The organism is Tildeniella sp. (assembly GCF_059505325.1).
In genome coordinates, this window is sequence record NZ_JCACKI010000021.1 from 1 (window position 1) to 57,505 (window position 57,505).

Below are 57,505 nucleotides of genomic sequence, written 5' to 3' on the forward strand. Positions count from 1 at the left end.
AGCGGTCAGCGGTCAGCGGTCAGCGGTCAGCGGTCAGCGGTCAGCGGTCAGCGGTTAGCGGTTAGCGGTCAGCGGTCAGTGGTCAGCGGTCAGGAGTCAGGAGTCAGAAGTCAGGAGTCAGAAGTCAGGAGCCAGCGGTCAGCGGTCAATTCCAGATTTGAGGTGGCTAATCCGCCGCAGCAAGCTACATTTTCCTCTGTCTCCCTCGTTCCCCCTGCTCTCCTCTCCTCCCCTATTACGCTTGATCAAGTGATTGTTCCTGAAAAAGCGCCACCGGGAAAACCCATTCCAGTGACCTATCGTTGGTCTGGCGATTGGCGATCGTTGCAGTCGGGGTTGGTGCTGCTCACCTGGCACAAGCAAGGACAGCCCGCACCATCGCAACGCTGGCTGCATGATCACGGCATTGGCATGGGCTTGCTGCACCCAAAAGTGCTGTCCGAAGTCACTGCGTCTCGTTTTCAAGTGGTAGAGCGTTTGGCGATGCTGCCGCCCCAAGATACTGCTACTGGAACGTATTTTCTAAAAGCGACCTATCTGGATCGCCAGACTGGTAAAACGGCTGCGATCGCCACTCCATCAGTCAGTCTGAGCTTGGACGCAAAGGCTACTGCCAGCCCTGCACCAGAGTTGGATCTCGTCACACAATTACGCACGCTATCAATGGCACTGCCAAAGGGCGGCAAGGCGTTGACTGCTGCCTTTGACCAGATCGGGCGCATCAATCAATACGACCCCACGCAGGACTACGCTGATCAGGCAAGGCAAGCGACAGCATATCGTCTGACGCAAGAACCGAAGAATCGTGAGTTTGCTTATACGCTGGCATTAGCAACGGTGCTGAAGCGCCGGGTGGGAGATGCGATCGCCTCGCTTCAGCAAGTCGTCCAGCTTGATGCCCAAAACCCGTATGCCTATGGCTATCTTGCGTTCATCAATCTCTACGATTTTCGCGCTCAAACGGCTCAAACGGCGCTACAGACTGCGCTCAAGCTCAATGCTCAACTACCCGAACTGTACGCGCTGAGCAGTGTAGCGGCTCTAATGCAGGGCAACCCTACACAAGCATGGCGGCAATTTCAACAGTTTGAACGATTGGAGAAGCAGTTGAACTAGGCGAATCGGCTATCAGCGGTTGGCTATCAGCAGTCAGCAAAATGCCATCGCAACTCGACGGAGCTTCCTGAAGCCTTCTGTTGAGATCATCGTGGCTTATGCGTTGGTCAGGGAACCAGTACCACAAGCGCTTTAGGAATGACGCGGAAACGAGCCGGAGTGCTGGTGGTCAGTTCACCATCGGTGTTGATGGAGTAGCGTCTGTGGGTGGTCAACTCGATTTCTTGACTCGCGATCGATCGCACAAATGACCACGAGCTGTGGGTACCAGAGCGCATATTGGGCAACAGTGCGACCATTTGCCACCAATGCTTAATTTCAAGGCTGTAGAGATCCAGGCGCTGATCGTCAATTGCCGCATCTGCTGCTACGGTCATGCCGCCGCCATAGTAACGCCCATTACCGATCGCAATCTGTACCGTTCTGACCCGTATCGATTCACCGTTGGCGTGAATTTCAGCGGTAAACGGAACGGATTTGAGCAAGACCTGGCAGGCGGCGATCGCATAGGCAAGCACTCCCCACCGTCGTTTAATCTCACGACTAAGCTGCTGAGTGATTTTGACGCTCAACCCCAAGCTGGCAACGTTAAAGAAATGCTTGCCGTTGACCCAGCCCAAATCGATGCGTTCGGAGCGCCCGCTTTTAATGACTTCACAAGCATCTGACAGCGTTGTGGAAATGCCGAGGGTACGAGCCAGATCGTTTGCTGTGCCCAGGGGCAAAATGCCCAACGGTAGTTGAGTGTCGAGCAAGCCCTCGATCGCGGCATTGAGCGTGCCATCACCGCCACCAATAATTACCAGATCGACCTGCTTTGCGTACCGTCGAATCGTCTCCGACAAGCTCTGAGGGTCGCTGTTGGGTGGCTCGATCAAGTCGAAACCAGCCTCTCGAAGCTGAGCGATCGCGCCTGACAGATCATTCTGTCCTCGACGAGCGTTACGATTGACTAGCAGTAAAGCACGCGCCTGCATAGGTTGTTGGGTATAAGAGGTCAGCACCATCAAATTAGAAACCTAGAAGCAGCATACGTGTTTTTGGTATCTGTTCTTTTCACAGAGAGCCAACTGGTTTCGATCGCTAACTCTCCCTCCCCTAAACCTGCCGTGCTTTAGCGCCAAAGCTTATTTTCAAAATCTCTGAGCTGCCGCTCCAGGCGATCGATACGACCACGCAGTTCATCCACTTCCGACTGGCGGGGAACACCAACATCTTGCATGATATTGCGAATTTGCCGCTGTACCTGTGACTCAAAGTTCCCTTGTTCTGACTTCAGCGTCTGCATCAGGTCATCAACGACATCCTTTGCTTGTTCGGGGTCAAGCTTACCGTCTCTCACCAGTTGTTCGCTGACTTCTTTAACCTTGTCCGCAACGAGTGACGTGGTGCCAACGCCAAGCATCAACAGTTGCGAGAGCCAATTATTATTATCCATGCTGGTTTTCCTATGGGTATGTTGTAACAGATGCGGCGCGGCGTTGTCGCCTCTGAAGTACTCCCTTATTCTGTCAAATTTGCAGTATCTTCTGTGCAGTTGCATTTATAACTGTCAGCAATGTCTTACAGCGGTATAGTTGCATTCCTCGACGCTCGACGCTAGAGTACGCTTGCCTTCTTTATCTTCTTACCTTACTTCTATGGTCATCGAGTGGTTAAAAGTTCAGGTTGCTCCAGCGCTGCGCGAAAAATTTATTCAAAAAGATGAGGAAATTTGGACAGCCGCTCTATCTAAGTATCCTGGTTATCTTGGCAAACAGGTTTGGCTTGACGCTAAAAGTGCAGACATCGTGGTGCTTGTCATTCATTGGGCGAACCGTGAAGCTTGGAAAGCGGTGCCTGCAAAAGATTTGGAAGCAACTGAAAAGCTGTTTGCTCAACAACTGGGGCAGAATACCTACAAAATTATTGAGGAGGGTGACTATCGAGTACGCAAGTTTCCGCAAAAGCCGTAAGCTTGCAGTCGTCTTCACTCAGATAGGTAAACTCGCTGGATACGGTGTCAGGGACGCATTGAGCCTCACTGAGGCACTCAGGCTCAGACACAGCAAACTGTAAGGTTCTGATGCGATCGCGGGTGCGTGACAAAGTTTCTGCAAGCTGGTTAAAGGCAACCAAAAACTTGGCTCAGCGAAGTGCCAAACACAGCAACCAATAGCCCTAACGCTGATCGCCCTTCAGTTTGACTAAAATGAGCAGCGTTTTGCTCTCGTTTTAGCTCCTTGAAGGCTGTTTTTTAGGCGCGAAATGAAACCGACTTGAAATGGGTCTTAGCAGCGGGTCGTTGCACGATCGCTAGAGGCGATCGCACGCTCGTCACTATGAGCTAGAGCACTACCCCATTTAGTAGGGACTATTGGAAAGACTTCTCCCTCCACCAGAGCCACGGCTGTCTTCGCGCGGCTTCGCTTTGTTGACTTTCAGTTCGCGTCCAAGCCATTCGGCACCATCAAGCTCAGAAATTGCCAGGTCTTCTTTCGATTCGTCCTTCATCTCGACGAAGGCAAACCCGCGCTTTCTGCCTGTTTCGCGGTCTGTAGGAAGGCTAATCCGACTGACTTCGCCGTATTCTGCGAATACTTCTCGTAGGTCGTCTTCAGTAGCCTGGAAGGATAGGTTACCAACGTAAATAGTCACGCTTCTCTCCAACCAAGTTTCGAGGGACACGTCCAATTGCGGTTAAAGCAGCAAACGCTTGACTACCTTAGCGATGAGCAATTTGAACACTTTGGGAGCTATCATAGCAGAATTTCGAGAAGGAGCATAGATCTAGCAAAATGTCCACAGTTTAAGAAAATGTCTTCTAAGAAGGTTACATCTGATGAGAAGGCTGCATTTGAAAATTTGGGCTTTTGTCTTCTGCTTTCCATCAACCGTTAGTTCACGATCGCGCCAGCGCGTATGATGAAAGGAAGCCAAGTGTCGGGTGTGGTTGCAACAGAGGAAATGCAAGGTATGGATACAAGAGCCTTTAAGCGATCGCTAAACAGTTCGGAGAACTATCACCGGAAGGGGTTTGGGCACGAAGCTGATGTCTCTGACCAGATGCAGTCGGAATATCAAAGCAGCCTGGTGCAGCAGATTCGTACTAACCACTTCACCATTCAACGGGGAGCAGTCACTATTCGTCTGGCAGAGGCATTTGGCTTTTGCTGGGGAGTCGAACGGGCAGTAGCGATGGCGTACGAAACGCGGCAGCATTTTCCAACAGAGCAGATCTGGATTACGAATGAGATTATCCACAATCCTTCGGTCAACCAGCGCCTGCGAGAGATGAATGTGCAGTTCATTGAAGTGACGCATGGCGAAAAAGATTTTTCGGGGATCGATCGGGGTGACGTGGTGATTTTGCCTGCGTTTGGAGCCAGTGTGCAGGAGATGCAGTTTTTGAATGAGCGGGGTTGCACGATCGTGGATACCACCTGCCCCTGGGTGTCTAAAGTCTGGACGACGGTTGAAAAGCACAAGAAAGTAGACTACACCTCCATCATCCACGGCAAGTACAACCACGAGGAAACGGTTGCGACCAGTTCGTTTGCAGGCAAGTATCTGATCGTGCTGAACATGGCGGAAGCAGAGTACGTTGCCAACTACATCCTCAATGGTGGCGATCGCGCTGAGTTTATGACCAAATTCGATCGTGCCCACTCGGCTGGTTTTGATCCTGATTTCGATCTAGATCGGGTTGGCATTGCGAACCAGACCACCATGCTGAAAGGTGAAACAGAGCAGTTGGGCAAACTGTTTGAGCGCACGATGATGCGAAAGTATGGTCCCGATCAACTCAATCAGCATTTCCTGAGCTTCAATACCATCTGCGATGCCACGCAAGAACGTCAGGATGCGATGTTCCAGCTCGTCGAAGAAAAACTGGATTTAATGATGGTCATTGGCGGCTATAACTCGTCCAACACCACTCATTTACAAGAAATCGCGATCGAGCGTGGCATTCCCTCATACCACATCGACAGTGCCGATCGCATTGGTCCCGGCAACCGGATTGAGCATAAGCCTCTAAAGCGCGATTTAGAAGTAGTCGAAAATTGGCTACCCAACGGCTCCGTTGTGGTGGGAATTACCTCTGGCGCATCAACACCCGACAAAATCGTCGAGGATGTTCTAGAGAAAATCTTTGAGCTAAAAGCAACAGACTCACTGGTACGAACGATCTAACCGCAGAGATGCAGAGTCCGCTGAGCCTTTACTCTGCGTGCTCTGCGCCTCTGCGGTCAACACTCTTACACTGCAACAATGTACGGCGAATTAATCGCAGCGGCTCGTCCTGCCTGGACTAACCCCTGATACACGATCGCCACGACTTCTGCTCTAGTCGCCTCACGCGTCGCATTTAGCTGTCGGACGTTGGGGAAGTTTACGACGATTTTCGCTTTTGTCGCCGTAGCCACCTCATCCTGAGCATTCTGGGGCACACTGCTGCGATCGTCGTACCCATTGAGTAAACTCATATCGCCTACAGGTAAGCCCAAACCACTCACCAGCGAGAGCCAAACCTGAAGCCGCAAGACATTCTGATTTGGTTTAAACGTGCCATCAGGAAAGCCGGAAATAAACCCACCCTGATACGCCTGGTCGATCGCGGGTTTCGCCCAAAAGTTGGCAGGAATATCGGCAAAATTAACCACAGTGCGCTTCGGTGGTGGGTTGAAGGCTTTGGCAATGATCGCAGCATACTGGGCGCGGTTCATCGTGACATCAGGCTTAAAGCTGCCGTCCTCAAAGCCACTAATCAGGTTCTGATTCGCCAATCCGACGATAAAATCGGCTGCCCAATGCCCTTGAATATCGGTGAAGAGGGGTAATGGAGCATCGGGCGCGACGATAAAGGCAGACACGATCGCGGGTGCCCGGTTCAGCGCCACAAGCGATTGGTAAATGATGGCGACCACTTCGGCACGTGTCGCATCCCGCATGGGTTCCAGTTGTCGGACGTTGGGATGATTGACCACAATCCGGCGCTGGGTTGCGATCGCCACGTTCTCGGTGGCATAGCTGGGAATCTGGGCGCGATCGCTATACACCTTCAACACATCCAAAACACCGCCTGTGAGACCAATCCCGCCAATCAGCGAGACGATCAACTGGACGCGAGTCAGGTTTTGATTGGGACGAAACGTATTGTCTGGAAATCCTGTAATAAAGCCCATCTGGTTGGCTTTTATGATCAGATCAGCCGCCCAAAAACTCTGTGGTACGTCACTAAAGCGTTTAGCAGGTTGCTTGGCAGGCAAATCAAAGGTTTTCGCAATCACCGCTGCATACTGAGCACGGGTAATGGGTGCTTCGGGTTTGAACGTGCCATCTGGGAAACCGCTGATAAAGCCCCTGCTGACTAACCCCTGAATAAACGACTCTGCCCAATGTCCCTGCGTATCGTCAAACCCGGCTGGATTTGAGGGTGGGGGTGCAGGCGTGGGAGTGGGTGCAGGCGTGGGAGTGGGTGCAGGCGTGGGGGTTGGAGTTGCCGAAGGCACCGGTGCAGGGGTTGGAATCTCATTGCCAACAAAGTCGATCGCGCCCTGTACCTTGGTGGGATCAACTTGATTGCCAACTGAAATCAGCGTGAGGGTTGTGCCGTTTTGAATATCAAACTGTCCGTTTTGCCGAAAAATATTGCCGCCTGGAGCCTGACTGTTGCCCAAATCCGGTAGCGCTGTCTCCGTGACGACCAAGCCAGCTTCTGTATTGTTCTGAACAATATTGCCGCGCAGCACTGCTTTTGATTGCTTGTTAATGACAATGCCAGCACGATTTTCAGAAATTTGGTTTTCTGCTAAAAGCGGTGCGGCGCTATCGCCAACGGCGATTCCAAAACCAGTTTGCCGACAGACGTTTTGTCGCCATTCGCCTTTAGAATTGCGCGTGATGGAAAACCCGCTGGCGGAGTTTTGGATGACAACATTGCCTGTCACGAGAGGTGTTGCCGTACCTGTGGCAAAAACGCCCTCGCGCTTGCAGTTGGTAAAAGTGTTGTTGGCGATCGTGGGATTAGTCGACTCAACCCACGCTCCCGTACCGCGAATCTCCGGATTTGTGACCGTTACGCCCTTTAATTGAGCATTATTTGCCAGTTGAAAGGTAACATTCTGGTTGGCAAACGTGGGGCTGGGAAAGATACCGCTGCCGGAGATTAAAATACCGCTGCCTTTGCTGGCTTCGCTACCGATCACCGTTACCCCCGAAGGAATTTTGATTGGAAACGCCTCACCGGTCGCAGAGCTGTAAGTGCCTGATGCCAGTTGAATGGCTGTACCTGCTTGAGCCGCTTGAAGCGCACGGCTAATCGTTTTGAAGGGAGCCGCCTGTGTGCCGCTACTACTATCGTTACCCGCTGCTGGATTGACAAAAAGGGTTGTCGAAGTCCCCTGCACCATAATGATTCCTCACTCTCAGATGATTATTGCCTGCAATGAAGCCTTTGATGATTCCGTGTTGCATTCGTTCACTCTTGCCAGAATCAACTCTGGAACGATCGATGGTGCGGGAGCGCTCAAGCGTGTTTCCAGAGAAAACTCGACCTACAATACTTTATAAGGTGAGCCTTACTAGCCTAAAAGCTGAAAGCCGTTAGCGGTGTCCATCGACTTAATACGAGACGTTTGATGTTGATCACTGTTTTAGTATGCAATGTGAGTGTTGGGTTGCTTTGCTTAGTTGCTGCCTGGCAGCTTTGGCGACTCAAACATCGCTTGGCAAGAGCAGCTAACACGCTATCATCGTTTGAACGAGCGGTACATCGGGTACTGCACCGTGCGCCGGACACAATTGCTAGAGGACACTCTGGCATCGATCAATTACGAGCACACTATCGGAGCCTGGAACCTCAGCTTCAACGTGCTCAACAGGCTCTAGCGCTTCTCAGTTTAGGACAAACGCTGTGGCAGCGCCGCTTCCTGCTTGTGCAGCGATCGCGATCGCCTAGCAAAGCCTCACCAAGCCGCTCCCTTCGGTAGATTACTCCCCTTGAGCGGTTGACGTTGCAGCGAAAAAGCAACCTTTTAGAGCACACCTGTTGCATACAGAGGCAAGCGACCAATCGTCGGGGTAATGTTGGGGTAGATTTAGAAGGTGTTAGTGCCAGTACTGCCAATGCCTTACTGCCTGAAGTACGCTGCTTTAAATGCGGTTTCATCTGCTGCTTCTGTCTTGCTTCGGTGAGACTGGATTAAACAGGTCGGGTTTTGGCGCTGGCAGTTTGCACACAAGACGGCGAGTCGTAGTTAAGAAGGAAAACCAGAACATGTCAAACAACCGCTCTGGAGCATTTCTGGGAGGACTACTGGTGGGAACCGCGATCGGCACACTCACTGGCATTCTCTTAGCGCCTCGTGCTGGACGTGAAACTCGCCAGTTTTTGAAGAAATCAGCCGACGCTTTACCAGAATTGGCAGAAGATCTGTCGAGTAGTGTACAGCTCCAAGCCGATCGCCTGTCTGAATCAGCGTTGCGAAACTGGGACGGTACACTTGTGCGACTGCGAGAGGCGATCGCGGCGGGTCTTGAAGCCACCCAACAAGAGCATCAGGCGCTAGAAACGGCTGAAATCCCGCGACCTGAGATGGAGTCTCCTGCTCACGACAATCTGCTGTAGGCATACCTGTGACTGATCCGTTGTTCTGGCTAGTGTTGTCTTTGCTGTTCGTCACGGTTAGCCTGACGATCGTGCTGGTCATAGCGATCCCCACCTTTAGAGAGCTTTCCCGCGCTGCCCGGAGTGCTGAGAAACTGTTTGATACGCTTCGACGCGAGTTTCCGCCCACCTTACAAGCAATTCGGCTCACAGGGCTGGAGATCAGCGACTTGACAGAGGATGTGAGTGAAGGCGTGCAGAGTGCTGGTCAGGTCGTAAAGCAGGTAGATCAGAGCTTAACGGGAGTGCGCCAACAGGCTCAGCGTGTGCAATACAGCACTCGTAGCGTAGTGGTTGGTCTTAAAGCTGCCTGGAGGACGTTTACTCGATCGCCGAAGTCTACCACTCAACGACGTAGGGTCGATCGCCCGCCGACACCACGACCCCAAGCCGAACGCAATAGCGCCTCCTACGACAGTGATTCATCTACCAGTGATTCATATACCAGTGCCTCGTATAGCAGTAAACATCTCAGCGACGCACCATCAGAAGCCGCATACCCTAATCGACGTGTAGCGTCTCCAGAGGAACCGCTGAAGCAGTCTATACCTGATCGTACTCCTGATCTGGCTTCACCCGACTCCAGCGATCCCCGCAGCAGCAGTGAAAACGGATCGTCAACGCCTACAGCGCGTAAGGTTGAACGCTCGCGATCGTCTCGCCCCAATCAACCCAATCCCAATACTGCGATCCCTGATCCATTCGATTATCAACACGGCACCGAAACGATCGATTATCAGGATTGAAGTTGTGGCAAGGACAAGTCATCCGCACTCTAGTCTTCGTGCGAAATCGCTAGGATGAAGCAGTCACCCAAATTATGACTAGCGTCATTTATGTCTGAGCCATCGCCAACTTTGGGGTCACCTCAAAGGCACAGCCAATTTAGTCAGGAGCTTGACGAAGCTATTCTTGGATTTGAAGACATTCAAGCAGAGCTGAACTATCGGCAGGCTCAAAGTGCGTTGCATGAGTTAGTTGAGAACCTGGACTTAACTCCGCAAGAACGGCGTGGACTGGAGCCAGAAATCGGTGGGCTAGAAGCGCTGCTGGATAAGCTCGATCGCCAGGTGGTTCACATTGCCGTTTTTGGCATGGTGGGACGCGGTAAGTCATCGTTGCTGAATGCCTTGTTGGGCGATCGTGTCTTCGAGACGGGACCCGTTCATGGTGTCACTCGTGCGTCCCAAACCGCAAGCTGGAACATCAAGCGCGAGGCAATTGCTGGCAGTAACCGCCCCATTCTGCGCGTTGCTCTACCCAGCGTTGGCGATTCTCACATCGAACTGATTGACACTCCCGGCATTGATGAAGTAGATGGCGAAGCGCGAGAAGCACTGGCGCGGCAAGTTGCCAAGCAAGCAGACTTGATTCTGTTTCTGATTGCAGGCGACATGACAAAGGTAGAATACCAGGCGTTATCAGAGCTGCGAAATGCCAGCAAGCCCATCCTGCTGGTGTTTAATAAAATCGACCAATATCCCGATGCCGATCGCCTCGCCATTTATCACAAAATCCGAGACGAACGCGTGCGGGAACTGCTCTCACCCGATGAAATTGTCATGGCAGCCGCCTCGCCGTTACAGGCAAAGGCAGTCCGCCGTCCCGATGGTCGCGTTGCCGCACAACTCAGCACAGGCGAACCGCAAATCGACGAGCTAAAGCTGAAAATTCTCGAAATCCTGTATCGCGAAGGCAAAGCGCTCGTAGCACTCAACACGATGCTGTTTGCTGATGATGTGAACGATCGCCTGGTTGATCGCAAAATGGATATCCGCAATCAGAGCGCCGATCGCGTGATCTGGAATGGCGTGATCACAAAAGCAGTGGCGATCGCGCTCAACCCCATCACCGTCGTCGATCTGCTGAGCAGCGCCGTCATTGATGTCGCCCTGATTCTCTCCCTCTCCAAGCTCTACGGCATCAGCATGACTCAGCATGGTGCTATCAACTTGCTGCAAAAAATTGCGCTGGCAATGGGTGGCGTGACTGCCAGTGAACTGCTGGCAACGCTGGGACTCGGTTCGCTGAAAAGCTTGCTCGGTCTAGCGGCACCTGCCACAGGTGGCGTGTCGTTGGGTGCCTATGTATCTGTAGCCCTGACTCAAGCGGGCGTTGCCGGGGTTTCGACATACGCGATCGGGCAAGTCACCAAGGCATATCTCGCCAACGGTGCCTCCTGGGGCGATGATGGACCTAAAGCCGTTGTGACCCGTATCCTCTCCTCCCTCGATGAAACCTCCATCCTCAATCGTATCAAAGATGAACTCCGCGCCAAACTCGACTTGAATCGGCGTAACGTGCGTCCTAACGCTGCATCAGCTAAGCAATAGCTAGGTCAGCCTTAATAAGCTGCTGCTAAACTCAACGCATGGTTTTTCAGTGCCAATGGCAATACTTGATCCAAATGCCATCATTGCGGAAGTAAAACTGACGCGATGCGCGACTTTCCTAAAATACCTGCCAAAACTGCCCTCACCCTAGCCCTCTCCCATCGGGAGAGGGAACCGGAACGGTCTGGAAGCCCTTCTCCCCAGGGAGAAGGGTGGGGATGAGGGCGAATTAGTTGCACATCGCGTAACTGACAAAATACCTACTGATTCCGTTGGCGAAGGACGATAAATCGCAGTTTTTAGCGCAGGCTATAGGTTAGAAAATTGGCAGCAGCTTCAGCAAGATTTGAGAGAGCAAATTTTACCGTTAGAAGCTATTCCAACAGCCCTGACACAATATGGACAAAAATATATAACTACGGGCAATTTAATCAGCCCAAATGGTAGAGCAATACGAGTCAAAACTATTTGGATGGTTACAGAGCGAAGAACACAATTTGTTACACTGTTTCCTGCGTAGGAGGTAAGTACATGAAATTCCAACTGTTCACACAAGTTGCTTTAAAAGAGGATATGCCTGCGCTGCGTTTGAAGCAAGGAAGCATTGGCACAATTGTAGAGTTTTACCCTATGCTAAACGGACGAGAAAACGGGTATAGTCTCGAAGGTTTGATTCCTCAAGATACGGTTGAAGTCTCTGAATCTCAAATCGAAGCGATCGCCATACCACTGTCACAAACTCAAATAAATTAGAGCGCGATCGCCAATCATAGATAACCAGGATGATTTAAGAGAGTTACTCTCTGTACTTCTAATAAGAATCTTGGGAACAAATCAGAGAGTGATTAATCTATAACTGGCTAAAAATTGCACCCGCGATCGCGCCAATTAGTCCACCCACCCAAAAAAGAAACGGCAGCTCGTACAAAAGAATCGCCAAAAAAGATTCGTATGGTGCAAGAAAATGCGATTCTAGTGATTCTTGCACCAATTTATCCTTGAACTGGAAGAAGCTGAAGGCTTTTGAGCTTATTTCAAACAAAACTCTCAACCCGACCAGCGCAACGTTACCTGCTACTGCTCCAGTTGAACTACCCAGTAAAACTCTGCCCCAGTCGGTTGCTGCAACACCTTCCAAATAGTGTAATCCCGCCGTTGCCGCAACGATCGCCCCCCCAATTGCTCCAATTCCACCTCCCAAGACTGGAGCGATTGAAGTGCCATAAAACCGCGCTGAACTGTCCGCTTTTTCTACAGCCCAATATAAGTTAAGCGCTACAAGCAGCAGCAAAATTCCAACTGCTGCTCCAACCACTGCTCCGGTCACAAACCTAGCCCAAACGTTTGCCTCTGAAATCGCTCCCAAACACCAAATAACAGTAGAAGCTACAGCAACCAGAGTTGCCAGCAGTAGGACAAAGTATTTCGTTACGTCTAACATCCAACCAATTAAAGGCTGCGAAGCCAATGATTCAAAGTGGGATGCCTTTTGAGTAAAAGACTGCAATTCCTGTGGATCAACGTCGTCTCCGATTTTTGCCATAAGTTATCTACTATGTTTCTTTCTTATGCGCGACCTCAATCACGGTATGCACGTTGCCACGCGGTAAGAAATCGCCTTTGATTTTTACCTCCAGGGGATCGCAGGCGGCAACGAAGTCATCCAGAATTTGGTTGACGGATTCTTCGTGGGAGATGTAGCGATCGCGGTAGCTATTGATATACAGCTTGATTGCCTTCAGTTCCACGACCCGTTGATTCGGCACATAGGATAGATAGATCGTGGCAAAATCGGGGTAGCCGGAAAACGGGCACTTGCAGGTAAACTCCGGCAGCGTGATGTGAATATCATATCGTCGCCCCACTCTGGGATTCGGAAAGGTAATGAGTTCACCCTGAGCAATGTGTCGCTCACCATACTTGGGTTCAGCAGTCTGATCCTGAGTCTCAAATTCAGCAGTTGAGAATTGTTGCGTTTCGGGGTGGCTCATGGTGATGCGTAAAATTGTTTGCGGATTTTAGAGAATTTCTTGACAAATTTTGCGGCGATCGCTCTAATTGCGGCTATTGTGAGCGTAGTTTATCGACTCTAGCGTTCAGACGTAAACCTATGACATCTAGAATAAACGCCAAGCAGTCTCCACGAAAGGCTCAAGGCTCCAATGTTCAAAAAATTTCAGCCAACCCTCACGCGCCGTCAGTGCCCATCTCACTGTATCGGGAAGTGGCGACTGAGCTAAAGGCGACTCAGACAAAAATGGAGTCGCTCGCGCAGCAAAATCAGCAGTTGACGCAGCAAAACCAGCAGTTACGGGTAGAAATTGAGCGGGTTGTGCAGTCGGCTCTACAGCTTCGCCAAACTGCTGATGCCCATTTACCTGCTAACCAGTTGCTTGTAAACCAGTTGCCTACAGTGCCTACAGCCTTACAGGGCTTGGAACTTCACTTTCAACCACCTGCTGCTATGCCGATGACTGCTGCGGGTGTTGTAGAAAAACCCGAACCACCTGCCCAAAAACCACTCTTCACAGAGCAAGAAGGTAAACTGCGGCAGTCCGCATCGAAAGAGCGGAGTGCAGAAATGGGTGGTTGGTGGCTGGCGATCGTGATTTGCTTCATCGTCATCTCTGCCTTTGGTACGGGATTTTTCATTGTTCGTCCGTTGCTACCCTCACGCTGAAATGTAAAGGACACTGGTGGGGAGATCAAACTTTTAGTAGAGTGACACGCGAGTTTCTACCGAAAGATAGCCATGCATCACGATAAATTGTATCTTTATCTACAAAACAGACGCTTTTGACGGTGATAGAAAGTGTTTTGCTAGACAATTTACTGGTAGATAAAACAAGGAGTGTGGGAATTGAAGAAGGTTGAAGCAATTATTCGTCCATTCAAGCTTGATGAAGTCAAAATCGCGCTTGTCAATGCTGGCATCGTCGGTATGACCGTGTCTGAAGTCCGAGGCTTTGGGCGACAGAAGGGGCAGACTGAGCGTTACCGAGGCTCTGAGTATACGGTTGAGTTTTTGCAAAAGCTTAAAGTTGAAATCGTAGTCGAAGATGATCAGGTTGACATGGTGGTAGAAAAGATTATTGTTGCTGCCCGCACTGGCGAAATTGGGGATGGCAAAATTTTCATTACCCCAGTCGATCAAATCATTCGTATCCGCACAGGTGAGAAAAACTTTGAAGCGATTTAGCTGTTTGCTCTAAGGCGCAAGTGAGGTTAACGGCAGTCTAGAGCTTGTTTTAGACTCATAAGTCCTGATTGACTGACAAAACTCTCGAAACCCCGATGCTTGCGTAGGTTGGGTTAGCGATAGCGTAACCCAACAGAACCTAAGCTAGTGTTGGGTCTCACGTTGTGCTGCTACGCAGAAGCAAGCTACAACCCAACCTACAAAAGTAGATTTGTCAGTCAACCAGCTCATAAGTCTCTAGCTGCCCTAAAAAGTTGCACGAATACAAGCAATCGCTTTGAGCTTAATCGCTTGCACGCTTTTCTCGATCGCCTGTTCTTTGCTAGCGTCCTTTGTCTTCAGTAGCTAAAGGCATAGAGCTGCAACATACCTCAAAGCTGTCTGTCTTGATACAAGCAGGTTTATGGAGACAAGCGATTGTCCCCTGATGACTGCTGCAACTGTGGTGTGCTCAACGTTTGGATGGTGAGCATCTGAGGTGGCGTGGCATCTGGTGGATACAGGAAGTCGACTTGCACTAAACGCCGATCGCCCGGAGGCATCATAAATGTTGCCAGCGCTTCTCCCACTTGCCCCCGACGCTGTACCAGATGCCAGTACTGGGTACGAGGAAGACCGCGATCGTCGTTATAGCGGATGCGAACCGTGCCTCGGAAGAACACATTTGGATAGGGTGGTTGCCGGAACCGCAGACCTGGTTTGCTTAACGTGTCTTCTTTTAGCGGTGTTTGCATCAGCACCTGTACTGTTTGGGGTGCCTCCGTATTGTTGACTAAGGGCATGGTGAGGCTGTATTCAATGCCATAGTTGCCGTGCGCCTGATAAGCTGTGCCTGGATAGCGAGTGAGCAGGGTGGCGCTCTGGTTTTGTCCCGTGCCCATCTTGCCAGCCAGAAGTGTGCTCAAGCCGTAGGAATAAGACTGTCCGCGCTGTGGAATGGCTAACAGACGACTATCTGGGTCAGTTACTTGAGTCCGCCACTGGGAACCTTGCGCGACTGCTGCAACCCGACCATAGATTTCTGCTCCTGTCAGGCGATCGGGTGGGCTAGGAGCGGTTTCACGCGGTCCAGCAAAGTCGCCTGCCTCTAGCAGTGCCTCCCATTCTTCCAGGGTGGGTGCCCGTTCGCTACCGTCTGGATTTTGCTTGGCAAACATTGCCAGATTTGCCATGTAGACGGCACCATTGCTGTGGAGCCGTACTAACGTCGATCGCCCATTCAACGGTGGGGTCAAGGTACGCACGGGAATCGGCAGATTCATCAACATCCGGCTTTGCTTGGCTGGAATGATCAAGCGATCGCTCCAGCCATCTTGCCGTCGCCCTCGCAGAACGTCATTCATCGCGCGATCGCCCGGTCCTGCGTAAACCGTACCCAAGGCATTCTCAAGCTGTGGTGGCAACGCAATAAATGGAGCATCCGGCTGGCTGAGATAGCTTGCAGCTTGCAGCACATCCACCGTGACGGGTTCGTTGCCTGGATTGTAAACAATCACGCCCAGATAGAGCGATCGTAAATCGTTGGGCGTTTCGATCGCCCGTGCAATGTGGTGCGAGAACAGATCAAACCGCCCCCGAAACGGAAAATCGAGATGGGCACCCGGCACCCGCTTGCCCTGCGGTGGAAACGTTGAGAGCAAAATGCCCTCCGTCTTCACGATTTCTGGGTTGTTGCTATTGAATACGGGCACCTGATCCAGCCCACCGGGTAAGGGTCGCGTCTGTTGGGGAATGACGATTTCTTGCGGCAAGATGGGAGGCATCGGTACAGTCTGAGCAAGCAACACACTGGCAAAAAGGGAAAGCATAAACTCCTGAACCTGGCTAACGACCGTAACTCAGTCTACGGCGATCGGTTGCTGTCAGTACCAGGGTTTTGCTCCGTTCCGCCATGAAGCTCACGTAGAGAAGGCGTTGGCGCGAGTCCTACACTAAAGAGTATTCTTAAAACTACGCGGTCCCGTGTAGCCAGAGCGATCGGCTAATTCTTGCAATGCTGCCTGACCAGAATAAAACTTGCCATTAATCTCCCAGGTAGGAAACCCAAACCCCTGCCCCAGTTGCTTCTCGGCTCTGGCAGCGACTTCTTGACAAACAGCCGTTTGATTGTTTTTGCCATCCGAGGCGCATTCAACAGCGGGTAAATCATTGAGCGCTTCAACCCCAAACAGCTTTTTTTGTTGGTAACAATGCGGGCACCAGTAGGCGCTGTACATTTTTGCGCCAGTTTGTTTGAGATGACGGGCAAGCTGCCTTTCTGACTCGCCAGACGTGTCTTTGATGGTAAAAAACACTTGTCCGCTGCTAGACGCAATATTGTAAGCATCCGCAACAGGTTTGCCTACAGGCGCAAAAATCGCCAACGTCCCTACAAGCGTCACCATGCCAACGATGATGCCTGTGAAAAAAAGTTGTCCAACATCATCCCAGGCGCGACCTAAAAGAGTGAGGATAAAAAGGCTGAGCGCAAAAACCGCTGAGGCAATGCAGTAATAACAGATAGCTTTTACGCCGAAAGGCATCACAAACTTGGTGACCATGATGCTGATCAAATAGCCGCTAAAGATTAGCATGGCGGTTGATCCGGCAAACAACAGTAACCAGGTCCAGTTTTCCAGTTTCGATCGCAGTTCTTTTTGCTGATCGCCCTGAATCGCCAGGGGTGCGAACGCAAAGATCGCCATGCTGATGTATGCCACTAACCCAAACAGCGCTAAAGGCAATCCAAAGACGGTGGCGTAAGGACTAGAAAGCACCTGCTCACAGCCGCCTGTAGGGCAAGCTGTTTCGGTATTGGTGAACCTGGTGATGGTGAGATAGGCAGTATTGAGTGCGCCCAGAATCGCAACGCCGCCAATCAGTGGGCGCGACCAGCGATGCATCCAGGGAGCGGTGCGACGACGACTGACAAGACCCTTAGACATAAGACATCCTCAAAACCCAGCAGTTCTCCTGGAAATAACAGCGTTACCCTACCATTTTGCCCCATGAGTCTTCTGATTTTATCGCAATTCTCCTTTTGGTTTCGATCGCCCTCCTAGAGCCGTTGCTTGAGCCATCAGACAGCATGAATTTCAGGCACATTAAGTAGGTAGTCACAATTAGTTGTGAGGTAGGGGTTTGGGGGCGCTGCCCCCAGGCAGGGGGTTCCACCCCCTCCACCCCCAGAATCATCTTTAGTTTAATTACGCCCAGTAATTTACACGATCGCCGTTTGATCGTGATGGTTCGTTTGGAGATCGTCTTGATAATGCCGTGGAGTGTAAACCCATACGCTACCATCCGATCGCGCAATCGTGCGGGTCTGGCTAGAACCGACGAGAATAACTGTTCGCATATCTGCATCTGCTGACACAAGCTGATCAAGCGTTATGACCTGTACAGATTGACCCGATCGCCCCAAATTGCGTGCCAAGACGACAGGTGTTGTGGACGATCGCCATTGCCTTAAAATCTCTTTTGCCTTATCGAGTTGCCACGTTCGCTGTTTAGAAACGGGATTGTAGAACGCGATAACAAAATCAGCTTGAGCCGCTGCTGCAAGACGTTGTTCAATCACCAACCAGGGTTTGAGGATGTCGGAAAGGGAGATGGCGCAGAAGTCATGCCCCAGCGGTGCACCGATCGCCGCTGCTGCCGCTTGCATGGCTGAAATTCCGGGCGCGACGTGGATATCAAGCTGCTCCCAGGAAGGGTTTGCGTCACGATCGATCACTTCAAACACTGCCGCTGCCATTGCATAAATGCCGGGATCACCAGAAGAAACGACCACGACCGATCGACCTTCGGCAGCCAGATCTAACGCTTGTCGGGCGCGATCGATCTCCACGCGATTATCCGACTCGTGCCGCTTTCCTTGAGCAAACGTACCGACTAGATCTAAATAGGTTTTGTAGCCGACTAAATCTGTAGCAGCTTGCAGAATTGCCTTGACTTCTGGCGACATCCACTCAGCCGCTCCGGGACCTGTACCCACGATCGCTAGCTTGCCTTGAACGACAACAGGTTGATAGACCAGATGGGTTGCACTGCCTATGATTGGGCGATCGGTCACTTCGATCGTGTGTGTGCCGTCTGCTGTAAAGGGGAGATTGCTTTGACGAAGCCAATCGGCATCACCCATGAGTCTCACTGTCGCTCCAGCGATGAGATCAGAGGTGAAGGCTTTAGCGTGTTCTGGATTTGTCAATCGGTAACCAGATGGCGGCGCTTCCAACACAACATTGAACCGCAGTTGCCCAGTTGCAGTAATCGCGGCTTTGCTGTTGAAGGCATGGGCGATCGCGGTTGCCAACTCATTCGCACCCGTCAATCCTCCCAACAGCGGGACAACGGCACTACCATCTTCCGCCACGGCGATCACGGGTGGTTCGGCTCGTTTGTCGGCTAGTAGGGGAGCCAGCGATCGAATCAAAATCCCCGCTGCACAGATGCCAACGATCGGCGTTCCCTCGCTGAATAAGTCTCGTACTGTGTCGCCAAATTTGGTGTAGGACGCATCAACCGATTGGGTACGTCCTGCTAACCCGTAGATCGTAGCGATGGGTAAGGCTGCCTGGATTTGTTGCGCGATCGCTACGCTGCTTTCGCTCAGAATGATGATAACAGGGGGCTTCATTGCGGTCGATCGCCTGCTTGTATCGCTTTGAGCCGCAGATCCTCAAGTTGCTGCACAAAGGTTTGATGCTCTGTGCTATCGATCCCGGTTTGCAGGACGGCTAAGACCGATCGCATGTCGCCCTGCAGCATTGCCTCCACGTTCAACCACAAGCCCGGAAACACCTTGCTGTGAATGACACCCTGTTTATCCGGCACTAACGAAACATAATCCCCGTCCTGCAACTGAAACCAGTCGATTTTCTGGTCATACACCTGCCAAACAATGTATTCCTGTACGCCACTGCGCCGATAAGCACGTTTTTTATCGCCCAGGTCAATGGCTGCACTACTCGCCGCAACCTCTACAACCAGTTCGGCTGCGCCTTCCAGATAGCTATCGTCACTGAGTGTTGCCTGTCCACCACTTGACTGACTAATCAACAGCACGCCATCTGGTTGTGGTTCGTTGTCTATATCCAGACGCATGGTTGGCTCAATACCCATCCTTACTTCTGGCGTAGCAATTTTATATGTCCATAACCAGCCGATAAGATCACCGTGCGGTTCAGCGTGGGGTGTAAAACGTAACGGCGATGCCATGTAGACGACTCCTTCAATTAGTTCTGCTTTTCTCACGTTGGGCATGGCGTTGTAGCGACGCTCAAATTCGGGACGCGTCAGGCGATCGCCGTTCTCCAGTGGCGGCAACGCCACCCCCTTCAACTGAGAGGCAGTAGTTTGAGGCAGGGAAGAAGTCATAGCAACAGTCCCAATAGCTGAGGTGGGATGAAGTTGAAGCAACAGTGTAGACCTAATCAGGCTGAACGCTGACGGCTGAACGCTGATAGCCAAACGCTAATCTGATTCAATCGCGTCTATGCACCCATTATCAGTAATTTTATTGCGGTCGAGTTTGGCTGGGGATGAGAATCAGTGCCCAGTAGGGAACGTCAGCCGGATTCATGGCGGCGATCGGACGAATCTGCTGGTTCGGCATCGTTGCCCGTTCAATATACAGTGCCCGTGACAGCAAGCCTAAATCGTCCAGAATGGTGCGAACTTTGGCGAAGTGCCTGCCCAGTTTGATGATGATGGCAGCGTCGGCAACGGCAAGGCGATCGCGCAAGGTCGCTTCATCCAACGTAGCAGGCATAATGCTGAGCACATCGTTGCGGTAGGTGAGGGGTACACCTAACATCGCAGCACTAGCAAAGGTCGAAGAAATCCCTGGCACCACTTCAGTATCAAAGCGTCCCGCCAGACGGTTAAAGATGTACATAAACGAGCCATACAGCAACGGATCGCCCTCACAAAGAACCGCTACATCGCGTCCCGCTGTGAGATGTTGGGCAATAGTCTCAGCCGCAGTGTCGTAATAGGGTTGCGACGATCGCTCCACGCTAAACGGTAGCGGCATGGGCACTTCGATTTGCTCTGGGCGAATGAAATCGGCGACGATCGCCCGCGCCAGCACTTTGCCACTTTCCATTGTGGGATAAGCAATGACAGGCACCGAAGTCAAAATGCGGTGTGCCTTGAGCGTCAGCAGCTCCGGATCGCCGGGACCAATGCCTAAGCCGTAGAGTCTTCCAGGGGGTGTAGGGTGTGGGGTGTGGGGTGCGGGGGAAGAGAGTTTTGGGGATTGATTGGCATCCCCTGCCCCCTCTGCTCCCCTTAGCCCTTGTTCCCCGTCCCCTGCCCCCTCTTGTTTCCTATCCCTATTCCCCACTCCCCACTCCCCACTCCCTATTCCTGCTTCAGTCATAACTCAGTCTCCTTTGCTAACGCATTCACGGCTGCGGCTGCCATTGCACTACCACCCCGACGACCCTGAATGGTCAGAAAGGGCACACCCCTGCTGTTTTCTGCCAGTGCGGCTTTTGATTCGGCAGCACCCACAAACCCAACCGGAAAACCCAAGATTAGCGCTGGTTTTGGCGCACCTTCATCAAGTAATTCCAACAAGCGAAATAAAGCAGTTGGGGCATTGCCGATCGCCACCACTGCGCCATTCAAGTGCGATCGCCACAGTTCCAAAGCCGCTGCCGACCGTGTGTTCTGGATGGTTTGGGCGATCGTGGGCACTTCTGGATCGTTCAACGTGCAAATAACCGCATTGTTAGCAGGCAAGCGTTGACGAGTGACCCCATTTGCCACCATCTGAGCGTCACACAAGATTGGTGCGCCGTTGATGAGTGCCGATCGTCCCGCCTCTGCTGCATTAGTGGAATAGGCTAAATCTTGGACAATATCAGTCATACCGCAGGCATGAATCAGCCGCACGGCTACCGTTTCTAAAGCGGCTGGCAGCATTGCCAAATTTGCCTCAGCTCGAATGATGGCAAAAGAGTGTTGATAAATTTCATTGCCGTCCCGAATGTAGTCAATCATTTTAAGCGGTTGTTTAAACAGAGAAAAGAAGCAATTTAATAGTTTTTTATCAACAATTCCTGCCCCTCAGCGGCATTTTTTTGCTTATAGTTATTCATGCCATACTGAAGCGTCCATTCAGTAATATTGGCGAAGTCAAAGAGCTTTCTAATTTCAGGAGAGTCGTCATATGTGATTAGCCATCTGTGCCGACATGCGCGCATATTTTTGGCAAAGCGTTCGTGATCAAAAGAAGTGTGTAATTGTCCTCGAAAACCATAGAGCTTCGATTGTGTAGCACTCAAATAAGGTGGATCGAGAAAGATAAAAACTTTTTCTCCATCTTGGAATAGCAAGTTTTCATAGTCGCCATTAGTAATGCGAATTGAGGCTAAATGAACAGAAAGATTGCGTAAGCGTTCGATCGACGAATCTGTAAATCTTCTTTCAAAAGCTTGTTGCGAATAGCCACCAGAGTCAACCGTGCCTGAAAATGTAATGCGATTTAAGACAAAGAAGCGTACTGCTCGCTCAAACTCACTAAGTTTTAAATCTGGGCAGGTGAAATAATTAAACAGTTCTCTACCGTTCGTATATTTTTGGTTCGTATATTTTTGCTTGATCTTATCTACTTCATCTACAAGCTCTGCAATATCATCCTTAGCAGCAAGCCAGAAACAATACAAATCAAAATTTAAGTCATTGAGCCAATACTGCTTGATTCGACTACCGAACAGTTGCTTCACTGCAAGAAAAACTGATCCCCCACCCACAAAAGGCTCTCTATATTCATTAATGCTTAGCGGAATATAGGGGATTATTTTATCGAGGGCTTTTGATTTTCCACCCGGATAGCGAAGTGGACTTTTGATTTGAGCCATAATAACTAACGATTTGCTCTGATCTCAATTTCTACGTTTTCATTGTGCTCAACCTCAAGCAACAATTTTCTAATAGTACTCTCTTCCTTTTTACTAAACACTAATGAATTGACTCTAATAAACTCTTCTAATTTTTCTGGGGACCAAGGTAAAATGATTGAATCCTTAATACCTCTACCTGTAAGCCTCAGTCTTACAGAAAAGTTGACGCGATGACCGTTCAACTGTAAGGCATCTATATTTGAGTATACAATTAGCTTGAAAAGACCATCTTGGATATCGCTCAACTCTGGTAAAGCTTTTCGAGTCGAGTTTTTCGATTCTTGGATAATGTAACTCTCGTCTACGTGAATCATTTCATCTGGTGTCAAGTAATAAGTCCCTCCCAAATAGTTTTCAATGCAGAAGGTCGCTTTCATGCCATCAATGAGATATTCAAGCTTATGAGATGTTGCTGCCTCTCGCCTACTTGCACCCCGCGATCCTTTCAAAGAAATATTCTTGAATTCTTCAAAATCCTTAATGATCGCCTGCAAATACTTTTCCATTCCAGCATGAGAGTGAAGTGGTACATTAATTTGCCTCGATATAACTGCGTATGAGTCGAGAGCTTTTCTAAAAATTTCGACAAAGCGCTCCTCAAACAAGCTTCTGTTCCAATGCAAAGCACTCTGCTTATAATCTAATATTTCTTGAATTTGAGACTTTATAAATTCATTGTTAAATCGTTGTTTGGTGAGCTTATTCTTAGTAGATTGCTTATCTTTATAACTTTTTTCTGCATTTTCATAGTATCCAAGAACGATATACGTATTCAGTAAATTCATCCATGAAATTGTTGAATACTGAAGCTTGTCTAAATCTCCATCTCTTCCTTCGTCTTTAATGACAGGAATTACAGTTAGGATTTTTGCGGCGTTGTAAGTATTATAAATTCTTGCAAACGGGTAGCTTCTTGTTCGTTTTGGTGAAACCCATTTTGAGTAAGCTAGCTCTGAACTATCTGTCTGTATGATTCCGTAAGCGCTGGATTGATTGATGTCAAAGTCTGCAAAAGCGCCTTTTGCTAGACTTTCTGTCAAACAAGCTCTATACTTAACACCTTTTATAAATCCAGTAAAGTGCAGAACTATAGTCATGGTGTCAATCGAGCTTGATCAAGTAATTGCTGCAGTTCCACGATCGTATGTCGATCAACAAAGCTTCTAAAGGTTTCATGCCAATGCGATCGACACGTTTGATAAACTCGTAGTATTTGCTCAACTAGGTCAGGCAGTTGTGTAGAACGGTAGTTTTGGTAGAGTAATCGACCAAAATTTGAATCGCCATCTCCCACATAAACGCGGTAACGTTCTGTTGTAATGCCAAGCAATGTAATATCACTGGCAGAGTGTTGAGCACAGGATTTTTCACACCCGCTGAAATGGATATTAATCGGACGATCAAGCACGATATGTTGTTCTAGATGAGCCGCTAGTACTAGAGCATCTGCTTGCGTGTTAGTAGCCGATGACTTGCAACCTGTTGTACCAGAACAGGCAACGATCGCGCTGTGAGAATGTGTGGATGATCCGCTTAATCCTAACTGTTCAACTTCCTGCATTACTACTGATATTTCTGACGTTGGAAGATCAGAAAGTAACACAGTCTGCCACGGCGTTATTCGCAAAATGCCACTGCCATATCGTGCTGTTATTGTTGCTAATCCGCGCAGTTGTGTCGTCTCTAAGCGACCCAGCGGTAGAACAACACCAACATAAAAAAGTCCAGGCTGACGTTGAGCATGTATCCCTAAATGATGATATGAGTTAGAGAATGAGTTATGATCAATTTCTTCGTTTCCCTGAAGCAGAATTCTTGCCTTTTGTTCTAATAAAAACGGCAGGCGACTTATTATGGTTCGCAGATATGTTTCTAAACCCCAGTCGTGTAAAAGCGTTCTTAAACGCGGTTTTTGTCGGCTACTATTACCGAGCGTTTGCATTGTGTAGTCACGATAAACCTCTGTCATCGCTATTAGCACTTGCAGACTCTCTTCTGGTCTAATGAGAATGTCTGTTTCACGTGGCGATGCTCCACGATCGCCCAAGCTCAAATGCAAACGAAAGTAAATTTCATCATCGATCGCCACTGCTACCAAACTAATGTCGTTGGGTCGATCGCGCACCGAAACCGTTTCGCCACCATCAAAACACACGCTAAATTTAGGCGATAACACGGCAAAATCGGGACGCGTTGTAAGATAACGATTCCACTCAGCGACAAACGGGCGTGTATCGAGCAATTGCTGGCGATCGATACCTGCTGTGGGACTGCACATGATGTTGCGAAGTGCATCAATCTCGGTAACAGGAGAGGCTAATCCTACCGCTTGTAAGTGCGCCAATTGATCGCCATCAATGCTTACCTGAAGCTCACGGATTTGCACATTGGCACGATTCGTCACTGTTACATAGCCGCCACCCGCTTGATCGGCAAGGTCAGCGATCGCTTCACACTGGGACACTGTTAGCAGCCCACCTGGTATTCTCAGGCGAGACAGCAACCCATCGCGCGCAACTGATGGCTGAAACAAGCCGGGGCAAGTTGCAAATTTTGATGGTGCAAATTCTGATGGTGCGAATGATGACAAAGCTCTAACTCCTCCCCTGTGCGACGCAGGGAGTAGACAATAAAGGCATCCCGCAGATACCACCCAGTCGGCATTCTGACTTAAAAGCATTCAAAACGCTTCATTACAGTTGCGGCACAGTACCGGAATCACACCGGACTTTCCCGACTCTAGGCTTCAGTAACTTAGCATGAGAAAGCAGTGGACGCGTGAGATGCCATTTTTTGTAATAAGCAGCTATCAGCTATCAGCTATCAGCCCTCAATCTTTCGCTCTTAGCGAAAAGACTAGCAGGCAGAATATTCAGTCAGAGTAACGCTGGCATGATTGATCGTCAGGGTATGTCTTTAAAGCTGACCGCTGACCGCTCAAGTATTGTTATCTTCTCACACGCAATTTAAAACGACTTTATGACTCAAAAATGGCTTTCGGTGGTGGGCATTGGTGAGGATGGGTTGGAAGGCTTAAGCCCGATCGCACGTGCTCTTGTTGATCGCGCTGAAGTGCTGGTGGGGGGCGATCGACATCTTGCGATGCTGCCTACTGACGATCGTGAGCGGTTGGTTTGGACAGCACCGATGCGTGAGTCGATCGAGGAAATTTTGCGTCGGCGAGGGCAAGCCGTTTGCGTCTTAGCGAGTGGAGACCCCATGTGCTACGGCATTGGCGTAACGTTACTCCGTCGCATTCCCCTGGCGGAAATGACACTTCTTCCGGCACCATCGACGTTTAGCCTTGCCTGTGCCCGACTTGGCTGGTCGCTCACGGAGGTCGAAACGGTCAGCTTGTGCAATCGTCCGCCTGCACTACTGCATCCCTATCTCTATCCTGGTGCGAAACTCTTGATTTTGAGTGAGGGTAAGCAAACCCCCGCGATCGTTGCCGATTTGCTGTCTCAACGCGGTTTTGGCAACAGTGCGATGACCGTTTTAGAACGGTTGGGTGGCGCTCACGAACGACACGTTACAGGTATTGCGTCTACCTGGCACGAAACGGATTTAGCAGACCTCAACGCGATCGCGGTCGAGTGTGTCGCTGATCCAGGCACAGTACCATTACCACGCACACCGGGACTACCAGACAGTGCCTATCATCATGACGGGCAACTGACCAAACGCGAGGTGCGATCGCTCACCCTCTCAGCCCTCGCACCCATGCCAGGAGAACTTTTGTGGGATGTCGGTGCAGGCTGTGGTTCGATCGCCATTGAATGGATGCGAAGCCATCCTCGCTGCCGTGCGATCGCCGTTGAGAAAGCCCGAACTCAATACATTGCTGATAATGCCGCTGCACTTGGTACGCCGGGGTTACACATTATCGATGGTAAAGCGCCTGCCGTGCTCAAGGATCTGCCTCAGCCGCACGCCATCTTCATTGGTGGTGGCATCACAACAGACGGCATGATCGAAACCTGTTGGGAGGCGCTGCCATCTGGCGGTCGTCTGGTTGCCAATGTAGTCACGATCGCGGGTGAACAGCAGCTTTTTCAGTGGCAACAAAACGTAGGCGGAACCCTTACTCGTATTGCGATTCAACGCGCCGAGCCGATCGGTCAGTTTTTGGGCTGGCGATCGCTGGCACCAATCACACAATGGACAGTGGTAAAGTTAGAGTGAAGAACCATTTAGTTTTGTTAAGCATCTATCGCTATGACCGCCTCAACGCCCCAATCCCTTTACGACTTCACCGCTACGAGCATAGATGGCAAGCCCATTAGCTTGAGCACCTATCGAGATCAGGTGTTGCTAATTGTGAATACTGCCAGCGCCTGTGGTTTTACACCGCAGTACAAGGGGCTGCAAGCACTTTATGAAAAGTACGAAAAGCAGGGCTTTGTGATCCTGGGCTTTCCCTGCAACCAATTTGGGCAGCAAGAACCAGGCAGCACGGCTGAAATTCAATCCTTTTGCGAGATGCGCTTTGGTGTCACATTTCCGCTGTTTCAGAAAATCGATGTGAATGGTCAGAATGCTCATCCGCTCTATCAATACCTGACGAAAGCAGCTCCAGGTCTTTTGGGCACCGAGTCCGTCAAGTGGAACTTTACGAAATTTTTGGTCGATCGCGCTGGCAATGTGGTTAAACGCTACTCCTCACTAACCAAGCCAGAAGACATTGAACAAGCGATTCAAACACTTCTACAAACGCAGTTTCCAGTCCTCAAGTAAGGATTTGTGAGGTAATTAGTTGTAAAGCCCTTTGGGCATACCACAAAGGTTGTTGGTTGTTAGACCAATCGCTCGATTAGTGTAGCTTACTAAAAACTAGAAACTTAACGGCTACTAGGCGATCGCGCCCGACGCACTAAAGAAGCACCAAAATAGATCTCAAAAATCTCTGACCGCTGAAAGCTGACCGCTGAAAGCCCTACTACGACAATCGTTTGAGCCACTCCACCGCGCTTGAAACATCTGCTACTCGATCGCCCTCAGGCATAGCAGGACGCTGAACCATAAATATCGGCAACGCTAGCTTTCTTGCTGCAACAATTTTGGCGTAGGTCGCATCACCGCCGCTGTTTTTGCTGACGATCGCGTCAATCTGGTATTGCTTCAAAAGTGCGATTTCATTTTCCAACGTGAACGGACCGCGATCGAGGAGCAATTTACCGTTGGGCAGTGCCACGCTGGGATCAGGTGGATCGATCGATCGCATCAAAAACCAATACTCCGTCAATGTTGCAAAAGGAGCCAGTTGCTGCCTGCCGATAGTCAGAAAGAGCCGTTTTAGATGGGCTGGTACGGCTTTCGCGGCTGCTTCGACGCTCTCAACTTCAAGCCAGCGATCGCCCGCAACTTTCTCCCACGCTGGTCGCATGAGCATAAGATGAGGCATATCAAGCGCGATCGCCGCTGTTGCTGCATTCCAGGACATTTTTGCGGCAAAGGGATGCGTCGCATCGATCAAGACATCGATCCGCTGCTCTTGAAGATAAGTGACCAAACCATTGGAGCCGCCAAAGCCGCCGACTCGCACCTCTCCTGCTAGCGTTGATGGGTGCTGAGTCCGACCTGCCAGCGAAGTGATGACTGTGATACCCGAAAGCGTTGAAAGTTGCATTGCCAGCGCAGCAGCATCACCCGTCCCGCCCAAAATGAGGATTCGTAGCGGTTTAGCGATCGCAGTACCCACTGCACCCGTCAACGGCATCACAGGCGCTTCAACCCTTAGTCTTGGCAACCTCCAGGTTAATGAATGGCAGCGCACCATTGCCGCCCATCACCTGTGGAAACTTGCCATCCCATTTTTCGATCGCCTGTTTCTGTAATAGTTCTGGTGTTAGCGTCTCTCGCAGCAAGCGCTGTGCTTCTGCCTGCCCCTTAGAGCGATTGACCGTTGCCTCGGCTTCTTGCTCAGCTTCTTGAGCCACGTAAACAGCCCGTTGCGCTCGCTGCTCGGCAATCTGCTTTTCTTCAACCGCATGGGAAAATTCAGGCGAGAACTTTAAATCGACCACGCTAGTATCAAGAATAATGATGCCGTACTTATCCAGACGAGTACCCAGCGCCAGATCAAAATCTTGCTTCAACTCATCACGTTTGGTAATCGCTTCTTCAATGGTGCGACGAGCCGCCGCAATCTTGAAGGACTCCTGAGTTTGAGGCGCAATAATCTTCGACACAATATTTTGCAAGCTACCTTGCGATCGTCGAATGTTCACAACCTGCGTTGGGTCTAAGCGGAAGTTAATCGCAAAGCTGGCAGTTAGATCCTGCAAATCTTTAGTGGAGCTTTGAGCAGGTACTTCAAACTTTTGCACGGTCAAATCGTAAATATCGACCTTTGAGACAAACGGTGGTTTGAGATGGATACCTTCCAGCAATTCACCGTCACGTGCCTTGCCCAAAATGCTAATCACTCCAGCTTCGCCTGGATTGACGATGACAAAGGCATTCAGCCCAAGCAGTGCCACAAGACCGACGATCACCAATAAGGCAGTCGTCTGCCAGGTTTGCGCTTGCTGACTACTCACGGTTAAGCTCCTTTGTGTTGTTCCCTGCTACGACCATAGACGATCGCTGTTGCATAATGCTTGCCAACAACAAAGATGATTGCTCTCGAAGCAGTCATCACAGGAGAGTGATCGTGCCATACCTTCAAAGGTCGCGATCGCGTTCCTACCAAAAATTAGCCACAGGTATCAGAAGCGGCAGTTAATGAACAGTACCCTCAGTTAAAGACAGGCATCAACTTACAAGAATATCTCCTTCATTGGGTAGACGATTCTTTTTGACTGCCTCCTCAACATATAAAAGTATGTTCGAGGCTGAAATTGATGATACAGGTTTGGCTTTGGCTGGGATGCATCAGCATGACGTTAGGCTCAGTCTTTTTTGGCTTTGGAGTCGATCGCGCAAAAGGTAAGCGGTGGCAAGTTGTTTACAGCTTGAATTCTTTCATTAATTAGAATCAGTTGAAGAAGTCACTAAAAACGAGCAAGCCTTCAGTCGGTACTGAAAGGAGATGAACCAATACAATACCTCTCAAAGAAGTTGTAGTTTACCGATTTGAAAACAGCCATAGATTACCGATAGGCAAGTTCCTTAAACTCCTCATGTTCAGGAAAAGGGTAAACCCGTAGATTAGGCTTCAGGTTGATATTGAGCCTCCGATAGAACATTGGATGCACCACACAGTAATCTGTAACGAGCAGCGGTAATCTTATTCTTGAACTATATTCAAAATCTGCTTCTACAAAGCCCGATTTCTGATCAATCGTCCGTACCCGTCCGATGATACCCAACTCAGCTATGAGTTGTCGAAACGCGAAAGGAGAGTATTCTCCAGAGGGCCATTCCGATGCGGTGAGCGATGCTCTTTTGTCCAATTCATTCCCTTTAAAGATCATTGGCAAACCTGATAGCGCTTCCACAATTCTGCCAACTTTAGGGTAAACGGCACTGTAAGAGTTAAGCACTTCTTCTGCTAGGGCATATTCACCTTCTGCAACAGCTTTAATGATTGTTTCTGGATGAAAAGCTGGGAATTTTTTTTCTCTAGCGGCTCTAGCGGCGATCGTATTGCAAAGGACAATCAATTGCCGAGGACGCATCTGTGTGTGTCGTAGCACGTAGGGAAACGTCAGCTCAGGTAAGCCTCCATCATTCCGCAAGCTGTTGCCAAAATAGGGATTCCACATCTTCTCGCGGACTTCGTTATAGTCGTCCCATTTGATGTTGATAGACTCTTGAGAGAGCTGATCTACCGCACGCAAATAGTGGTGAAAGCGCCAGCTAATGAGCCGCATCAGATCTTTGGGTCGCCAATGTAGATAGACTTCATGCCGCACAAATTTCAGCGTATTGAGAATGACTTCTTCTTTCAGATAAGGAAATACTTCAGCCATCACAAAAATCTTCAAATGCACTCCATTTCTGGCATGATCTCGATTAAACTCAGAACCGCATTGAATCAGTGCTGCGGTTGTCCGCATCATGATGTCATCATTAACGGCATAGTTTTCCAGGGTATCAATCGCTACAATAATCGGTTTTTTGCGCGCTAGTTCCAGTACAGCCACTTTACCTGCGGCAATTCTCTCATCTGAAAGAATGGCTTCTAGTTCGCTCAATAAGTCGCCTTCAGTATCCAAAAAGTGATTAACCAGAGCGCTGAGCGTATGGCGAATAAAGTTGGAAACTTTACCATTATGGTCGCCGAAAATACAGGCAGCTTGAATCCGAAGATCCTGACCTTTTAACTGTCTAAAGATGATCAGCCAAATGAGAAAATCCCATATTTTTGCAATCTTAGGAATGGCAACCTCACGGGACTGCATGGTGAGTTTAGAAACTTTCTCCAGAATTTGTTCAAAGGCTACAGGCTCATCGACATCGATTGCGATCGTGTTACGAAGCTGCTTTTGAAAGGAGAAGAATTGAGAGAGCGCCGTTTTTCCCGATCCTCTTCTGCCCACAATGAGGAAGACATTTGGGTCGAGCGCTAGGCTATTAAATCGAGTTTCGTAAAAGAAATATTCGCTGTAATCTTGCTTGAGGAGCTTCACTTCAGATTCACAGTCAGCTTCTCCAAAAGGACTGACTTGCTTAGCAGTTTCCTGGTGCAATCGGGTTCTCCTCTCTCTTTAAGCGGGGGCTATACGCCCACATTATGAGTGAGTCGAAGTCATTATTTAATTACCCTTCCGGGTAGTCTATTCTACTAGACCGTTTCTGCAACTTGCTCGATCGTTTACAACGTTAAGGGGATTGCAAGAAAAGAAGATACCAGTGGTTTGGGTTTCGGCTCTGCTCAACCCGCTATGACTGAAGGTTGAGCGTAGCTGAAACCTGGTTAATTGGTCGGTGATTAAATCGCAAAGCCCTAAGGTTCTAGACGACAAGTTTATGTTTGAGTGTGTTGCCCTTGCCGTCAACTCCGTCAGCAGTACAGAGCGATTGGCTTTCATGAGAAGAGTGCATGTGATGAAGCGATCGCCCCTCACAACTTGATAGTTAACCGCCGACCTCAAGCGAACATTGGTGATCTTAAAGGGCGATAACATAGCTTTTTAAGAAGGTTCGGGCAAAGGCGCGATCGCGCCTGACTGGATCGGATCTCCTTGATCAACGCCTTACTCAAAATCGTTATGACTATGATATAGTCAGGTCAGTCCTTAAGTTGTCGGTCGTTGTGCGTACCGAACCAGTGCTGGGCTGACTTTACTGATTGTTCTGCGAACCAAACGCGCTGACAAAGATCAAGACGCACCCAATATACCCAAAGATAAGGAGACTGTAATCTCATGACTCAAGAAGGATGCTTGCGCGTTGGGCAATCTGCTCCCGACTTCACAGCAACGGCTGTAGTAGATCAAGAGTTTAAGACGATTAAGCTGTCTGACTACCGTGGCAAGTACGTTGTGCTCTTTTTCTATCCGCTCGACTTTACCTTTGTTTGCCCGACTGAAATTACTGCGTTTAGCGATCGCTACGACGAGTTTAAGCAAATCGGTACCGAAGTGCTAGGCGCGTCGGTTGATAGCGAATTTTCTCATCTGGCATGGATTCAAACCGATCGTAAGAGCGGTGGTGTGGGCGACCTCAACTATCCCCTCGTTTCTGACATTAAGAAAGAAGTAAGCGCGGCTTACAACGTGCTTGACCCTGATGCAGGTGTCGCTCTACGGGGTCTATTTATCATCGATAAAGACGGCATCATTCAGCATTCCACTATCAACAACCTCTCCTTCGGTCGCAGCGTTGACGAAACTCTACGGACGTTGCAGGCAATTCAGTATGTGCAATCTCATCCCGATGAAGTGTGCCCCGCTGGTTGGAAGCCCGGTGATGCAACCATGAACCCCGATCCCAAAAAGTCGAAGGAATACTTCGCAGCCGTATAACGTTTGACTATCCGTTACAGCGGTTCCTAATCCAGTGAAGTACAGTCGCAAAGAGGTAGAAGGCAGAGGGCAGAGGGCAGAAGTTAAGTTAAAGAGAACGGCGGCTTTCCTTCTGCCTTAAAACCCCAACCCTTGTACCGCACGCTAATGGGAACCGCTACATCAGAGTTGAGTTAGACACGAATAGAAGGGTGGGCGAAGGCTCACCCTTTTGTTTGGGCGCTTTAAGGTGCGTACAGTATGCCAACACAGAGATGCTTTGCACGGGTGATGGTTTAAATCAAACCTTGCGATACATTAGGACAACTAATCGACGTAGTTCATACAGAACGACATGCAGGTAGCCTTAAAACGGCTGGACTTTGATCATCCATTGAGACAGGCTTCATGATTCCGGCTTCCGATCGCTATTGGCTCAAAAATGCCCACGTTCCACTACCCCTGCTAGATCAAAGTCCAAACGACCTCCTTCCTATACCCGCTACTCAGAGCGCCTCACAGCCAGACTTTCTTCTCGTTGATGTTGAAATTGACGGCAGTACGATCGGCGCGATCGCTCCAGCAGGCAGAACCAACGATGAACAACCATCCGTTGACCTCGGTGGCGGCATTGTCTTTCCCTGCTTTGTTGATCTACATACCCACTTAGACAAAGGGCACATCTGGGAACGGACACCCAATCCTGACTGCACCTTCGATGGCGCGATCGATACCAGCCAAACCGATGCTAAAAAACATTGGGATGCGGATGATGTGTATCGTCGTATGGAGTTCGGACTGAAGTGTAGCTATGCTCATGGCACAAAAGCACTTCGTACCCACATTGACTCAGCGGGCGAACAAGCAGCCATCAGCCTGAGCGTCTTTAAAGCCCTCCAATCAGAATGGAGAGCGCGGCTGACCCTGCAAGCCGCTTCTTTGGTGTCATTGGAATACTATTGCACGCAAGCGGGTGAACAACTGGCTGAGCAAGTTGCTGAGGTTGGCGGCATTTTGGGTGGTGTTGCTTACATGAACCCAGACATTGAGGCACAGGTCGATCGCGCCTTCACGCTGGCAAAAGCCCATCGCCTTAATCTGGACTTTCACGCGGACGAAACTAACGACCCCAATGCAGAAACTCTACGTATCATTGCTGAGACGGCGATTCGACACCAATTTCAGGGGCAAATTGTGTGTGGGCACTGCTGTAGTTTGGCGGTACAGTCACCGGAAACGGCGATCGCAACGATCGCCCTCGTCAAGCAGGCAAAGATTGGTATTGTCAGCTTACCCATGTGCAATCTATATCTACAAGATCGGCAAACAGGGCGCACCCCTCGCTGGCGTGGGGTGACGCTGCTGCACGAATTCAAGCAAGCAGGTGTACCCGTTGCGATCGCCAGCGACAACTGCCGCGACCCGTTTCATGGCTTTGGTGACCACGATGGTTTAGAGATTTTCAGCTTATCAGTCAAAATTGCCCACCTCGATCGTCCTTATGGAACATGGTGTCGTGCCATTACAATGACTCCGGCTGACCTCATGGGCTTGCCAACTGTAGGGCGCATTGGCGCGGGTCTTCCTGCCGATCTCGTGCTCTTTAAGGCACGCCGCTATAGTGAATTGCTGTCGCGATCGCAGCACGATCGCGTTGTGTTACGCGCTGGCAGGGCGATCGATACGACCTTACCCGCGTATGCTGAGTTAGACGATGTGACCGCCAAAGGGCATAACAAGCGACACTAGCGCAACATACGGTCAAGCGATCGAGTGCTGAATCTCGCTACAGTGGTCTAGGGTGCAGTAAGAACAAATTTGATCATGTCTGACACAACCTCCTATCGCCCTCAATTGGCTGTTACGCTGGGCGATCCAGCAGGCATTGGTATAGAAGTGGTACTTAAAGCACTGGCAATGCCACTTGCGGACTGTGACGTGACGATCGTTGGTAGTCGATCGCGTCTTATAGCTACCTACCAGCAGTTGCGATCGCGCCACTCACACCTTGCCCTGGCGAATCCAGATTACCTAAATATCCTTGACGTGGCGCTGGATGCCTCTGTAGAAGAGCAAATTATGATTGGACAGGAAAGCGCTGCCAGTGGAGCCACCAGCTTTCGCTATCTAGCAACTGCGATCGCCCATGCTTTAGATGGAACGTTTCACGGTATTGTCACCGGACCCATTTCCAAAGCCGCCTGGAGTGCAGCCGGACATGCCTATCCTGGACAGACTGAACTGCTGGCAAAACGGGCAGGCGTTGACCGCTTTGGTATGTTGTTTGTCGCTCGATCGCCCTATACAGGCTGGATTTTGAGAACGCTACTGGCAACGACTCACATTCCCCTACGTCAGGTTGCCGATGCCCTCACTCCAGCCTTACTCACTCGCAAGCTCGATCTACTGATCGAATGTTTGCGACAAGATTTTGGTTTAGAAACACCCCGCATTGCGATCGCCGGACTCAACCCTCACAGCGGCGAACAGGGCAAATTAGGGCAGGAGGAACAAGACTGGCTGATTCCCTGGCTTGACGAGACGCGCGATCGTCTTCCTCAACTTCAATTAGAGGGACCTATTCCGCCTGACACACTATGGGTAAAACCAGGGCAAGCGTGGTTTGGGAGACATCAGGACGTAGAGGGTACAACAGTTGCGTCTTCTCGAAGCGTTAATCCTGCCGATGCCTATCTGGCGCTCTATCACGATCAAGGGCTGATTCCAGTTAAACTGATGGCGTTCGATCGAGCGGTCAATACCTCGATCGGGTTGCCCTTTGTGCGTACATCGCCCGATCACGGTACAGCCTTTGACATTGCCGGGCAGGGCAAAGCAGAAGCAACCAGTATGAGAGCCGCGCTAGAGTTGGCGGCAGAACTGTGTTACAAGCGTCAGAAGCGTCGGATGGCAGCCGTTTTGAATCCGCTCCTGAGTAAAATTTAGCACCAAAGCATCAGGCAATCGTGCCTCATAGAAAGCCCCTGCGAAAGCTAGGAGTAAGGCAGTGCGCGTAAATTTGCTCAAGGCTCTGACAAGGTTCACGTTCTTTAAGCTTCCGCAACAGATCCCTTGATCGTTCCTCGAATCCACTGATCGCTAGATGCTTTAATACCAGGATTTTGCGGAATCTAGTTAGGATTTGATGACTTTTTCAACAGTTCTTAATACAATCAAAGAGGGTTTAGCGCGAAAATGAAACGAGTTCAGTATAGAGGACTACAATCTCTTTCCTCTAAATTAAGCCTTAGTTTTAACTTATTTCTACTCCTACAGCTACTTCAAGTCGCTCCATACAAGCTCCCTCTCCTCACCAAAATTCCATTAGCCAGTACAAGGGTGATATTATGCTTCAGTCTGCACAGTATTCTCTCAGCGTGATTCAAGACGAGGCGCGTGAACTCGTCCGTAAAGGTAAAGTCAGCCGTCAGCAGCCGATCTACATTCTTTGCCAATTCATTCCAGCGCGCGAATGGGCGCTGGTCGAATGCGAACTGGAACGATGCAGTTTTCTGCTCCGCGATCGTATCGGTGATCTCGTCGGTCGTGAACAGTGGGACAACGACTAGCTGAGTTCAAGCCAGAAGAAGCAAATTAGGATGATGTGCCTTCATTCCTGATCTGCTCTAGTTCAGCCCGCATAGCCACAATTTGTGCTGTTAACTCCTGTAGCTCTAGCTGAATCCCTGGAGGGGCAGACGGTGTTGTCGAGACAGTACTCGTCTGCCCTGAAGCAGGCGGCTGAGAGCGTTGGGAAAGTAGCGTATCGACGAAGTTGCGTGCCTCCTGCTCGGTTACTTCGCCCTTCTCTGCCCACTTGGCTGATAGCTCGCTCCACTCTTGGTTTAGTCTAGAGAAATTCTCGCCGCGCTTTTCCGAATCTTGCAGCACTTCTACTAGAGACGCTGTCGCCCCAAGCGTGACACGAAACCCTTTTTGAACCAGTTGCACAAGGTTGTCAGAATTCATCGCGATCGTATCCTTTAAGCATCATGCGGACAGTTTAAGCCTACTTTACAAATACAGGTAGAAGATGTTGAAATTCGGAGGAAAAAGAGTCTTCTAGTGAGTTGCTTTGATTAGTGCTGCTGCTTTGCTGTTCAGTATCTTTGAGCCGATGCATAAGCCCAATGCCTTACGCATATTGCTCTAAATATTGATTGATGTCTTCTATCAAACGGCTGAGTTCAGCTTCGGTTGTCAGGCGAATGCGATCGTCCCTTAGAGTAATCAAAACTTTGGCAGCAAATGGGGTTGACCAGATATTAGGGTTACAAAAAACTTCGAGAAAGACATCACCCGTATACTGGTACTCCATCGGCTTTTGAGGCGTTGCGCGCGCTCCAGGAGCGGTTTTTTTGGTGGCAATGGCTTTGAGGCTGTCCATAAGCTGAGAGAGCGCTAGCTGTAACTCTCTGGCAGCCTGGGGCGTAAAGCTCATTGCCACAGACCCTTCAACGAGATTGATGGTAAACCGAGATACAGACATGCGGGGCGAAATCCAACGATCGGCACTCTAAATGGTACTAGCGATGGTAACTGAAAAGATCTTCTCTTTACGAATCAGACAATGAAATAGCAAATAGCTTCAATCATGCCGTAGCCGTCATGCTGCTGCATTGCTGCTGCCACTGGACAATTGCAGCGTTTCTTAACTACTGAGAAAGTTTACTGGTAAGGGTTAAACGCCAGTGGTGAAGGGGCGATTGCTGTCCTACAGTGAGGGTAAATAAGTTTAAGGAAAGCTGTGGCTATAGATAATCGATCGCGCGTACGTAAAGTGCTGCTGATCACTCTACTGCTTAACCTGTTTGTCATGGTGCTAAAAGCTGGAGTTGGCTGGCTTACGGGGTCACTCAGCTTACTAGCGGATGCGCTGCATAGTGTAACCGACAGCGCCAACAACGTTTTAGGCTTGGTCGCCAGCCGCTTTTCGTCGCCAGAACCCGATCGTGACCATCCCTATGGACACCAAAAATTTGAGGCTGTCGGCGCGTTGGGCATTGCCGCTTTTCTAGGCATTGCCTGCTTTGAGATTTTGCAAGGCGCGATCGAGCATCTGATGACTCCGCATCATGATCCAGTTAAAATCTCTCCTCAAGAACTATGGCTACTGCTCATTGTGCTGGGAGTCAACATTTTCGTTGCTTTTTACGAGCGGCATGAGGGAATGCGTATCGGGAGTGCCATTCTAATCGCTGATGCTAAACATACGATGAGTGATATTTGGGTCACGATTAGTGTCTTGGGCGGTTTGATCGGCATCTGGGCGTGGGGGTTGCAGTGGCTAGACGTTGCGCTGGCATTTCCGGTTGCCGTGCTGGTCTTTTCAAGCGGTTGGTCAGTATTGAAGGACAATTTGCCGTCGTTGGTGGATGAGATGGCGATCGCTCCCGAAGCGATTCACACGATCGCTATGCAAGTTCCGGGTGTGTTGAACTGCCACGATATTGCGTCTAGAGGCGTGGTTGGTCGTCAAACCTTTATCGAAATGCATCTGATTGTCGGTGCACCTGATGTCGAAACGGCTCACCAGGTTACTGAAGAAGTGGAAGAGCGCTTGGAAGAACGCTTCGGTCCGGCTCGTATCCTCATTCACCTTGAGCCACCTGGCTACACCTCTGATCAAATCACCTACGAATCAAAGGTCTGATTAAAAAAGGTGGAAGCTTGAAGTTTTTGGAAGACAAGCCTAACTACGAATGCTTCTCGTGCGCAGCTTCCAGGGCGCGTCATCAATTTAGCTCCGAAACCTTACGGTATCAGCATTGTCGCGCCCGTCCCAACACACCAGGCTAGGGGCTGGAACCCTGGTTGCAAGTAATGTGTAGTCGTAATCGACGGCAGCCCTTAGTGTTAAGGCTCTAATGTACGCCAGTTTAAAGTATGAAAGCCCCAGGTTGCCCTGGGGTTTTGGAGTCATCAGCTCTTTGCACCTATGACGTTAAAAGAAATGGCAATACTTTGACTCTGCCTGAAGATAGAGGAATGGCGAAGGAGGACAGAACCCCAGTTCGATCGCCGCGACCTAGCTGGAATTTCAGCCGATTACTGATTGAAGCGATGTTAACTTGGTCGTTACAATCAACATGAGCGATCGCTAACAATAGCCTTAACCGCTGAAACAGGGAGCAAAGCTGCGATGGAATTTGTGCTCGACCCACCGATCGCCACCAAAATCCGCAAAATGGATCAACGCGTACGCTGGCATGACCCTGCGATCGTGCAGCGGGGCATTGACCAGACTCGCCTCGCGCTAGACGACGGACGGGAAGACAGCCCAGAGTTCTCTTTTCTGGTGCTGGGCGATAGTGGCTCTGGACCGCATCGAGGGCATAACCCACAGCGACGCATTGCCGAACAAATGCTGGAGCATCAACACGAGTGCCGTTTTGTGTTGCATACAGGCGACGTAATCTACTTAACTGGATCGAGCGCTTACTATCCGCCCAACTTTATTGAGCCATATCGAGAGTTTTTGGTAGGGGGCGAAGATTTTAAGCGCATTGCGTACGATCGCATGGTCTTCAATCTGCCCTTTTTACCCGTCCTCGGCAACCACGACTACTACGACATGCCACTTCTCTACGGCATGTTGTCACAGCTCACGCTACCGCTGCGTCAATTGCTCCAGTCTCGCCTCGATTTGGATGTGAGCTGGCGTGGCTCAGTGCAAGGCAATGCATATGCCCGCGCCTTTCTTGACTACCTCAAGGTTCTTAAGCCGGGTGCTGAGCTAGAACGACATCTAGACAAGCACTATACGGCTAAAACTGAGACGGGACGCTGCCTGAGCTACCAGCCAGGGCGCTTTACCCGTCTCCCAAACCGTTACTACACGTTTCGATCAGGCGGCATTGACTTTTTTGCGCTGGATTCAAACACCATCAATGCACCGATTCCCCTGCCAGATAACCCCGCTGGAGAAAAGTACCGTCGCCATCTAGAGCACCAGCGATCGGATATGGATAACCAGATGCAGGAAATTTTGATTACGCTGGCGAAGCTCAAACCGGACGAACCGGATGATGCGGAACGGATGGATGACCTGCAAGCCAAGCTAGAACAATTAACCGAAGTTAAAAAAGACATCATCAAACAACTGGAATCAAATGAAACAACAGAAACAGATTTGCACCAGCTAGATTGGCTCCAACAAAAGCTTATAGAGTCGTGGAACACCGATGCTGTGAGGGGACGGGTACTCTTTTTCCATCACCCACCCTATGTCACTGAGGCAACCAAATGGCATCAGGCACAAACGCTGGCAGTACGCTATCGACTGCGACAAGTGCTGGATGCTGTAGCGGCAACAGTCGGCGATCGTGCCAAAGGTCGGTCGATCGTAGACCTAGTGCTCAACGGTCATGCTCACTGCTTGGAGTATTTACGCACCCTGGAGACTGGTCATGCTGACGCGAACACCAATTGGATTGTCTGCGGCGGCAGTGGCTTCAGCTTGCGGCGACAGCGCGAGGAAGGACCCGATGTAAAGGAATTTTTTGGTCAAGTGGGCGATGGTGAAGAACGGCTGGTTGCACGATCGAAGCTGTTTGTCGGACGTAGCGGGCAAGGATCGCATCGACGACGACCCTATTCGTTCATTCGGATTGATGTGCAAGCAGGAACACCACCAACGTTTGTCGTGCGTCCGTATGTGGCAGAACGGTTTCACAAGCAATGGGATGATTACGCGCTTGACCCTTTTACGGTTTAGATGGTTTGACTTCAACTCAACTGCACAACGGGTTGGTCATCAATGAGCGTTTGCAGTGCCAGCAAGTCTTCAACCGTAATACGAAGAAAGCGTTGGTTGTCGACGCGAAACAGCACCTTTACGCGATCGCTTCCTGGCTGTCCTGGCGGCTCAAGTTTAGCAATCTTGCGGGCATCGTCGCGATCGTTTAACGGTTGCACCTGCATTTGGCTACTGTCAACGCGCCGAGTCAACAGGCGATCGCCGTCAAAATAAACCTCTGTCTGATTCGCTTCTATGCCCAATTCCCCGATCACCAATTCAATGCTCGGCTGATTGTCTAACGAGGCACCTAGTAGCAGCTCTATTGGATTGCTCATCGGGTATGCCTGTCCAGGCTTGATCAACGGATGCCAATTATGGGCGTTATGACGGCGATCCCAGTAGCGAATGCCATAGCCGTGATAAAGAAAGTCTTCGATATCGATGCCTTGACTGAGTTGTAGTGCACCGTGCGCGATCGCTTCAAACGGTTTTTCGCAGCGCACCTTTCCCGCTTCAACGTATTGTTGTATCCAAGCTTGCACTGCCGGAATCTGCGCGGTGCCACCGACTAAAAGTACCGCATCAATGTCGGCAAGTTCCATCCCCTGTCGTCGGGCTTGCTGCACCACCTGAGACAGACAGGCATCCAACCGCTCAAAAAACTGGCGCTGCTTCAGAATGTCCTCAAATTGGTCACGGCTCAGTTGCAGTTCGTAACTCTCAAACGTTTCGTCGTCAAAATACACCTCCTGCGCCTGCGTTTGCAACGAAAGCTGAATTTTTAACCGCTCCGCCAGCCGTGTCGTCAACGGAGTCACGGCTAGTGCTTGCGTTTCAGCAAAGTAGTCCACTAACCAGTTGTCAATATCCGAACCGCCCAGATTTTGTCCTGCTTTCGCCAACACTCTGGCTATTTTTGGCTTCTGCCCCGACTGTTCTGCAAACGATTTTTGTCCCCATTTGAGGATAAAGCCGAGTGGTTTCGTCTGTGTCTGAGCAGTGTCGAGCCGTACTAAGGAGAGATCCAGTGTACCGCCACCAAAGTCAATCACCAAAAGCATTTCCTGGTCTGCCAAGCCATAACCCAGTGCCGCTGCGGTCGGTTCATCCAGCATTCGCACGTGTTCTACTTGCAGCGATTCACAGACCTGTCCTAGCCAGAGACGATACGCCTCAAAGCTATCTACAGGCACGGTAAAAACGATCGACTGTCCGGCTTCCGGCTCCATGGTCTTAAGCTGCTGCACCAGCTGAGTGAGGAACCATTGCCCCACTTGTTCAAAGCGCACGGTCTGTCCATCTAGCTCAGGCAAAAAACCTTGCACACTAGAGCCAATACCGCGCTTGAAGTTACGGAAGAACCGTGGGTCAGTGGACAAATCAAGGGCACGATCGCGCACTGCCTGACCAACCACCACCATTCCCTGACTGGCATCTTCGACATAGATCAAACTGGGAATCAGCGGTGGATTCTGACTGGAGCGATCGCTCATGCCAGTTAAAGCAAGCGTTTCTGGTTGTTGTGTCGCCCGATTCCAGCGGGCAATGACAGTATTGCTAGTCCCAAAGTCGATCGCGATGCCCATGCTGTCTCAAATCGTCTTAACTGTGTGTCTCTTTTAAGACAATAGCAAGGAGTGAGGGGTCGGGAGTGAGAAATAACGCTTTCACGATCGCGGCACGAAAGCAATAAGAAGGTGAGTTTTAACAATATTCGTGTTTACGGCTGGAGAGATAGCAGCCCCAAATCATTCATGAAATGTAGGCATCGGTTTTAGCGGTCAGCTTTCATCCGGCTGACCGCTGGTTACTGACCGCTGGTTACTGACCGCTGACCGCTGACCGCTGATTACTGATCACACACCAGATAGAATTGCTATAAGAGCCGTTAATCAGTCAAACCCATCACTCGGCGATAATGAGCTTCGACTTGATGGATCGTCTGATAGTGGGGCTTGCTATATCCCTGACTGTAATCGAAGACCGTTTGTGTAAAGTGACTGGCATCCACTGTATGCAAGATGCCGTCAGCAACGACTCGCTGACCGCGCACCCAGACGCTATCGACTGCGGCAGTTGGTCTGCCCAAAACAAGTAGCTTTACAGGGTCAGTGCGAGGCAGCAGGGACAGATTTTTGAGATCGTAGAGTACCAAGTCGGCTTGCTTCCCAACCGTTAAAGAGCCAACCTGGTCTGCTAGATTGACTCCAGTGAAGCCGCCGATCGCTGCCATGTTGATCGCCTTTCTGGGTGTAATCCAATGCTGATAGTCTGGGTCGGTGACGTTATGCAAAAGGGAGCCAATTTTGATGGCCTCGAGCATATCTTGACCGTCGTTACTGGCGGCTCCATCGCAGCCAAACGAGACGTTGACTCCCGCTTGCAAGTACTTCAGCACAGGTGCAATGCCGCTGCCGAGGCGCAGATTGCTAAGGGCATTGTGAACAACAGTGGATTGGGTTTCTGCCAGAATCGCCATATCAGGTTCATCCAACCAGATAGAGTGCGCCAGAGAGGTGCGGTGATCGAGAAAACCAAGTTGCTGGAGGTGTTTCACGCCACTACCGCCATAGCGCTCTTGAGCCAACATTTTCTGTGCTTTCGTTTCTAACAGGTGAATGTGACGACAGAGATTGTAGCGATCGCTCAAGTCTCGACAGCCCTCAAATAATGCATCGGTGCAGCGATGGAACCCAGTAGGACCCACTGCAATCTGAATGCCTGCGTCGGGTTCATGGAGTTCGGTGACGATCGTCTCCATGATTGCCAGAATAGCGGCAGTGGACTGGTGATAGGGCTTGTGAGGCAGTGTTTTCAACCCTTCGGGATAGCCAGCCACAAAGGGCATGTCTTGAATCAACGGCGCAATGAAGGCGCGAATGCCGACTTCTTTATACGCACGGGCAGCCGCCGCAACGCTTTCCACTTCGTGACCCGCAATCACATACAAGTGATCCATCACGCAGGTGCCACCCGACATTAAAGTGCCAATGGCAGTGCCCAATGCGCCTAGATAGGTCTGCTCCAGCTCGGTTGGAGCGGTATCAAAGACATCTGCCAGCCACAGTTCTAGCGGCAGTTGGGGAATGAGTCCACGTTGCCAGAATTGAACGGAGTGGGCGTGTCCGTTGACAAAACCGGGCAGCAACAGCTTGTTTTCAGCATCGATCGCCGTTCCTACTGTTGGCAAATCGGAGCCGATCGCCGCAATGCGATCGTCCACAATTTGGACATCAACCGTAGCGTAGGCATCATCAACGGGAATCAGAGCCGAACGAAGGGTATAAGTCACGATTAATCCTGGCGACGCTCAACTTCTCCATGCGCTTTCAGCAGGGCAGCGAGCTTATGCCGCATTAGAATACCAGGTTTATCGGATGCCATGTGTTGCTCTTCGCGGATGTCGAGCGGCGCATCGTAATCAGTGGTTTCCAGGATTTCGCGGTCTTCTTGCGTAACGGTGCGATCGAAGGCAATAATATCTGCCGCCTTCGCATCCGCTTCAGTGTCGTTACGAAAGCAGAATTGAATCAGTTGAGAGGTTTTGTCATCGATCGGCGTAGCGGCAGAAAAGATGAGGTGAATCAAACCGTTAGGGTATTGAATTTTGAGTGTGCGAGCAAAGGGCATAAACCAGCGACGCTCGTTCGTGCGGATGGTTTTCTCGTTTTGAATGCCCAAGTTTTGTTTTTGCAGGTCGGGATTGAGCACTTCCACCCAATGCTTCATCACAAAGCCTGTTGCGGTATCGGCAATTTCGTCGATCGGCGGCGGCACTGGATTGCTCATGTCTCCCCAAGAACTCGCATGAACAAAGTTACCGTGAGCGCTGTCAAACGAGTTTTCCATGATCCGCAGTCCGCTGGCGTGCCAGGTTTCGTAGAACTCGTGAATCTGACGAAAGCCCGTCTCGTCGGCTTCGGGAATCGTGGGAATGTCGTTGAGTGGCTCACCCATGCAGACCCATACGTAGCCGTAGCGTTCCTGGCAACGATACCCACTAACTTTATACGTGCGGGGAATGTTGTCGCTGGTAAGTTGGGGCACTTTAACGCAGGCACCACTGCCATCAAATGACCACCCGTGATACGGACAGCGGATGTTACCGTCGATCACCTGTCCCTTCGAGAGTTGCGCCGATCGATGGCAGCAGCGATCGGCTGTTGCCACTGGCTTGCCGTCTCCATCTAGCCACAGCACTAACGGTTGTCCCAGCAATGTGAATGCCTGGGGAGCATCCTGGAGGGAGGCGATCGGCATCACGGGATACCAGAAGCGCTTGAGGACAGGCTGTTGAGTAATTAGCATGAGAACTATAGATTTAGGCTTGACTCGACCTAGTGTTGGAACTTGACTTTAGAAGAAAGTAGCGACTAAAACAGTAGTCGATCGAACACAGTAGACCACAGAACAGTATGTGTGGTGACCACCGCAACAGCAGTAGCCAGGTGGGATTGCGGCAGCACGATAACCCATTTGCGCACCATCGCTGTGAACTTTTTAGTTCTTCAGGCTATAAGTTCAGCATTACAGGGGCGATCGCAAGAACTGTCTCAACCGCTCTAACGATAGAAGGTGTTGTCCTTACTTCCAGATTTGCTGTAGTAACCACAAGACTTGCTGTAGTTACTTCCGAACTTGCTGTAGTAACCTCCGAACTTATTGTAGTAACCACAAGACTTGTTGTAGTAACCACAGAACCTGTCGTGGTTACCTCCGGACATGTTGCCATTACATTTGCATGTCCTGTCCTAACCTCCGGACATATTGCCATTACATTTGCATGTGCTGTCGCTAGATATTCTTAAGCGCACCAAGATTGCACAAACACCTAACAGCGTCGATCGGGTTGACGACAGGAAGCCCAACATTCCCAACTCCCTAAAGAACAATGATCTAACTGGCTGGTTTTGCCCTTATTTATCCAATTCACTCAGCGTTTGAATGTCTGTAGATGTTGGGTTCTGTAAATTCAACTCAATCTATAGCGAGGGACGAGTGTACTGTAAACTTGTGGACTCGGTATGAGCTTGGCTATCGTGTTCTATTGAAGAGTCAGAAGAGCATACTCTCCCAATAGCTCAGAGGCATGTATGAGTGAAAATGCAAAGAACCAACTTCTAGAATTACTCAAAGATCTTGGATGCTGTGAGGATTGTGCTGTCTTTCAATCTACGCTTATATCTTTTCCTAATCTCCACCGTTCAACTGTGACAGTCAAGTTCCCTGATGGTCGCACAGTTCAGGGCATTGGTGAAGCGCAACGTAAATCTGATGCTGACATTGCAGCGGCACAGGCTGCCCTTGATCAAGTGCATAACGAGCATACAGATTCTTAATTCAATGGGGAGAGATAAACGTTGAAGCGCAGGCAGGCGACGCGCTGATTAAGCTAGGTGTTTATCTTTCAGCCGACCTAGAGAGTGCAGATGATAAATCGAAACGACTACAAAAATTGGAGTCTGATTCTCATCTTGAAGACGTATTCAACCGTTGGAAAGCTCAGGGTGATCCAGACCTAGCTATTTGGGGAACTAACTTAGGCAGAAAGCGAAAAGCTACATTAGTCGAAGCATTGCTATGGCAACGGTTCGGAAGTCGAGTTATTACTATCAATGCACCCGGACAACTTCGATCTCTACTGAAAACCTTGCTGTAAAATTTTGCAAGCTGCTTTCTGTACTTGCTTGAGTTCTGGTAGGTCTTGCAGTCTGTTCACTCGGCATATTGTTTAGACAGGATGCCACAATCTGGAGCTGCACTGATATAGGAGGCGATCGACCGTGACGTTTTCGCAGATTCCCGTGATCGATATCGGTGGTTTGAGATCGCACTCATTACGCGCTCGCCAAGCTGTAGCCGCCGATATTCGCCAAGCCAGCCACGAGGTTGGTTTCTTTTACATTGCGAATCATGGTGTTTCGGAGGACACGATCGCGGCAACCTTCGCTCAGACAAAACGCTTTTTTGACCAACCGTTAGCGCTGAAAAACGCGGTTTCCATCACGCAATCTTCGATTTCACGAGGCTACGAAGCGATCGGGCAACAGGCGCTCGATCAAACGCCTGATTTGAAAGAAGGGTACTACATCGGGGTCGAGCGGAAAGCCGACGACCCGCTAGTGCTGGCTGGAATACCGAATCATGGCGCGAATCAATGGGCGACAAATTTACCAGGATGGCAGGCGCATTTTGAAGCATACTTCGACATGATGCAAACGCTCTCTGCTCAACTGATGGCGGCACTGGCACTGTCGCTGGATCTCGATGAACACTACTTCGATGTCATGATTGACAACCCCATGTCCATCTTGCGCCTGCTGCACTATCCACCACACCCGATTGATGCAATGGCAAACCAACTTGGCTGTGGCGCACATACCGATTGGGGATGCATTACAATCCTGCTGCAAGACAATGCGGGCGGGTTAGAAGTCTGCAATGCTGATGGCGGTTGGATTCATGCTGATCCCATTCCAGGCACGTTTGTGATCAATCTGGGCGATATGATGGCACGTTGGACGAACGATTATTATCAGTCTACGCCGCACCGAGTCCTGAACCGATCAGGCAAAGAGCGCTATTCCATCCCCTTCTTTTTTGACCCAAACTATCATGCACTGGTGGATTGTCTACCCACCTGCTACGGAGCAGAAAATCTGCCCAAGTATGCGCCGCTTACCGCTGGAGAACACATTATGGCAATGTATCACCAAACTTATCAAGCGACGGCAACCGCTTGAGGGGCTGAGTCAAGTGCTAGTGGTAGCATTCTGGACGCAGATTCATTCAGCTAACTACTCGCCTGACAGCTAAACATGGTGTGCTGCGCTTTAAGCTAGAAGCCAGAGACTGTGAGGCAACATAGCCATGTATCCAGACGATCGCATACCGCTACACCAAATGAGTCCCCTAAGCCGCTTTTGCGATCGTGCTGAGGATTATGCCAAATACAGACCCAGCTACCCCACAGAAGCGATCACGGCTATACTTGCCGAGTTAGGTGAGCCATCACACTTAACGGCTGCGGATATTGGAGCTGGTACGGGCATTTCGGCACGGTTGCTGGCTGATCGAGGTCTTCGTGTCTGGGCGATCGAACCCAATGCTGCTATGCAACAAGCAGCTCTCCCACATCCACACGTGACGTTTCAAGTAGGCACCGCAGAAGAGACGGGCTTAGCAACAGCATCGATCGATGTCGTGACGTGCTTTCAGTCGTTTCACTGGTTTGAGCCAGCCAGAAGTTTGACAGAGTTCCGCCGCCTTTTGCGAGCCTCTGGTCGGTTAGCGTTGGTTTGGAACGATCGTGACCAGGACGATCCGTTTACGGCTCAATACACTCAGCTCATTCGCACTGCTTCTGATGAGCATCCAGCTGAGACCCGCCACGTACAGACGCTGGCATCCCAGTCACTGGCATCCAGTCTGCTATTCCAGAACGTTCGCCATCGTCAGTTTCGTTACTGCCAGTCTGTTAATCTGCAAACGCTGATTGGGCGCGTCAGAAGTACGTCTTACCTGCCCCAAACAGGTGCAATCTATGAGCAGCTCGTTGCTGACATTACCCAACTGCATGAGCGATGGATCGAGGAGGCAGGCGCGATCCATCTTGTACATCGCACGATCGTCTTTATCGCTGAACCAGTTAAATTCCCGTAATCCGATGCGCTAACGTGGGTTTATATTGTGTTTGCTGACATTTCTTTGTATGATTAGTCGTTGTTGAACAAGCTACACTATTCCGACTGACTAACCGCATATTAAGGAGACATGGCATGACCGTTCGGCAGCCTAAGCCCAATCCTCTGGGTACGTTGATTCACCAATTCACCAACAAATTCAAGTTTGCTTCCTTCAAGCAGTTTATCTCTCTCATGGTTGTGGGCGTTGTGCTCAGTGTTGCGATCGCTGCCTGCTCGTCTGGCAATAACGCTTCAGCTCCTGGTACCTCTGGTAGCGCCAGTCCCGTTGCCGATCAAAAAAAGGATGTTGAACTGACGCTCGTTGCTTATGCCATCCCCAAAGCCGCCCACGATGCCATTATTCCGAAGTTTGTCGAAAAATGGAAGGCAGAACATGGTGGTCAAACTGTCACTTTTAAGCAAAGCTATGGTGGTTCTGGGACTCAAACTCGCGCCATTATCGATGGTCTGGAAGCAGATATCGCACATTTGGCAATCGGAGCGGATACCGAAAAGCTGGTCAAAGCAGGCTTTGTGAGTCCCGACTGGACGACAAAAGTGCCTAACAACGGGATTGTGGCAAAATCGGTGGTGGCGATCGTAACCCGCGAAGGCAATCCTAAAAATATCAAGACGTTTACAGATTTGACCAGAGATGACGTAAAGTGGATTACCGCGAACCCCAAAACGTCCGGCGGTGCCCGCTGGAACTTCCTTGCACTTTGGGATTACGGATTGAAAACCACTAAGGATGAGGCTAAAACCAAGGAGTTTGTGACTAAAGCGTTCAAGAATGTTGCCGTGCTGGCAAAAGATGCGCGTGAATCGACGGACTCTTTTGTGAAGCAAGGTCAAGGCGATGCATTGCTGAACTACGAAAACGAAATCATTCTGGCTCAAAGTAAGGGTGAGAAGGCGGAATACGTGGTGCCTGACATCAATGTGTCGATCGATATCCCCATTGCCGTTGTGGACAAAAACGTCGATAAGCATGGCACTCGTGAAGCTGCTGAAGGGTTCGTGAAATACCTGTTCACTCCAGAAGCACAGGCAGAGTTCGTGAAGCAAGGCTATCGACCGCTTGATGCCGACACTGCAAAAACGAAGGAAAATGCCGCTAAATTCCCACCCGTAAAAACGTTAGGAACCATCAAAGACTACGGCGGTTGGAGCGACTTTCAGAAGAAGTTCTTTGAAGACGGTGCCGTTTTTGACCAGATCGAAGAAACGGTTGGCAAAAAGTAGCCGTTTTAAGGCACAAGGCACAAGGCAGGAGGCAGAAGGAAAGCCACAGTTGGCTTGTTTTTGCCTCCTGCCTTTTCATATCTATTGTTCCACTCAAGTAGAAACTGCTAGAGTGCGGCTTAATCGGGCAGTGATTTGAACAATGAGGTTACTGCTTGAATGCCAACGAGCAGCCTTGGAGTGTCTGCTGCCTCGCTCACCAATGGTTGTAGGATTGCCTGCAGGTGTTTCAATTAGCGTTCTAGATCGCTTTCATAGTCGCCTGCCAGTTTGCTCAAATCTCTCCAGCTTGCCCGTCTTTTCGCCTGTATAAAGCTTTTGCAGTGCCAGCGGTGGCATTCCAATCAGGCTCTGATCCAATCATTGCCCTGCCGAAGTGTGACGAGACGCGATCGCCACACTTTTTTGCAATTTCATCTCCAGTAACGTGCGATCGCAGCCACTTCAGCGCTTGCAGAATGGGTACACCACAACACAACGGTAGCTCCAGTTTGGCGTGTCTATCACGCAAGCGCTGAAGCGCCTCTACCAACGGTCAAACGATCGCTGGATCTAGCCTTGAGTAGCGGACTTGACCGTATAGCACATGCATTCTCGTTGCCAGAGTGAAGTGAGAAGCCTGTTGATCAAAACTAGAGAACGTGTAGGGAGCATGTCACCTTTGCGCCCTCACCCTTTTCTTGTATGCCGCAAGGCTTTAAGCCCTCTCCCCAAGGAGAGGGACTTTGAGGCTGGCTCCCTTCTCCTTGGGGAGAAGGGCTGGGGATGAGGGCAAAGGCAGCAACTTGCGAAAGTGACATGCTCCCGAACGTGTAGAGATAATTCCGAAGGGGGTTATTTGATTGCAGCCAGCACTCGTATGCTTTCGATAGTTACTGTCAGTGGATCAGTGTCGGTAGTCATCAGCAACGGTGCGCCTTCACTCTTACAGAAAATAGCTGAATAAATTAGCAGTTGGAACAGTAGAAAAACCATAGGGACGGTGTACTATGATCTGATAGGCAGGAGCGAAGTTAAAGCGTTTACCTTCTGGCAAATGTCAGTGAATCTGAAATCCACTCCATATAATTCCGAGCTAAGTTGATGAGTAAAAAGAAAAAAATTGAGCCTCTTACAGGTGAAGCGCTGCTCAAAAAAGTGAAAGAGTTAGAGCATCACAGCAAGGAAGAAAAAGCGCGGGAGTGCGGCTACTACACAGTGACAAAAAACGGTGTAGAGCGTGTCAACATGATGAAGTTCCTGAATGCGTTGATTGACGCTGAAGGGATCGAGCTTGACGGCAAGCAAAACGCAAACGGTCGTGGTGGTCGTAGTGCGAGCTATCGGATTAGTGTTCAGTCTAATGGCAACCTCCTGATTGGCTCTGCTTATACAAAGCAGATGGAACTAAAGCCCGGTGATGAGTTTGAAATCTCCTTAGGGCGTAAGCATATTCATCTCAAGCAACTTGACCAACTGGATGAAGACGCATAAATGGAAACGATCGATTGGATGACCGTTTTGCCTGCTGGGTTGGCGATCGCCATCTTTGTTGGCGGCTTACTGATGATGTTCAGCAATATTTGGACCATTCGTAATAAGTAATCGCTAGACAGGCGCTTGCGCTTGAGGTAAATTTAACGGCTCCGTTGCAAGCGGCGCTTCTAGGTAAGGACGAAGTGATTGCTGCATCAGTGTCAAGCTGCACACCAGGGTGATTTTTTCCCGCTCTAATAGACCTAAAATATGGTGCGGGTCGTTGCGATCGACAACGGGTAGCTGCCGCAATCCTCGCATAGACATACGCATCAAAGCGTTATGGATTGATTCGTCTTCGTATGCACAAAGCAAATCTTTCGTGCAGATAGCGTCCAGAGTTTGCAGCACTGGGCTAGGGCTAAGGGCATCAATTGGCACGTGCGTATGAAGGTGCGCTTCCCAACGAGAAATAAAGCGATGGATGTCCTGTAACGTCACAATGCCAACCAATTGCTCAGCGGCATTGACAACTAGGGCGCTACGAGACTGGTTTTGGGTCATCGCCAAGCCTGCTTGCAAAACCGATAGCGAACCAGGTAACGCCAGAACGTTTTGATGCATCGCCTGCAACACAGAAAGCTGGTGCAATACTTCTGAATCCTGATCAGGTTGTAGCGGTAGCCCCGTTGATTGAGCCGCTGCCCCGCTGGGCGCGATCGGCTGGAGACGGTCAGCCAGCCAGACGCTCAAGCCCACAGCCGCCATCAGTGGCAAAATAATGCGGTAGTCACGGGTCAACTCAAACAGCAGTAAAATGGCTGTTAAGGGTGCCCGGGCACTCGCTGCCAGCACTGCTGCCATACCCACCATCGCATAAGCAGGCGGAGCCGCAATACCACCGGGCGCGATCGGCAGCACGATCGCCATTACTTTGCCATAAGCTGCACCGAGAGAGGCACCAAGGAACATAGCTGGCGCAAACAAGCCGCCTACCAGCCCGCTACCTAAACTCACCGCTGTCATCGTCAGCTTCGCCACCAGGAGACTGAGCAACAGCGGCAGCGAAAATTGCACATCCCGTAGCATCGCTTCCACCGTCTCGTAGCCAATGCCTAACACTTGGGGAAATTGCAGCGCGACAATGCCAACGCACAAACCACCGATCACGGGACGCAGGGCTACTGGCACCCGACCCATCCAGCCCAGCCTGGGAGCTTTCCCGTCAAAAAACTGTTGTGCCATCTGAATCGACTGCGTGTACGCGATCGACACCAAACTAGCAAAGAGTCCCAGTCCAAGATATAGCGGCAGTTCCAGCGGGCTGCGAACTTCATAGCTAGGCAGCGTAAAGGGGGGTTGTCCACCCAACCCAATTTGAGCGATCAATGCAGCAACCACAGCCGACAGCAGCACTACACTGACAGCAGACGTTGCGAACGTGGCACCCAAAACTACTTCTAAGGCAAAAAAGACACCCGCGATCGGTGCATTAAAGCCAGCCGCCAACCCAGCCGCTGCCCCGGCTCCTAGCAACAGCCGCTGGCGTTCCTTCGACATTTGCAGCGCCTGTCCAATCAGGACCCCAATATTGGCACCGATCTCAACGCTTGGACCTTCAGGACCCAGCGAGGCACCTGTGCCCAGCGACACTGAGGCGGCAACCGCTTTCGCACTCGCCCGCAATGGTGAAATGCTACCGAGACCTTGCGCGGCTGCAATCAGCGCTGAGAGACTGGGACCAAAATCCTGGAGCAGCCAGCGCATGATCCCCACGACCAGTCCGCCCAAGACAGGAATACAGGCAAAAGTCCAGAAGCCCAGAGGCGCAATGACCCCCATGACCTCTTCTAGCATGAAGCTACGAAGATGCTGAATGAGATAATGAAAAAGGACAACAGCGCACCCTGTACTGCTACCAATGACCAGCGCTAGCAGCAGTACAAGCGTTTCAGGTGCAGGCTGAAGGCGGTTAAGTGTACTGGTTAGCAATAGAGAAGATGGCTGAAAGCTTGTTGTTGGGGAAGTCGGAGCATCAGGGGGAGGGCTGGCGATCATCAGATAGCAGGACTAGCTATAGAATACGATTTGACTTTTATGACTGATGTTCTTATTTTCACTCATTTTTCACGCCAAGCCTTTCAAGGTTAAAAAATCAAACAGGATCGCTGGAAGGGTTCTCAACCCGGCTTAACGCAGGTTACACTAGGCGAGGCAATCGCTGCATCCAAGTGGCGCTAAGCGCGATCGTCATTGCGGATCTACAGGTAACGACAATAGAGCCGCAATAACGCTAGGACTGATCTCTCAAATACCTGCGATAGGCTTATTTTGATCACATATACACTCTCAAAAAACGCGTACAGTGTACATGGAGGATGTTTCTGGTTAGTCAAAAGTTGAATTGATGAACTGTGATGCGCAGATTTTTCAAGGTCTCGACCGCCAAGTTAACTAGTCAGATTAGTTAAGTAAGCTTCCACAACAGTAAATGACTGAGATGAATGCTCATACATTTGATAACGCTCCTCCTGTGTGTCCAATTTGTCATCGCGCTGGTGTCATCAAGCCTCACAAACTCCTTAAAGGGTTGCTTACCTGCCAAAATTGCCGTGAGCGACTAGTTGTTAGCTGGAGCGGTCACTATGTGCGTGATCCTTTCACTCTTAATCGCATCGCTACAGGTCAGATGCTGCGTCGTGAAAGCCGCCCTCTTGCACGTATCCAGCGCGATTTTAAGTCAGTCGTTCCGTCAATGATGTGGATGGCTTTGGGTAGCGCGATTTTTGTGGGCACGGCGGTATTTCTTATACAGAACGTGCCCATAAAGCACAAGACTTTGCCCCAACCGACTTCAACACCTATTGAAGTCAAGCGATCGCCCTAGGGCGCGTCATTAATTCAGCTCCAAAACATTGGTATCAGCATGATCGCGCCCGCCCCAACACATGAGGCTAGGGGCTGGAACCTTTGTTGCAAGTCATGTGTAGTTGTAATTGATGACAGCCCCTAGCATTCAGTCAGTTTCTTGCTAGGGCAGCATTCTGTGGCTTTGCTATGAACCAAAAAGCTTGTAGCGGTTCTCGTTTGAGTGCGATACACGTTCTCAGGTTTTAATGCAGACGGCAGAAGGAAACCAGTGCTCCTCTTTGTTTCTGCCCTCTACCTTTTGCCTCTTCGCCACTATACTTCACCTGGTTGGGAGCCACTATAATCTGAATCTGAGACATCACTCTAGCGGTCTGGATTCGTTTTGCCCAAGGTTAACTTCGCTTGCTGCTCAAACCAGACAATGACTTGAGCAACGGTGAGTGCCTCGATCGATACCCCAGCTATTTGAGCGGACTGTTTCAAGGGTTTGAATGAGGCAAGCACTAATTGTGCAAAAAACTGTCGAAACTCGCGATCGGTGCCCGTCTGCAAACTTTCGTCTTGATAGACCCAGTCCTCAATCTGGTACGGTTCTAGTTGCGTAATCGTGATCCCAGTTTCTTGGGCGATTTGCTTGAGCGATCGCAGGGCATAAATCGCCACTCGCGCCGAAAATTTCTCCCGCGAAGTTAACAGCGCCTTGTCAACTTCAGCACATTCGTCAGGCGTTAAAAATTCCGTAGATGGTTGCATAGAAGCTCTCAGCGATCAGCAGTCAGCGATTAGCGTAGATGAGCAGAAGACACAGTAACAGCAGGCGTTTGATCGCCGAGCGCTACTTGGGCTGGATCAAATAGCCGCAGCGGTGTTCACCATTCACGAGCCAATGGGTGCGTTCAACGGTGCAACCCAGCGCTACTGCAAACATTTCCAGCTCATGCCCGCAAACGCTAGGAAACGATTCGGCAATATGGGAAATGGCGCAGTTATATTCCGTCAAAATAAAACGGGTGCCTTCGCTAGTGACGACTCCGTTTGCGTCGATCGCATGGCACTCAGCCATGTAGCCCTCAGCACGACGCAATTCTACAAGTTGATGCACACGATTTTTGAGTGAACCATTGCCAATGCGATCGCGGTACTCCATTGCCTTGCGTTCCCACTGTTTCCGCAAGATCGAACCCATTTGATCGGCACCTACCGTTGCTGCCAGCGTATCTAATAGCGAAACGGCAAAGTCATCGTAGCGATCGGGAAAGCGATCGCGCCCAGCTTGACTGAGTGCATAGCTGTAGTTAGGGCGACCCATCCCCGTCTGTAATACTTGATGGACAATCAATCCATCAGCTTCCAAATCTTTCAAGTGTCGTCGAATGCCCTGTGAACTGATGTGTAACCGTTCAGCCAACTCTTGCGCTGTTGACTGTCCTTGCTTGAGCAAGTGGTGCAGGATATCCTGCTTTGTAGAGGGTTGTTGGACAGTTGTCATTCTTTTCCCAGCGGTAAAGCTGACAGCTAGATTCACCTAGGTTTGCACAGGGTAGCGATCGTTTCAGAAATAGCAACTCTGCATCAACCTAAATGCGCGATCGCATTCTATTAAAGCGTACTAAATTTAAGACAATCTCGACTTTAGCAACAACGTTGTTGCTAAAGTACTTTACAATGTAGTTAAGCAACATCTATGTTGTTTTAATTATAGAATCGATCTGTCGTCTTGTCGCGCTGCCTCATGAACTCAGAGACTCAACCCCCAAAAGCTGCCCAATCTACCGACAAAAGCCTCGAAGCGATGAGGCACTTTTCCATCACCTACGCAAAGCGGACTGGCACCTACTTTTGTGTCGATCCTGGGGTGACAGCCGTAGTGATTGAAGGCTTGGCAAAGCACAAGGATGATTTAGGTTCGCCCCTTTGTCCCTGTCGTCATTACGAAGATAAGGCGGCTGAGGTTGAAGCGGCTTACTGGAACTGTCCCTGTGTGCCCATGCGTGAACGCAAAGAGTGCCATTGCCTGCTATTTCTCACGCCTGACCATGACTTTGCAGGCGATCAGCAAGACATTACCTTCGACGAAATTAGAACGGTAACGAATCAGCAACATGCCTGATCGTTCTGCCCATTGCTTTTACTACTCGATCCCCTACGTAGACTAGAGAACACTGCTCATGAGTCCAACTGTTCAAAACTTAGTTAACCAGCCCTACAAGTACGGCTTCGTGACTGACATTGAGTCCGATGCGATTCCGCGTGGGCTGAGCGAAGATGTCGTGCGGCTGATTTCGGCAAAGAAAGAAGAGCCGCCGTTCATGCTGGAGTTTCGGCTGAAGGCATACCGTCAATGGTTGAAAATGACGGAGCCAAACTGGCAGAATGCAAGCTACCCGGCGATCGACTACCAAAACATCGTCTACTACTCTGCACCCAAGCTCAAGGAGAAGAAGAAGAGCCTCGAAGAAGTCGATCCTGAACTACTGGACACCTTCGAGAAGTTGGGTATTTCGCTCTCTGAACAAAAGCGCCTCACGAATGTGGCAGTGGATGCCATTTTTGACAGCGTTTCGATCGCCACCACCTTCAAAGAAAAATTAGCCGAAGACGGTGTCATCTTCTGCTCGTTTGCCGAAGCCGTACAAGAGCATCCTGAACTGATCCAGAAGTATCTTGGCAGCGTCGTTCCTGCTGGCGATAATTTCTTTGCGGCACTCAATTCCGCGGTCTTCAGCGATGGTTCCTTCGTCTACATTCCTAGAGGCACTAAATGCCCGATGGAGCTTTCTACCTACTTCCGCATCAACAACGGCGATTCGGGTCAATTTGAACGGACGCTGATTGTTGCCGAAGAAGGCAGTTCCGTGAGCTACCTGGAAGGCTGTACCGCGCCAATGTTCGACACCAATCAGCTTCACGCCGCTGTGGTGGAACTGGTCGCATTAGACAATGCCGACATCAAATACTCCACCGTGCAGAATTGGTATGCAGGCGATGCCAACGGCAAAGGCGGCATCTATAACTTCGTGACCAAGCGTGGGTTATGTCAGGGCGTAAACTCTAAGATCTCCTGGACACAGGTAGAAACGGGTTCTGCCATCACATGGAAGTACCCCAGTTGTGTGCTGGTCGGCGATAACTCGGTGGGCGAATTCTACTCCGTCGCGCTGACGAACCATCACCAGCAGGCGGATACGGGTACGAAGATGGTGCACATTGGCAAGAACACCCGCAGCACCATTATTTCCAAAGGCATTTCGGCGGGACAGTCGAAAAATAGCTATCGCGGCTTGGTCAAAATTGGTCCGAAGGCAACGGGCGCACGGAACTATTCGCAGTGCGATTCTATGCTGATTGGCGATAATGCCCAGGCGAATACCTTCCCCTACATCCAGGTGCAGAACAACAAAGGCAAGGTAGAACACGAAGCGTCCACGTCCAAAATTGGCGAAGACCAGTTGTTTTACTTCTCCCAGCGCGGCATCTCCTCCGAAGACGCAATCTCTATGATGATTAGCGGCTTTTGCAAAGATGTGTTCAACCAGTTGCCGATGGAGTTTGCCGTAGAAGCCGATCGCCTCCTCAGCCTCAAGCTTGAAGGCAGCGTCGGGTAAGGGAACGTCCTTTTGGAAGGAACTCAACCAATGGCATTCGCAAGCATGGGTTTAGTATTTGCTGAGATTGAACTGCTCAGTGGCGATGATTTAGCCTTTTTTCGGCGCGGTCGTCTTCAAGTGGATCAGATACATCGCTGTACAGTTCGGGCAATGGTGGATAGCGGTGCGACCATGCTTACAATTCCAGAATTTGTCAAGCAACAATTGGATTTGCAAAAAGTAACTGAGCTTGAAGCAGAATTGGCAGACAGATCAGCATCAACCTTTGAAGTGGTCGGTCCAGTTGAAGTGAGATTTCAGAATCGGCGCACTAGCGTTGAGGCATTAGTGGTTCCAAACTCCAGGACTGTTTTATTAGGAGCGATGCCAATGGAAGGGATGGACGTATTAGTTGATCCAAAACGCGAACGTTTAATCGTGAATCCTGAAAGCCCCAATGTTGCCCGCATGATGTTGATGTAAGTTTCTTTTTAACGCTCTATCTAATGCCTAACCCACTGTTTTCGCGCTACAGCCAAGGGGAAAATCGCGTTACCGCAAGTATTCTTGCAGTATTTGAGCGAATTTCTTTTGCATTGGTAGAGCGCATCTTGCAGATCTTGTGTGAAGAGCCAAATCTGCCTCTGTTGGTGATCAAGAATCAGATTAAGTCTGATAAATCAATTCCTGATGGCGCAATACAAGCCTCATTTCCCTATTTAATCGAAACAAAAGTCGTTCAGAATTCAGTTGTGAAGAAGCAACTGGAAGACCATTTAGAAGCCTTAAAACTGTCTAATTTTTACAAAAAAAAGCTGCTTGTTCTGACACCGGATTATG

The 57,505-nt window shown here is 50.1% G+C and carries 56 protein-coding genes, 1 pseudogene and 1 riboswitch (1 of these 58 cut by a window edge); of the genes and pseudogenes, 30 read left to right on the plus strand and 27 right to left on the minus strand.

The window, feature by feature from the left end; genetic code table 11:
* Nucleotides 1-1,116, plus strand: a 1,116-nt coding sequence (locus tag AC5JO6_RS08755; protein WP_496080678.1) for a tetratricopeptide repeat protein, incomplete at its 5' end; no start/stop codon positions are given.
* Nucleotides 1,117-1,223: 107 nt separating this feature from the next.
* Here the strand turns inward: AC5JO6_RS08755 and AC5JO6_RS08760 are convergent.
* The gene (locus tag AC5JO6_RS08760; protein ID WP_496080748.1) at nt 1,224-2,093 is read right to left on the minus strand and encodes a lipid kinase; all 870 of its coding nucleotides are present in this window, start codon (nt 2,091-2,093) and stop codon (nt 1,224-1,226) included.
* 137 nt (nt 2,094-2,230) lie between these two features.
* Nucleotides 2,231-2,554 carry a phasin family protein gene (locus AC5JO6_RS08765; protein WP_496080679.1) on the minus strand — a complete coding sequence of 108 codons (324 nt, stop codon included), beginning with the start codon at nt 2,552-2,554 and terminating at the stop codon, nt 2,231-2,233.
* Nucleotides 2,555-2,756: 202 nt separating this feature from the next.
* On the opposite strand from AC5JO6_RS08765, the gene AC5JO6_RS08770 reads away from it, so the two are divergent.
* Nucleotides 2,757-3,071: a TIGR03792 family protein gene (locus AC5JO6_RS08770; protein WP_496080680.1), complete on the plus strand. Its 315-nt coding sequence runs from the start codon at nt 2,757-2,759 to the stop codon at nt 3,069-3,071.
* 388 nt (nt 3,072-3,459) lie between these two features.
* On the opposite strand, the gene rbp is transcribed toward AC5JO6_RS08770, so the two are convergent.
* Nucleotides 3,460-3,753 carry an RNA-binding regulator gene (rbp, locus tag AC5JO6_RS08775; RefSeq protein WP_496080681.1) on the minus strand — a complete coding sequence of 98 codons (294 nt, stop codon included), beginning with the start codon at nt 3,751-3,753 and terminating at the stop codon, nt 3,460-3,462.
* 318 nt (nt 3,754-4,071) lie between these two features.
* Between rbp and AC5JO6_RS08780 the strand changes: the two genes are divergently transcribed.
* The gene (locus AC5JO6_RS08780; protein ID WP_496080749.1) at nt 4,072-5,289 is read left to right on the plus strand and encodes a 4-hydroxy-3-methylbut-2-enyl diphosphate reductase; all 1,218 of its coding nucleotides are present in this window, start codon (nt 4,072-4,074) and stop codon (nt 5,287-5,289) included.
* 65 nt (nt 5,290-5,354) lie between these two features.
* On the opposite strand, the gene AC5JO6_RS08785 is transcribed toward AC5JO6_RS08780, so the two are convergent.
* Nucleotides 5,355-7,508, minus strand: coding sequence for an S-layer homology domain-containing protein (locus tag AC5JO6_RS08785; protein ID WP_496080682.1), 2,154 nt, complete (start codon nt 7,506-7,508; stop codon nt 5,355-5,357).
* 1 nt (nt 7,509) lies between these two features.
* Here AC5JO6_RS08785 and AC5JO6_RS08790 point away from each other — a divergent pair, with 1 nt between their 5' ends.
* The 7 genes and pseudogenes from AC5JO6_RS08790 (at nt 7,510) to AC5JO6_RS08820 (ending at nt 11,850) form a co-directional block, all read left to right on the plus strand.
* Nucleotides 7,510-7,668, plus strand: coding sequence for a hypothetical protein (locus AC5JO6_RS08790; protein WP_496080683.1), 159 nt, complete (start codon nt 7,510-7,512; stop codon nt 7,666-7,668).
* 68 nt (nt 7,669-7,736) lie between these two features.
* Nucleotides 7,737-8,087 carry a hypothetical protein gene (locus tag AC5JO6_RS08795; RefSeq protein ID WP_496080684.1) on the plus strand — a complete coding sequence of 117 codons (351 nt, stop codon included), beginning with the start codon at nt 7,737-7,739 and terminating at the stop codon, nt 8,085-8,087.
* A gap of 287 nt (nt 8,088-8,374) precedes the next feature.
* Entirely contained in the window at nt 8,375-8,725 is a 351-nt protein-coding gene (locus AC5JO6_RS08800) for a YtxH domain-containing protein (protein ID WP_496080685.1), read from the plus strand.
* An 8-nt stretch (nt 8,726-8,733) separates the two neighbouring features.
* Complete coding sequence (locus AC5JO6_RS08805) at nt 8,734-9,510, plus strand: DUF948 domain-containing protein (RefSeq protein ID WP_496080686.1); 777 nt, start codon at nt 8,734-8,736, stop codon at nt 9,508-9,510.
* Between the two features lie 90 nt (nt 9,511-9,600).
* A complete protein-coding gene (locus AC5JO6_RS08810) occupies nt 9,601-11,097 on the plus strand; it encodes a GTP-binding protein (protein ID WP_496080687.1) in 1,497 nt (498 codons plus the stop codon).
* A gap of 248 nt (nt 11,098-11,345) precedes the next feature.
* Nucleotides 11,346-11,617 (plus strand): annotated as a pseudogene (locus AC5JO6_RS08815) (DUF6883 domain-containing protein).
* A gap of 11 nt (nt 11,618-11,628) precedes the next feature.
* The gene (locus AC5JO6_RS08820) at nt 11,629-11,850 is read left to right on the plus strand and encodes a DUF4926 domain-containing protein (protein WP_496080688.1); all 222 of its coding nucleotides are present in this window, start codon (nt 11,629-11,631) and stop codon (nt 11,848-11,850) included.
* Nucleotides 11,851-11,947: 97 nt separating this feature from the next.
* On the opposite strand, the gene AC5JO6_RS08825 is transcribed toward AC5JO6_RS08820, so the two are convergent.
* A complete protein-coding gene (locus tag AC5JO6_RS08825; protein ID WP_496080689.1) occupies nt 11,948-12,640 on the minus strand; it encodes a hypothetical protein in 693 nt (230 codons plus the stop codon).
* Between the two features lie 10 nt (nt 12,641-12,650).
* Complete coding sequence (queF, locus tag AC5JO6_RS08830; RefSeq protein ID WP_496080690.1) at nt 12,651-13,088, minus strand: preQ(1) synthase; 438 nt, start codon at nt 13,086-13,088, stop codon at nt 12,651-12,653.
* 119 nt (nt 13,089-13,207) lie between these two features.
* On the opposite strand from queF, the gene AC5JO6_RS08835 reads away from it, so the two are divergent.
* Nucleotides 13,208-13,777, plus strand: coding sequence for a hypothetical protein (locus AC5JO6_RS08835; protein WP_496080691.1), 570 nt, complete (start codon nt 13,208-13,210; stop codon nt 13,775-13,777).
* A 180-nt stretch (nt 13,778-13,957) separates the two neighbouring features.
* Nucleotides 13,958-14,296 carry a P-II family nitrogen regulator gene (locus tag AC5JO6_RS08840; RefSeq protein ID WP_496080692.1) on the plus strand — a complete coding sequence of 113 codons (339 nt, stop codon included), beginning with the start codon at nt 13,958-13,960 and terminating at the stop codon, nt 14,294-14,296.
* Nucleotides 14,297-14,697: 401 nt separating this feature from the next.
* On the opposite strand, the gene AC5JO6_RS08845 is transcribed toward AC5JO6_RS08840, so the two are convergent.
* The 9 genes from AC5JO6_RS08845 to cobG form a co-directional block, all read right to left on the minus strand.
* Nucleotides 14,698-16,104: a DUF3370 domain-containing protein gene (locus AC5JO6_RS08845; protein WP_496080693.1), complete on the minus strand. Its 1,407-nt coding sequence runs from the start codon at nt 16,102-16,104 to the stop codon at nt 14,698-14,700.
* Between the two features lie 123 nt (nt 16,105-16,227).
* Nucleotides 16,228-17,220 carry a vitamin K epoxide reductase family protein gene (locus tag AC5JO6_RS08850; RefSeq protein ID WP_496080694.1) on the minus strand — a complete coding sequence of 331 codons (993 nt, stop codon included), beginning with the start codon at nt 17,218-17,220 and terminating at the stop codon, nt 16,228-16,230.
* A 275-nt stretch (nt 17,221-17,495) separates the two neighbouring features.
* Nucleotides 17,496-18,914 carry a precorrin-3B C(17)-methyltransferase gene (gene cobJ / locus AC5JO6_RS08855; RefSeq protein WP_496080695.1) on the minus strand — a complete coding sequence of 473 codons (1,419 nt, stop codon included), beginning with the start codon at nt 18,912-18,914 and terminating at the stop codon, nt 17,496-17,498.
* Nucleotides 18,911-19,654 (minus strand): Uma2 family endonuclease, encoded by a 744-nt coding sequence (locus tag AC5JO6_RS08860; protein ID WP_496080696.1) that lies wholly within the window; start codon nt 19,652-19,654, stop codon nt 18,911-18,913. The genes cobJ and AC5JO6_RS08860 overlap by 4 nt, the downstream gene beginning before the upstream one ends.
* 139 nt (nt 19,655-19,793) lie before the next feature.
* Nucleotides 19,794-20,660, minus strand: a complete 867-nt coding sequence (locus tag AC5JO6_RS08865; RefSeq protein ID WP_496080697.1) for a precorrin-2 C(20)-methyltransferase — start codon at nt 20,658-20,660, stop codon at nt 19,794-19,796.
* Entirely contained in the window at nt 20,657-21,286 is a 630-nt protein-coding gene (locus tag AC5JO6_RS08870; protein ID WP_496080698.1) for a precorrin-8X methylmutase, read from the minus strand. Before AC5JO6_RS08870 ends, AC5JO6_RS08865 begins: the two co-directional genes overlap by 4 nt.
* Before the next feature lie 35 nt (nt 21,287-21,321).
* Entirely contained in the window at nt 21,322-22,146 is an 825-nt protein-coding gene (locus tag AC5JO6_RS08875; protein WP_496080699.1) for a DNA adenine methylase, read from the minus strand.
* Between the two features lie 5 nt (nt 22,147-22,151).
* Nucleotides 22,152-23,285: a hypothetical protein gene (locus AC5JO6_RS08880; RefSeq protein WP_496080700.1), complete on the minus strand. Its 1,134-nt coding sequence runs from the start codon at nt 23,283-23,285 to the stop codon at nt 22,152-22,154.
* Nucleotides 23,282-24,778 carry a precorrin-3B synthase gene (gene cobG, locus AC5JO6_RS08885; RefSeq protein WP_496080701.1) on the minus strand — a complete coding sequence of 499 codons (1,497 nt, stop codon included), beginning with the start codon at nt 24,776-24,778 and terminating at the stop codon, nt 23,282-23,284. Before cobG ends, AC5JO6_RS08880 begins: the two co-directional genes overlap by 4 nt.
* 60 nt (nt 24,779-24,838) lie before the next feature.
* Nucleotides 24,839-24,934: riboswitch (adenosylcobalamin-variant (AdoCbl-variant) riboswitch) on the minus strand.
* Nucleotides 24,935-25,167: 233 nt separating this feature from the next.
* On the opposite strand from cobG, the gene cbiE reads away from it, so the two are divergent.
* Together cbiE and AC5JO6_RS08895 are read left to right on the plus strand one after the other, a co-directional pair.
* Nucleotides 25,168-26,373, plus strand: a complete 1,206-nt coding sequence (cbiE, locus tag AC5JO6_RS08890) for a precorrin-6y C5,15-methyltransferase (decarboxylating) subunit CbiE (RefSeq protein ID WP_496080702.1) — start codon at nt 25,168-25,170, stop codon at nt 26,371-26,373.
* Between the two features lie 33 nt (nt 26,374-26,406).
* Entirely contained in the window at nt 26,407-26,925 is a 519-nt protein-coding gene (locus AC5JO6_RS08895) for a glutathione peroxidase (RefSeq protein WP_496080703.1), read from the plus strand.
* Between the two features lie 202 nt (nt 26,926-27,127).
* Here the strand turns inward: AC5JO6_RS08895 and AC5JO6_RS08900 are convergent, their stop codons facing one another.
* The 3 genes from AC5JO6_RS08900 to AC5JO6_RS08910 all read right to left on the minus strand — a co-directional run bounded on the left by AC5JO6_RS08900 (nt 27,128) and on the right by AC5JO6_RS08910 (nt 30,824).
* Entirely contained in the window at nt 27,128-27,877 is a 750-nt protein-coding gene (locus AC5JO6_RS08900) for a cobalt-precorrin-6A reductase (RefSeq protein ID WP_496080750.1), read from the minus strand.
* A gap of 40 nt (nt 27,878-27,917) precedes the next feature.
* Complete coding sequence (locus AC5JO6_RS08905; protein ID WP_496080704.1) at nt 27,918-28,730, minus strand: prohibitin family protein; 813 nt, start codon at nt 28,728-28,730, stop codon at nt 27,918-27,920.
* A 552-nt stretch (nt 28,731-29,282) separates the two neighbouring features.
* Nucleotides 29,283-30,824, minus strand: a complete 1,542-nt coding sequence (locus AC5JO6_RS08910; protein WP_496080705.1) for a P-loop ATPase, Sll1717 family — start codon at nt 30,822-30,824, stop codon at nt 29,283-29,285.
* Nucleotides 30,825-31,502: 678 nt separating this feature from the next.
* Here AC5JO6_RS08910 and AC5JO6_RS08915 point away from each other — a divergent pair.
* From AC5JO6_RS08915 to AC5JO6_RS08930, 4 genes are all read left to right on the plus strand, one after another.
* Entirely contained in the window at nt 31,503-32,102 is a 600-nt protein-coding gene (locus AC5JO6_RS08915) for a peroxiredoxin (protein ID WP_496080706.1), read from the plus strand.
* 387 nt (nt 32,103-32,489) lie between these two features.
* A complete protein-coding gene (locus AC5JO6_RS08920; RefSeq protein WP_496080707.1) occupies nt 32,490-33,830 on the plus strand; it encodes a cytosine deaminase in 1,341 nt (446 codons plus the stop codon).
* A gap of 75 nt (nt 33,831-33,905) precedes the next feature.
* Nucleotides 33,906-35,027 (plus strand): 4-hydroxythreonine-4-phosphate dehydrogenase PdxA, encoded by a 1,122-nt coding sequence (gene pdxA, locus AC5JO6_RS08925; RefSeq protein WP_496080708.1) that lies wholly within the window; start codon nt 33,906-33,908, stop codon nt 35,025-35,027.
* A 401-nt stretch (nt 35,028-35,428) separates the two neighbouring features.
* On the plus strand, nt 35,429-35,650 hold the full coding sequence (locus AC5JO6_RS08930; RefSeq protein ID WP_496080709.1) for a DUF4327 family protein: 222 nt from the start codon (nt 35,429-35,431) through the stop codon (nt 35,648-35,650).
* Nucleotides 35,651-35,675: 25 nt separating this feature from the next.
* Here AC5JO6_RS08930 and AC5JO6_RS08935 read toward each other — a convergent pair whose 3' ends face one another.
* Nucleotides 35,676-36,050, minus strand: a complete 375-nt coding sequence (locus AC5JO6_RS08935) for a hypothetical protein (protein ID WP_496080710.1) — start codon at nt 36,048-36,050, stop codon at nt 35,676-35,678.
* A gap of 166 nt (nt 36,051-36,216) precedes the next feature.
* The gene (locus AC5JO6_RS08940) at nt 36,217-36,570 is read right to left on the minus strand and encodes a hypothetical protein (protein WP_496080711.1); all 354 of its coding nucleotides are present in this window, start codon (nt 36,568-36,570) and stop codon (nt 36,217-36,219) included.
* A 258-nt stretch (nt 36,571-36,828) separates the two neighbouring features.
* Here AC5JO6_RS08940 and cdf31 point away from each other — a divergent pair, with 258 nt between their 5' ends.
* Nucleotides 36,829-37,734 (plus strand): CDF family zinc efflux transporter Cdf31, encoded by a 906-nt coding sequence (cdf31, locus tag AC5JO6_RS08945; protein WP_496080712.1) that lies wholly within the window; start codon nt 36,829-36,831, stop codon nt 37,732-37,734.
* 489 nt (nt 37,735-38,223) lie between these two features.
* The gene (locus AC5JO6_RS08950; protein ID WP_496080713.1) at nt 38,224-39,798 is read left to right on the plus strand and encodes a metallophosphoesterase family protein; all 1,575 of its coding nucleotides are present in this window, start codon (nt 38,224-38,226) and stop codon (nt 39,796-39,798) included.
* An 11-nt stretch (nt 39,799-39,809) separates the two neighbouring features.
* On the opposite strand, the gene AC5JO6_RS08955 is transcribed toward AC5JO6_RS08950, so the two are convergent.
* The 3 genes from AC5JO6_RS08955 to AC5JO6_RS08965 all read right to left on the minus strand — a co-directional run bounded on the left by AC5JO6_RS08955 (nt 39,810) and on the right by AC5JO6_RS08965 (nt 44,130).
* Nucleotides 39,810-41,408, minus strand: coding sequence for an Hsp70 family protein (locus AC5JO6_RS08955; protein WP_496080714.1), 1,599 nt, complete (start codon nt 41,406-41,408; stop codon nt 39,810-39,812).
* A gap of 302 nt (nt 41,409-41,710) precedes the next feature.
* Nucleotides 41,711-43,114 (minus strand): amidohydrolase, encoded by a 1,404-nt coding sequence (locus AC5JO6_RS08960; RefSeq protein WP_496080715.1) that lies wholly within the window; start codon nt 43,112-43,114, stop codon nt 41,711-41,713.
* Between the two features lie 2 nt (nt 43,115-43,116).
* Entirely contained in the window at nt 43,117-44,130 is a 1,014-nt protein-coding gene (locus tag AC5JO6_RS08965; protein WP_496080716.1) for an aromatic ring-hydroxylating dioxygenase subunit alpha, read from the minus strand.
* Nucleotides 44,131-45,032: 902 nt separating this feature from the next.
* Here AC5JO6_RS08965 and AC5JO6_RS08970 point away from each other — a divergent pair.
* The 4 genes from AC5JO6_RS08970 to AC5JO6_RS08985 all read left to right on the plus strand — a co-directional run bounded on the left by AC5JO6_RS08970 (nt 45,033) and on the right by AC5JO6_RS08985 (nt 48,752).
* Nucleotides 45,033-45,161, plus strand: coding sequence for a hypothetical protein (locus tag AC5JO6_RS08970; protein WP_496080717.1), 129 nt, complete (start codon nt 45,033-45,035; stop codon nt 45,159-45,161).
* A 444-nt stretch (nt 45,162-45,605) separates the two neighbouring features.
* Nucleotides 45,606-46,565: an isopenicillin N synthase family dioxygenase gene (locus tag AC5JO6_RS08975; RefSeq protein WP_496080718.1), complete on the plus strand. Its 960-nt coding sequence runs from the start codon at nt 45,606-45,608 to the stop codon at nt 46,563-46,565.
* 127 nt (nt 46,566-46,692) lie between these two features.
* On the plus strand, nt 46,693-47,484 hold the full coding sequence (locus tag AC5JO6_RS08980; RefSeq protein WP_496080719.1) for a class I SAM-dependent methyltransferase: 792 nt from the start codon (nt 46,693-46,695) through the stop codon (nt 47,482-47,484).
* A 116-nt stretch (nt 47,485-47,600) separates the two neighbouring features.
* Nucleotides 47,601-48,752 carry a sulfate ABC transporter substrate-binding protein gene (locus AC5JO6_RS08985; RefSeq protein WP_496080720.1) on the plus strand — a complete coding sequence of 384 codons (1,152 nt, stop codon included), beginning with the start codon at nt 47,601-47,603 and terminating at the stop codon, nt 48,750-48,752.
* 274 nt (nt 48,753-49,026) lie between these two features.
* On the opposite strand, the gene AC5JO6_RS08990 is transcribed toward AC5JO6_RS08985, so the two are convergent.
* Nucleotides 49,027-49,263 carry a hypothetical protein gene (locus AC5JO6_RS08990; RefSeq protein ID WP_496080721.1) on the minus strand — a complete coding sequence of 79 codons (237 nt, stop codon included), beginning with the start codon at nt 49,261-49,263 and terminating at the stop codon, nt 49,027-49,029.
* 572 nt (nt 49,264-49,835) lie between these two features.
* Between AC5JO6_RS08990 and AC5JO6_RS08995 the strand changes: the two genes are divergently transcribed.
* Nucleotides 49,836-50,225 (plus strand): AbrB family transcriptional regulator, encoded by a 390-nt coding sequence (locus AC5JO6_RS08995; RefSeq protein ID WP_496080722.1) that lies wholly within the window; start codon nt 49,836-49,838, stop codon nt 50,223-50,225.
* 114 nt (nt 50,226-50,339) lie between these two features.
* Here the strand turns inward: AC5JO6_RS08995 and AC5JO6_RS09000 are convergent, their stop codons facing one another.
* On the minus strand, nt 50,340-52,265 hold the full coding sequence (locus AC5JO6_RS09000) for a chloride channel protein (RefSeq protein ID WP_496080723.1): 1,926 nt from the start codon (nt 52,263-52,265) through the stop codon (nt 50,340-50,342).
* A gap of 589 nt (nt 52,266-52,854) precedes the next feature.
* On the opposite strand from AC5JO6_RS09000, the gene AC5JO6_RS09005 reads away from it, so the two are divergent.
* Entirely contained in the window at nt 52,855-53,094 is a 240-nt protein-coding gene (locus AC5JO6_RS09005; protein ID WP_496080724.1) for a hypothetical protein, read from the plus strand.
* A 347-nt stretch (nt 53,095-53,441) separates the two neighbouring features.
* On the opposite strand, the gene AC5JO6_RS09010 is transcribed toward AC5JO6_RS09005, so the two are convergent.
* Nucleotides 53,442-53,831 (minus strand): NDH complex assembly factor CRR9, encoded by a 390-nt coding sequence (locus tag AC5JO6_RS09010; RefSeq protein WP_496080725.1) that lies wholly within the window; start codon nt 53,829-53,831, stop codon nt 53,442-53,444.
* Nucleotides 53,832-53,913: 82 nt separating this feature from the next.
* Nucleotides 53,914-54,567 carry an iron-sulfur cluster biosynthesis transcriptional regulator SufR gene (gene sufR / locus AC5JO6_RS09015; RefSeq protein ID WP_496080726.1) on the minus strand — a complete coding sequence of 218 codons (654 nt, stop codon included), beginning with the start codon at nt 54,565-54,567 and terminating at the stop codon, nt 53,914-53,916.
* Between the two features lie 243 nt (nt 54,568-54,810).
* Between sufR and AC5JO6_RS09020 the strand changes: the two genes are divergently transcribed.
* The 4 genes in view from AC5JO6_RS09020 to AC5JO6_RS09035 are tightly spaced (at most 58 nt apart) and all read left to right on the plus strand, a layout consistent with a single transcriptional unit that may run on beyond the window.
* The gene (locus tag AC5JO6_RS09020) at nt 54,811-55,188 is read left to right on the plus strand and encodes a ferredoxin-thioredoxin reductase catalytic domain-containing protein (protein ID WP_496080727.1); all 378 of its coding nucleotides are present in this window, start codon (nt 54,811-54,813) and stop codon (nt 55,186-55,188) included.
* 58 nt (nt 55,189-55,246) lie between these two features.
* Nucleotides 55,247-56,683 carry a Fe-S cluster assembly protein SufB gene (gene sufB, locus AC5JO6_RS09025; protein WP_496080728.1) on the plus strand — a complete coding sequence of 479 codons (1,437 nt, stop codon included), beginning with the start codon at nt 55,247-55,249 and terminating at the stop codon, nt 56,681-56,683.
* Between the two features lie 30 nt (nt 56,684-56,713).
* Complete coding sequence (locus AC5JO6_RS09030; RefSeq protein WP_496080729.1) at nt 56,714-57,148, plus strand: aspartyl protease family protein; 435 nt, start codon at nt 56,714-56,716, stop codon at nt 57,146-57,148.
* Nucleotides 57,149-57,171: 23 nt separating this feature from the next.
* A protein-coding gene (locus AC5JO6_RS09035; protein WP_496080730.1) for a hypothetical protein crosses the window boundary here: on the plus strand, nt 57,172-57,505 show its beginning. The gene runs 686 nt beyond the window's last position; the window shows 334 of its 1,020 coding nt (coding positions 1-334); the start codon lies at nt 57,172-57,174; its stop codon lies beyond the right edge, outside the window.

Bases quoted from the DNA above. Each gene is read 5' to 3' on its own strand.
- AC5JO6_RS08790 (WP_496080683.1), top strand. From the start codon at position 7,510: ATGATTCCTCACTCTCAGATGATTATTGCCTGCAATGAAGCCTTTGAT.
- AC5JO6_RS08850 (WP_496080694.1), bottom strand. From the start codon at position 17,220: ATGTCTAAGGGTCTTGTCAGTCGTCGTCGCACCGCTCCCTGGATGCAT.
- AC5JO6_RS09010 (WP_496080725.1), bottom strand. From the start codon at position 53,831: ATGCAACCATCTACGGAATTTTTAACGCCTGACGAATGTGCTGAAGTT.
- AC5JO6_RS08785 (WP_496080682.1), bottom strand. From the start codon at position 7,508: ATGGTGCAGGGGACTTCGACAACCCTTTTTGTCAATCCAGCAGCGGGT.
- AC5JO6_RS09000 (WP_496080723.1), bottom strand. From the start codon at position 52,265: ATGATCGCCAGCCCTCCCCCTGATGCTCCGACTTCCCCAACAACAAGC.
- AC5JO6_RS08940 (WP_496080711.1), bottom strand. From the start codon at position 36,570: ATGTCTGTATCTCGGTTTACCATCAATCTCGTTGAAGGGTCTGTGGCA.
- AC5JO6_RS08895 (WP_496080703.1), top strand. From the start codon at position 26,407: ATGACCGCCTCAACGCCCCAATCCCTTTACGACTTCACCGCTACGAGC.
- queF (WP_496080690.1), bottom strand. From the start codon at position 13,088: ATGAGCCACCCCGAAACGCAACAATTCTCAACTGCTGAATTTGAGACT.
- AC5JO6_RS08810 (WP_496080687.1), top strand. From the start codon at position 9,601: ATGTCTGAGCCATCGCCAACTTTGGGGTCACCTCAAAGGCACAGCCAA.
- cbiE (WP_496080702.1), top strand. From the start codon at position 25,168: ATGACTCAAAAATGGCTTTCGGTGGTGGGCATTGGTGAGGATGGGTTG.
- AC5JO6_RS08765 (WP_496080679.1), bottom strand. From the start codon at position 2,554: ATGGATAATAATAATTGGCTCTCGCAACTGTTGATGCTTGGCGTTGGC.
- AC5JO6_RS08955 (WP_496080714.1), bottom strand. From the start codon at position 41,408: ATGGGCATCGCGATCGACTTTGGGACTAGCAATACTGTCATTGCCCGC.
- AC5JO6_RS08800 (WP_496080685.1), top strand. From the start codon at position 8,375: ATGTCAAACAACCGCTCTGGAGCATTTCTGGGAGGACTACTGGTGGGA.
- AC5JO6_RS08835 (WP_496080691.1), top strand. From the start codon at position 13,208: ATGACATCTAGAATAAACGCCAAGCAGTCTCCACGAAAGGCTCAAGGC.
- AC5JO6_RS08935 (WP_496080710.1), bottom strand. From the start codon at position 36,050: ATGAATTCTGACAACCTTGTGCAACTGGTTCAAAAAGGGTTTCGTGTC.
- AC5JO6_RS08870 (WP_496080698.1), bottom strand. From the start codon at position 21,286: ATGATTGACTACATTCGGGACGGCAATGAAATTTATCAACACTCTTTT.
- AC5JO6_RS09030 (WP_496080729.1), top strand. From the start codon at position 56,714: ATGGCATTCGCAAGCATGGGTTTAGTATTTGCTGAGATTGAACTGCTC.
- AC5JO6_RS08860 (WP_496080696.1), bottom strand. From the start codon at position 19,654: ATGACTTCTTCCCTGCCTCAAACTACTGCCTCTCAGTTGAAGGGGGTG.
- AC5JO6_RS08985 (WP_496080720.1), top strand. From the start codon at position 47,601: ATGACCGTTCGGCAGCCTAAGCCCAATCCTCTGGGTACGTTGATTCAC.
- pdxA (WP_496080708.1), top strand. From the start codon at position 33,906: ATGTCTGACACAACCTCCTATCGCCCTCAATTGGCTGTTACGCTGGGC.
- AC5JO6_RS08920 (WP_496080707.1), top strand. From the start codon at position 32,490: ATGATTCCGGCTTCCGATCGCTATTGGCTCAAAAATGCCCACGTTCCA.
- AC5JO6_RS09020 (WP_496080727.1), top strand. From the start codon at position 54,811: ATGAACTCAGAGACTCAACCCCCAAAAGCTGCCCAATCTACCGACAAA.
- AC5JO6_RS08980 (WP_496080719.1), top strand. From the start codon at position 46,693: ATGTATCCAGACGATCGCATACCGCTACACCAAATGAGTCCCCTAAGC.
- AC5JO6_RS08780 (WP_496080749.1), top strand. From the start codon at position 4,072: ATGGATACAAGAGCCTTTAAGCGATCGCTAAACAGTTCGGAGAACTAT.
- cobJ (WP_496080695.1), bottom strand. From the start codon at position 18,914: ATGAAGCCCCCTGTTATCATCATTCTGAGCGAAAGCAGCGTAGCGATC.
- AC5JO6_RS08795 (WP_496080684.1), top strand. From the start codon at position 7,737: ATGTTGATCACTGTTTTAGTATGCAATGTGAGTGTTGGGTTGCTTTGC.
- AC5JO6_RS08930 (WP_496080709.1), top strand. From the start codon at position 35,429: ATGCTTCAGTCTGCACAGTATTCTCTCAGCGTGATTCAAGACGAGGCG.
- AC5JO6_RS08865 (WP_496080697.1), bottom strand. From the start codon at position 20,660: ATGACTGAAGCAGGAATAGGGAGTGGGGAGTGGGGAGTGGGGAATAGG.
- AC5JO6_RS08950 (WP_496080713.1), top strand. From the start codon at position 38,224: ATGGAATTTGTGCTCGACCCACCGATCGCCACCAAAATCCGCAAAATG.
- AC5JO6_RS08965 (WP_496080716.1), bottom strand. From the start codon at position 44,130: ATGCTAATTACTCAACAGCCTGTCCTCAAGCGCTTCTGGTATCCCGTG.
- AC5JO6_RS08760 (WP_496080748.1), bottom strand. From the start codon at position 2,093: ATGCAGGCGCGTGCTTTACTGCTAGTCAATCGTAACGCTCGTCGAGGA.
- sufB (WP_496080728.1), top strand. From the start codon at position 55,247: ATGAGTCCAACTGTTCAAAACTTAGTTAACCAGCCCTACAAGTACGGC.
- AC5JO6_RS08845 (WP_496080693.1), bottom strand. From the start codon at position 16,104: ATGCTTTCCCTTTTTGCCAGTGTGTTGCTTGCTCAGACTGTACCGATG.
- AC5JO6_RS08820 (WP_496080688.1), top strand. From the start codon at position 11,629: ATGAAATTCCAACTGTTCACACAAGTTGCTTTAAAAGAGGATATGCCT.
- AC5JO6_RS08995 (WP_496080722.1), top strand. From the start codon at position 49,836: ATGAGTAAAAAGAAAAAAATTGAGCCTCTTACAGGTGAAGCGCTGCTC.
- sufR (WP_496080726.1), bottom strand. From the start codon at position 54,567: ATGACAACTGTCCAACAACCCTCTACAAAGCAGGATATCCTGCACCAC.
- AC5JO6_RS08875 (WP_496080699.1), bottom strand. From the start codon at position 22,146: ATGGCTCAAATCAAAAGTCCACTTCGCTATCCGGGTGGAAAATCAAAA.
- AC5JO6_RS08770 (WP_496080680.1), top strand. From the start codon at position 2,757: ATGGTCATCGAGTGGTTAAAAGTTCAGGTTGCTCCAGCGCTGCGCGAA.
- AC5JO6_RS08825 (WP_496080689.1), bottom strand. From the start codon at position 12,640: ATGGCAAAAATCGGAGACGACGTTGATCCACAGGAATTGCAGTCTTTT.
- AC5JO6_RS08880 (WP_496080700.1), bottom strand. From the start codon at position 23,285: ATGACTATAGTTCTGCACTTTACTGGATTTATAAAAGGTGTTAAGTAT.
- AC5JO6_RS08915 (WP_496080706.1), top strand. From the start codon at position 31,503: ATGACTCAAGAAGGATGCTTGCGCGTTGGGCAATCTGCTCCCGACTTC.